This is a genomic window from Methanomicrobia archaeon (assembly GCA_011049045.1).
Lineage (GTDB): Archaea > Halobacteriota > Syntropharchaeia > Alkanophagales > Methanospirareceae > JACGMN01.
Window position 1 is genome coordinate 1 of record DSCO01000046.1, and the last position, 53,538, is coordinate 53,538.

General features: G+C 55.6%; 62 protein-coding genes, 1 tRNA gene and 1 pseudogene. 18 read left to right on the top strand and 46 right to left on the bottom strand.

The genetic code is table 11. From position 1 onward, the window contains the following. Window positions 1-172, top strand: a 172-nt coding sequence (locus ENN68_05560; GenBank protein HDS45544.1) for a DUF1670 domain-containing protein, incomplete at its 5' end; no start/stop codon positions are given. A 241-nt stretch (window positions 173-413) separates the two neighbouring features. Here the strand turns inward: ENN68_05560 and ENN68_05565 are convergent. Continuing rightward, the gene (locus ENN68_05565) at window positions 414-677 is read right to left on the bottom strand and encodes a hypothetical protein (protein ID HDS45545.1); all 264 of its coding nucleotides are present in this window, start codon (window positions 675-677) and stop codon (window positions 414-416) included. Between the two features lie 415 nt (window positions 678-1,092). Between ENN68_05565 and ENN68_05570 the strand changes: the two genes are divergently transcribed. Further along, window positions 1,093-1,845: a diphthine--ammonia ligase gene (locus ENN68_05570; protein HDS45546.1), complete on the top strand. Its 753-nt coding sequence runs from the start codon at window positions 1,093-1,095 to the stop codon at window positions 1,843-1,845. Between the two features lie 378 nt (window positions 1,846-2,223). Here the strand turns inward: ENN68_05570 and hisF are convergent, their stop codons facing one another. From hisF to ENN68_05595, 5 genes are all read right to left on the bottom strand, one after another. Next, a complete protein-coding gene (gene hisF / locus ENN68_05575) occupies window positions 2,224-3,063 on the bottom strand; it encodes an imidazole glycerol phosphate synthase subunit HisF (protein ID HDS45547.1) in 840 nt (279 codons plus the stop codon). A gap of 10 nt (window positions 3,064-3,073) precedes the next feature. Then, window positions 3,074-3,682: an imidazole glycerol phosphate synthase subunit HisH gene (gene hisH / locus ENN68_05580; protein HDS45548.1), complete on the bottom strand. Its 609-nt coding sequence runs from the start codon at window positions 3,680-3,682 to the stop codon at window positions 3,074-3,076. A gap of 94 nt (window positions 3,683-3,776) precedes the next feature. Continuing rightward, the gene (locus ENN68_05585) at window positions 3,777-4,439 is read right to left on the bottom strand and encodes a hypothetical protein (GenBank protein HDS45549.1); all 663 of its coding nucleotides are present in this window, start codon (window positions 4,437-4,439) and stop codon (window positions 3,777-3,779) included. Next, on the bottom strand, window positions 4,436-6,034 hold the full coding sequence (locus ENN68_05590) for an FMN-binding glutamate synthase family protein (GenBank protein HDS45550.1): 1,599 nt from the start codon (window positions 6,032-6,034) through the stop codon (window positions 4,436-4,438). Before ENN68_05590 ends, ENN68_05585 begins: the two co-directional genes overlap by 4 nt. 5 nt (window positions 6,035-6,039) lie before the next feature. Next, entirely contained in the window at window positions 6,040-7,194 is a 1,155-nt protein-coding gene (locus ENN68_05595; protein HDS45551.1) for a hypothetical protein, read from the bottom strand. 130 nt (window positions 7,195-7,324) lie between these two features. On the opposite strand from ENN68_05595, the gene ENN68_05600 reads away from it, so the two are divergent. After that, a complete protein-coding gene (locus ENN68_05600; GenBank protein ID HDS45552.1) occupies window positions 7,325-7,894 on the top strand; it encodes a CopG family transcriptional regulator in 570 nt (189 codons plus the stop codon). 102 nt (window positions 7,895-7,996) lie between these two features. Here the strand turns inward: ENN68_05600 and pdxT are convergent, their stop codons facing one another. The 9 genes from pdxT to ENN68_05645 all read right to left on the bottom strand — a co-directional run bounded on the left by pdxT (window position 7,997) and on the right by ENN68_05645 (window position 18,513). Further along, window positions 7,997-8,590 (bottom strand): pyridoxal 5'-phosphate synthase glutaminase subunit PdxT, encoded by a 594-nt coding sequence (pdxT, locus tag ENN68_05605; protein HDS45553.1) that lies wholly within the window; start codon window positions 8,588-8,590, stop codon window positions 7,997-7,999. 44 nt (window positions 8,591-8,634) lie between these two features. Then, a complete protein-coding gene (gene carA, locus ENN68_05610) occupies window positions 8,635-9,711 on the bottom strand; it encodes a carbamoyl-phosphate synthase small subunit (protein HDS45554.1) in 1,077 nt (358 codons plus the stop codon). Beyond that, window positions 9,708-12,926, bottom strand: coding sequence for a carbamoyl-phosphate synthase large subunit (gene carB, locus ENN68_05615; GenBank protein HDS45555.1), 3,219 nt, complete (start codon window positions 12,924-12,926; stop codon window positions 9,708-9,710). Before carB ends, carA begins: the two co-directional genes overlap by 4 nt. Window positions 12,927-13,021: 95 nt before the next feature. Then, complete coding sequence (locus ENN68_05620; GenBank protein HDS45556.1) at window positions 13,022-13,351, bottom strand: P-II family nitrogen regulator; 330 nt, start codon at window positions 13,349-13,351, stop codon at window positions 13,022-13,024. Between the two features lie 23 nt (window positions 13,352-13,374). Next, entirely contained in the window at window positions 13,375-14,580 is a 1,206-nt protein-coding gene (locus ENN68_05625) for an ammonium transporter (protein ID HDS45557.1), read from the bottom strand. A gap of 587 nt (window positions 14,581-15,167) precedes the next feature. Further along, window positions 15,168-15,506: a P-II family nitrogen regulator gene (locus ENN68_05630; protein ID HDS45558.1), complete on the bottom strand. Its 339-nt coding sequence runs from the start codon at window positions 15,504-15,506 to the stop codon at window positions 15,168-15,170. Window positions 15,507-15,512: 6 nt separating this feature from the next. Then, entirely contained in the window at window positions 15,513-16,928 is a 1,416-nt protein-coding gene (locus ENN68_05635) for an ammonium transporter (protein ID HDS45559.1), read from the bottom strand. A gap of 321 nt (window positions 16,929-17,249) precedes the next feature. Next, window positions 17,250-18,095, bottom strand: coding sequence for a deoxyribonuclease IV (locus tag ENN68_05640; protein HDS45560.1), 846 nt, complete (start codon window positions 18,093-18,095; stop codon window positions 17,250-17,252). Window positions 18,096-18,198: 103 nt separating this feature from the next. Then, the gene (locus ENN68_05645; protein HDS45561.1) at window positions 18,199-18,513 is read right to left on the bottom strand and encodes a divalent-cation tolerance protein CutA; all 315 of its coding nucleotides are present in this window, start codon (window positions 18,511-18,513) and stop codon (window positions 18,199-18,201) included. 615 nt (window positions 18,514-19,128) lie between these two features. Here ENN68_05645 and ENN68_05650 point away from each other — a divergent pair. Then, on the top strand, window positions 19,129-19,719 hold the full coding sequence (locus tag ENN68_05650; protein ID HDS45562.1) for a DUF2284 domain-containing protein: 591 nt from the start codon (window positions 19,129-19,131) through the stop codon (window positions 19,717-19,719). A gap of 88 nt (window positions 19,720-19,807) precedes the next feature. On the opposite strand, the gene ENN68_05655 is transcribed toward ENN68_05650, so the two are convergent. Together ENN68_05655 and ENN68_05660 are read right to left on the bottom strand one after the other, a co-directional pair. Then, entirely contained in the window at window positions 19,808-20,089 is a 282-nt protein-coding gene (locus ENN68_05655) for a DUF1894 domain-containing protein (GenBank protein ID HDS45563.1), read from the bottom strand. Further along, entirely contained in the window at window positions 20,071-20,547 is a 477-nt protein-coding gene (locus tag ENN68_05660) for a DUF1890 domain-containing protein (GenBank protein ID HDS45564.1), read from the bottom strand. The genes ENN68_05655 and ENN68_05660 overlap by 19 nt, the downstream gene beginning before the upstream one ends. Window positions 20,548-20,822: 275 nt before the next feature. Here ENN68_05660 and ENN68_05665 point away from each other — a divergent pair, with 275 nt between their 5' ends. Beyond that, window positions 20,823-21,020, top strand: a complete 198-nt coding sequence (locus ENN68_05665) for a hypothetical protein (protein HDS45565.1) — start codon at window positions 20,823-20,825, stop codon at window positions 21,018-21,020. Window positions 21,021-21,203: 183 nt separating this feature from the next. Here ENN68_05665 and ENN68_05670 read toward each other — a convergent pair whose 3' ends face one another. The 3 genes from ENN68_05670 to ENN68_05680 all read right to left on the bottom strand — a co-directional run bounded on the left by ENN68_05670 (window position 21,204) and on the right by ENN68_05680 (window position 23,222). Next, entirely contained in the window at window positions 21,204-21,461 is a 258-nt protein-coding gene (locus ENN68_05670; protein ID HDS45566.1) for a hypothetical protein, read from the bottom strand. A 556-nt stretch (window positions 21,462-22,017) separates the two neighbouring features. Further along, entirely contained in the window at window positions 22,018-22,794 is a 777-nt protein-coding gene (locus tag ENN68_05675) for an adenylyltransferase (GenBank protein ID HDS45567.1), read from the bottom strand. A 185-nt stretch (window positions 22,795-22,979) separates the two neighbouring features. Then, complete coding sequence (locus ENN68_05680) at window positions 22,980-23,222, bottom strand: NifU family protein (protein ID HDS45568.1); 243 nt, start codon at window positions 23,220-23,222, stop codon at window positions 22,980-22,982. Between the two features lie 107 nt (window positions 23,223-23,329). Between ENN68_05680 and ENN68_05685 the strand changes: the two genes are divergently transcribed. Further along, window positions 23,330-23,494: a hypothetical protein gene (locus tag ENN68_05685; GenBank protein ID HDS45569.1), complete on the top strand. Its 165-nt coding sequence runs from the start codon at window positions 23,330-23,332 to the stop codon at window positions 23,492-23,494. Window positions 23,495-23,738: 244 nt separating this feature from the next. Here ENN68_05685 and ENN68_05690 read toward each other — a convergent pair whose 3' ends face one another. The 10 genes from ENN68_05690 to ENN68_05735 all read right to left on the bottom strand — a co-directional run bounded on the left by ENN68_05690 (window position 23,739) and on the right by ENN68_05735 (window position 29,940). Then, window positions 23,739-24,302 carry a sulfite exporter TauE/SafE family protein gene (locus ENN68_05690; protein ID HDS45570.1) on the bottom strand — a complete coding sequence of 188 codons (564 nt, stop codon included), beginning with the start codon at window positions 24,300-24,302 and terminating at the stop codon, window positions 23,739-23,741. Next, entirely contained in the window at window positions 24,271-24,807 is a 537-nt protein-coding gene (locus ENN68_05695) for a hypothetical protein (protein HDS45571.1), read from the bottom strand. Before ENN68_05695 ends, ENN68_05690 begins: the two co-directional genes overlap by 32 nt. Beyond that, window positions 24,774-25,019, bottom strand: a complete 246-nt coding sequence (locus ENN68_05700; protein ID HDS45572.1) for a thioredoxin family protein — start codon at window positions 25,017-25,019, stop codon at window positions 24,774-24,776. Before ENN68_05700 ends, ENN68_05695 begins: the two co-directional genes overlap by 34 nt. Window positions 25,020-25,035: 16 nt before the next feature. Beyond that, window positions 25,036-25,452: an ArsR family transcriptional regulator gene (locus ENN68_05705; GenBank protein ID HDS45573.1), complete on the bottom strand. Its 417-nt coding sequence runs from the start codon at window positions 25,450-25,452 to the stop codon at window positions 25,036-25,038. 214 nt (window positions 25,453-25,666) lie between these two features. Next, entirely contained in the window at window positions 25,667-26,395 is a 729-nt protein-coding gene (locus ENN68_05710; protein HDS45574.1) for an ABC transporter permease, read from the bottom strand. Next, window positions 26,392-27,297, bottom strand: a complete 906-nt coding sequence (locus tag ENN68_05715) for an ABC transporter ATP-binding protein (protein ID HDS45575.1) — start codon at window positions 27,295-27,297, stop codon at window positions 26,392-26,394. The genes ENN68_05710 and ENN68_05715 overlap by 4 nt, the downstream gene beginning before the upstream one ends. Before the next feature lie 80 nt (window positions 27,298-27,377). After that, complete coding sequence (locus tag ENN68_05720) at window positions 27,378-27,695, bottom strand: cupin domain-containing protein (protein ID HDS45576.1); 318 nt, start codon at window positions 27,693-27,695, stop codon at window positions 27,378-27,380. Window positions 27,696-27,756: 61 nt separating this feature from the next. Beyond that, a complete protein-coding gene (locus ENN68_05725) occupies window positions 27,757-28,431 on the bottom strand; it encodes a tetrahydromethanopterin S-methyltransferase subunit A (protein HDS45577.1) in 675 nt (224 codons plus the stop codon). Further along, on the bottom strand, window positions 28,425-29,186 hold the full coding sequence (gene arsM, locus ENN68_05730; protein ID HDS45578.1) for an arsenite methyltransferase: 762 nt from the start codon (window positions 29,184-29,186) through the stop codon (window positions 28,425-28,427). The genes ENN68_05725 and arsM overlap by 7 nt, the downstream gene beginning before the upstream one ends. A gap of 13 nt (window positions 29,187-29,199) precedes the next feature. Continuing rightward, complete coding sequence (locus tag ENN68_05735) at window positions 29,200-29,940, bottom strand: hypothetical protein (protein HDS45579.1); 741 nt, start codon at window positions 29,938-29,940, stop codon at window positions 29,200-29,202. Between the two features lie 92 nt (window positions 29,941-30,032). Here ENN68_05735 and ENN68_05740 point away from each other — a divergent pair, with 92 nt between their 5' ends. Next, window positions 30,033-30,923, top strand: a complete 891-nt coding sequence (locus tag ENN68_05740; GenBank protein HDS45580.1) for a rhodanese-like domain-containing protein — start codon at window positions 30,033-30,035, stop codon at window positions 30,921-30,923. Between the two features lie 55 nt (window positions 30,924-30,978). Here ENN68_05740 and ENN68_05745 read toward each other — a convergent pair whose 3' ends face one another. The 6 genes from ENN68_05745 to ENN68_05770 all read right to left on the bottom strand — a co-directional run bounded on the left by ENN68_05745 (window position 30,979) and on the right by ENN68_05770 (window position 36,349). Next, the gene (locus tag ENN68_05745) at window positions 30,979-32,055 is read right to left on the bottom strand and encodes a hypothetical protein (protein ID HDS45581.1); all 1,077 of its coding nucleotides are present in this window, start codon (window positions 32,053-32,055) and stop codon (window positions 30,979-30,981) included. 176 nt (window positions 32,056-32,231) lie between these two features. Beyond that, the gene (gene arsB, locus ENN68_05750; GenBank protein HDS45582.1) at window positions 32,232-33,302 is read right to left on the bottom strand and encodes an ACR3 family arsenite efflux transporter; all 1,071 of its coding nucleotides are present in this window, start codon (window positions 33,300-33,302) and stop codon (window positions 32,232-32,234) included. A gap of 3 nt (window positions 33,303-33,305) precedes the next feature. Continuing rightward, on the bottom strand, window positions 33,306-33,752 hold the full coding sequence (locus ENN68_05755; protein ID HDS45583.1) for a thioredoxin family protein: 447 nt from the start codon (window positions 33,750-33,752) through the stop codon (window positions 33,306-33,308). Window positions 33,753-33,803: 51 nt separating this feature from the next. Continuing rightward, on the bottom strand, window positions 33,804-34,064 hold the full coding sequence (locus ENN68_05760; protein HDS45584.1) for a thioredoxin family protein: 261 nt from the start codon (window positions 34,062-34,064) through the stop codon (window positions 33,804-33,806). Between the two features lie 46 nt (window positions 34,065-34,110). Continuing rightward, a complete protein-coding gene (locus tag ENN68_05765; GenBank protein ID HDS45585.1) occupies window positions 34,111-35,133 on the bottom strand; it encodes a hypothetical protein in 1,023 nt (340 codons plus the stop codon). Window positions 35,134-35,251: 118 nt separating this feature from the next. After that, the gene (locus tag ENN68_05770; GenBank protein ID HDS45586.1) at window positions 35,252-36,349 is read right to left on the bottom strand and encodes a radical SAM protein; all 1,098 of its coding nucleotides are present in this window, start codon (window positions 36,347-36,349) and stop codon (window positions 35,252-35,254) included. Window positions 36,350-36,636: 287 nt separating this feature from the next. Here ENN68_05770 and ENN68_05775 point away from each other — a divergent pair, with 287 nt between their 5' ends. Then, window positions 36,637-36,966, top strand: a complete 330-nt coding sequence (locus ENN68_05775) for a transcriptional regulator (protein ID HDS45587.1) — start codon at window positions 36,637-36,639, stop codon at window positions 36,964-36,966. Here the strand turns inward: ENN68_05775 and ENN68_05780 are convergent. Continuing rightward, window positions 36,956-38,164 (bottom strand): GMC family oxidoreductase, encoded by a 1,209-nt coding sequence (locus tag ENN68_05780; GenBank protein ID HDS45588.1) that lies wholly within the window; start codon window positions 38,162-38,164, stop codon window positions 36,956-36,958. The two genes, ENN68_05775 and ENN68_05780, sit on opposite strands and share 11 nt — an antisense overlap. A 281-nt stretch (window positions 38,165-38,445) precedes the next feature. On the opposite strand from ENN68_05780, the gene ENN68_05785 reads away from it, so the two are divergent. The 5 genes from ENN68_05785 (at window position 38,446) to ENN68_05805 (ending at window position 43,052) form a co-directional block, all read left to right on the top strand. Next, the gene (locus ENN68_05785; GenBank protein HDS45589.1) at window positions 38,446-38,835 is read left to right on the top strand and encodes a DUF488 domain-containing protein; all 390 of its coding nucleotides are present in this window, start codon (window positions 38,446-38,448) and stop codon (window positions 38,833-38,835) included. 38 nt (window positions 38,836-38,873) lie between these two features. Continuing rightward, window positions 38,874-39,686 carry a ZIP family metal transporter gene (locus tag ENN68_05790; GenBank protein ID HDS45590.1) on the top strand — a complete coding sequence of 271 codons (813 nt, stop codon included), beginning with the start codon at window positions 38,874-38,876 and terminating at the stop codon, window positions 39,684-39,686. Window positions 39,687-39,787: 101 nt separating this feature from the next. Further along, window positions 39,788-40,339, top strand: coding sequence for a DNA protection protein DPS (locus ENN68_05795; protein ID HDS45591.1), 552 nt, complete (start codon window positions 39,788-39,790; stop codon window positions 40,337-40,339). A 299-nt stretch (window positions 40,340-40,638) separates the two neighbouring features. After that, entirely contained in the window at window positions 40,639-41,205 is a 567-nt protein-coding gene (locus ENN68_05800) for a LemA family protein (protein HDS45592.1), read from the top strand. After that, window positions 41,196-43,052 (top strand): DUF2207 domain-containing protein, encoded by a 1,857-nt coding sequence (locus ENN68_05805; GenBank protein ID HDS45593.1) that lies wholly within the window; start codon window positions 41,196-41,198, stop codon window positions 43,050-43,052. The genes ENN68_05800 and ENN68_05805 overlap by 10 nt, the downstream gene beginning before the upstream one ends. Window positions 43,053-43,128: 76 nt before the next feature. Here the strand turns inward: ENN68_05805 and ENN68_05810 are convergent. From ENN68_05810 to ENN68_05825, 4 genes and pseudogenes are all read right to left on the bottom strand, one after another. Further along, window positions 43,129-43,200, bottom strand: a tRNA-His gene (locus ENN68_05810). Window positions 43,201-43,756: 556 nt separating this feature from the next. Continuing rightward, the gene (locus ENN68_05815) at window positions 43,757-43,945 is read right to left on the bottom strand and encodes a hypothetical protein (protein ID HDS45594.1); all 189 of its coding nucleotides are present in this window, start codon (window positions 43,943-43,945) and stop codon (window positions 43,757-43,759) included. 39 nt (window positions 43,946-43,984) lie between these two features. Beyond that, window positions 43,985-44,422 (bottom strand): annotated as a pseudogene (locus ENN68_05820) (pyridoxamine 5'-phosphate oxidase). A 114-nt stretch (window positions 44,423-44,536) separates the two neighbouring features. Further along, window positions 44,537-45,619 carry a GNAT family N-acetyltransferase gene (locus ENN68_05825; protein ID HDS45595.1) on the bottom strand — a complete coding sequence of 361 codons (1,083 nt, stop codon included), beginning with the start codon at window positions 45,617-45,619 and terminating at the stop codon, window positions 44,537-44,539. Window positions 45,620-45,834: 215 nt separating this feature from the next. Between ENN68_05825 and ENN68_05830 the strand changes: the two genes are divergently transcribed. Both ENN68_05830 and aroD read left to right on the top strand, forming a co-directional pair. Beyond that, entirely contained in the window at window positions 45,835-46,461 is a 627-nt protein-coding gene (locus ENN68_05830; protein ID HDS45596.1) for a hypothetical protein, read from the top strand. A 241-nt stretch (window positions 46,462-46,702) separates the two neighbouring features. Further along, window positions 46,703-47,434 carry a type I 3-dehydroquinate dehydratase gene (aroD, locus tag ENN68_05835; GenBank protein HDS45597.1) on the top strand — a complete coding sequence of 244 codons (732 nt, stop codon included), beginning with the start codon at window positions 46,703-46,705 and terminating at the stop codon, window positions 47,432-47,434. On the opposite strand, the gene ENN68_05840 is transcribed toward aroD, so the two are convergent. Both ENN68_05840 and ENN68_05845 read right to left on the bottom strand, forming a co-directional pair. Then, a complete protein-coding gene (locus ENN68_05840) occupies window positions 47,415-47,828 on the bottom strand; it encodes a toprim domain-containing protein (protein HDS45598.1) in 414 nt (137 codons plus the stop codon). The genes aroD and ENN68_05840 overlap by 20 nt on opposite strands. Before the next feature lie 28 nt (window positions 47,829-47,856). After that, window positions 47,857-48,309 (bottom strand): dCMP deaminase family protein, encoded by a 453-nt coding sequence (locus ENN68_05845; GenBank protein HDS45599.1) that lies wholly within the window; start codon window positions 48,307-48,309, stop codon window positions 47,857-47,859. 308 nt (window positions 48,310-48,617) lie between these two features. Between ENN68_05845 and ENN68_05850 the strand changes: the two genes are divergently transcribed. After that, complete coding sequence (locus ENN68_05850; GenBank protein HDS45600.1) at window positions 48,618-48,956, top strand: hypothetical protein; 339 nt, start codon at window positions 48,618-48,620, stop codon at window positions 48,954-48,956. Window positions 48,957-48,969: 13 nt separating this feature from the next. On the opposite strand, the gene sppA is transcribed toward ENN68_05850, so the two are convergent. Then, window positions 48,970-49,710, bottom strand: a complete 741-nt coding sequence (gene sppA / locus ENN68_05855) for a signal peptide peptidase SppA (protein HDS45601.1) — start codon at window positions 49,708-49,710, stop codon at window positions 48,970-48,972. Window positions 49,711-49,784: 74 nt separating this feature from the next. On the opposite strand from sppA, the gene ENN68_05860 reads away from it, so the two are divergent. Beyond that, a complete protein-coding gene (locus ENN68_05860; protein HDS45602.1) occupies window positions 49,785-50,588 on the top strand; it encodes an NAD+ synthase in 804 nt (267 codons plus the stop codon). 35 nt (window positions 50,589-50,623) lie between these two features. Here the strand turns inward: ENN68_05860 and ENN68_05865 are convergent, their stop codons facing one another. After that, a complete protein-coding gene (locus tag ENN68_05865; GenBank protein HDS45603.1) occupies window positions 50,624-51,193 on the bottom strand; it encodes an NTPase in 570 nt (189 codons plus the stop codon). 9 nt (window positions 51,194-51,202) lie between these two features. Continuing rightward, a complete protein-coding gene (locus ENN68_05870; GenBank protein ID HDS45604.1) occupies window positions 51,203-52,444 on the bottom strand; it encodes an MFS transporter in 1,242 nt (413 codons plus the stop codon). On the opposite strand from ENN68_05870, the gene ENN68_05875 reads away from it, so the two are divergent. Further along, entirely contained in the window at window positions 52,435-53,445 is a 1,011-nt protein-coding gene (locus tag ENN68_05875) for a serine/threonine protein phosphatase (GenBank protein HDS45605.1), read from the top strand. The genes ENN68_05870 and ENN68_05875 overlap by 10 nt on opposite strands. The last annotated feature ends 93 nt before the right edge of the window (window positions 53,446-53,538 follow it).

The following is a 53,538-nucleotide window of genomic DNA, read 5'->3' on the forward strand; positions in this document are numbered from 1 at the left end:
CGCACGGAAGACGAATCACACGGAGGAGGCCTGTGACCGCTATATCAAAGCCTACAAGAAAGTGCAAAAGTTGAGCGAGAAGATGGAGCCCGCGGAGATCGCTCGGACCCTGGAGATGGGGGTATCCCTGGTGAAGGAGTACCTAAGCCTTATAAACGAGGAGGTGAATTGATGTTCGAAGCACATACCGGTAAGGGGGGATACCTATCGGTCAAATGGGCGTTTAGTAAATTATAGGGTGATTTAGTAAGGGTGTTTTTCAAAATCCTCAGTATTTATGTCGATCCTCGTAGAGCTGGAGAAAGATATCGAGGAGTTACAGGAAAAGGTAAAAGAACTGGAGGAGCGGAGTACCCACTCCTCAGATAGTTAGTCAGAACTGAGTTCAGGATCCGTTAACCTTGAACGTGCCTTTACTTTGGTACGAGTCCCTCAAAGGTCTTTGTTACGTCGCCCAGTAGCTTCTTCTCTTCGGTACTCAGGTTCGGTGATACCTGCAAACCTTTCAACACGCCGATTGCCTCGATCGTCTTGTTAATCTGCTCTGCAGGTGTTACCTGCTCCGCTGCTTTCTTCGCTCGCTTCGTTGCACGCTTGTGCTTCATCCTTACATGCCGTGCCAGATCAAGGGGCTTCTCGAACTTCTCACCACAATATTTGCATTTATATTCTGCCATAATAGCACGACATAGATCGCGTCTATATAAATATAGTTGCTATTTTATCTCAAATTGGCATCTGAAACCACTTTGGAAAGTAGTAAAGTAAGAGCAACTTATCGTCTACCTCGTTAAGGTCACCTTTTACAGTCAGCTTACTTACTTGGTTCTTGGCTATATTAAGCCCCACAGCAGAAAAATACCCGCCACTAGTAAGAAAAGAGGCTGAGAAGAACCACTCAGTATTTCCTATTGGCATAGATATATCATTGTTTCACAATATTCGCCGCTACACGTGACGGGGTCCAATTCGTCTCCTTGTGCAGCGAGCACCGTGATCGTTGCGATCACTGCCAGATTCCTCTTACTTTTTCTCTTCCTGCTTCAAATATCCTAAAAAAGAGCTCCGTACCTGCTCACGGGGACATAACCAATGCACACTAAGATAACCCCGTCCGATGCACTACTACCTCCGGGAGCACTCGCGACAGCCGCACGTAAGACAGTACCCCGGCGGGCTAAGGGCAAGGTGGTCGTTTCGTGGACCGGTGGCAAGGACGGCTGTTTTGCCGGTTACCAAGCGCTGCTGAACGGCTTTGAGGTCACTTATCTCTTGAATTTCAAGGATCTGAAGAAGGCCGCACCGCATAACCTGAACAAGGACTTATTGTTCGCGCAATCAGAAGCGATCGGGATCCCTTTGCTGTACAGCGGTTTTGTCTCCTTTGAGGCTGAATTCAAGAGGGTGGTCCGCGATTTGAATTCGAGCGGTGCCGGAATAGATGGTGCGGTATTTGGCCATATAGCCATGCATGAGCATCTGGTGACCAGGATTTGCGCTGAGTTGGGCCTGACCCTGTACGTGCCGTTCTGGAAACATAATACCGAGCAGCTCCTGAGCGAGTTCATAGACGCGGGCTTTGAGGCGATCATCGCAAGCACGAAGGCCGATATGCTCGGTGAGGTCTGGCTGGGCAGGAAACTGGATAGCGATTTTCTGCATGATCTCCGAAGCATGAAGCCGACCATCGATCCCTGTGGCGAATACGGCGAATTCCATACGTTTGTCATTGACGGTCCCCTCTTTAAGAATCGCATAGCGATACATGAGACCGAGAAACGCCTGGAGAACGGGTATTGGTTCCTCGATATCACCGACTATTCGATCGAACGTAAAGCATGCTGAGGCCTGAGGTCGTGGGAAGGTCTAAAAAGGAAACAGCTAAGAAATAATCAAAGGCAAGTGGTTGTTGGGCGTATGAGCGGATCGAGCGCGCAGTATATTTATTGTGAATGAAAAAGGACAGTAGACGGCTGTGGTTCTCGATATCAAAGAGTACGAAGCAGTGCTTGAGGATCTCGATGACATTACCATTGTCGCCGAACGTCGTGAAGAACCGACCATCTATTTAGAAACACTCAAAAACAGACTCAAGACAGAGGGGCTCCTTTAAAATCTTCTGGAAGACCTCTGCAGAACGCGACTTACGGAATATCGACGTATAGTACATCCCTCGCATTATTAAAGCGATTGCAGTACTCTCTCTGCGCAAAGAACGGTCATTTACACTCGTACATGAACCCCGCTCTCCCGCAAATACCGCTTTACCTCCTGAATGGAATACTCCTTGTAATGGAATATTGACGCCGCGAGCGCTGCGGACGCTTCTGTTGTTTCGAACACGGCTTTCATGTGCACGGGTAACCCGCACCCGCCTGATGCGATCACGGGAATGTTCACGCAGTCGCAGACCGCTTGCGTTAACTCGAGATCGAACCCGTCCTTCGTGCCGTCCCTGTCCATGCTCGTGAGCAGTATCTCACCAGCACCCCGCTCCTCGACTTCCTGCGCCCATCGCAGGGTGTCAACGCCTGTGAACTTCCTGCCGCCGTAGTAGGAGCACTCGAACCAGCAGGCGCCTTCGGGCGTCTCGATGAGCGCTCTGCCATTCTCTGTTGCTGCCTTCAGCTCCGCAGCCGTCTGCACATACCGCCGTTTCGCATCGATCGCTACCACGCACGCCTGACTGCCGAAGATGCGCGCAATATCGTTCACCCGCTCGTGCTTGAGCAGCGCTGCGGTATTGATCGAGACTTTATCTGCACCCGCGTTGAACATCCTGCGCGCGTCCTCCACGCTACGAATCCCACCGCCGACGGTCAGCGGTATAAACACGTTGCTCGCGGTCTTCGCGATCACGTGCGCCATGGTCTCTCGCCGTTCATGCGACGCTGTTATATCCAAAAAGACGAGTTCGTCCGCGCCCTGCTCGTCGTACTCCCGGGCCAGCTCCCAGGGGATGCCCGCGTACGTGATGCGCTGGAACTCGATCCCTTTGACCACTCTGCCTCCCGAAAGCGCCAGATCGCAGTCCAGACAGGGTATAATTCGCTTGGTTAACATCGCAGGTTAGTTACGTGCCGTGAGCGATAGCGGCGAAGTTGTGTAAGATGTGCAATCCTTTTTCCGACGACTTCTCAGGGTGGAACTGCACCCCAAAGAGCTTATCTCGCTGCACCACCGCTGCCAATGCCCCGCCGTATTCGACCGATGCCATGACACGGGCAGCATCGCGCGGCACACAGTGGTACGAGTGCACGAAGTAGAAGTAATCGTGCTCAGTGATACCCTCAAGCAGTGGGGTCGGTCGCGGTATCGTGAGGTTGTTCCAGCCCATATGCGGCACTCGCACGGTCTTCGGCAGCCGCACCACGCGCCCCGGGATCAATCCTAACCCTGTTTCAGAGCCCTCCTCGCTTGCCTCAAAGAGGAGCTGCATCCCCACACAGATGCCAAGGACGGGCATGCCGGATTCGATGCACTCGATAAGGATGGCGGCAACCGACCTGAAACTGCGTGCGCAGTCGTCGAACGCGCCCACGCCCGGTACAATAATCCCGGCCGCATCCTTCAGGCGCTCGACCTTATTTGGGGTAACGAGCAGCGGCTGAGCGTGCACGTGCTTCAGCCCGTTATAGATGCTGAAGAGGTTCCCGATCCCGTAGTCGACGATCGCGATCATGCTGAGTTTGAGGACACTAACCGTTATTCTAACGTAGGGCTAGAAATACCGTTTTCTCGTTCGGCGCACCTCCTGGAGTGTGCGGATCCGACCTTCACTTCACCAGCGACTCACGGAGCATGTCTAAAACCACGGGAAACGGTTGGCGGTCCACGAATTCAGGTGGTAAGCCCAGGCTCCTCGCGAGCTTTAGCACCTCGTGCTTGTTCAGCTTCCGTAACGGCTCAACGATCGTTAATCCGTTCCGTCTCGAGTCGATCAGTCGAATCTCTTCAAAGAGGTCATCAGGTAGCTCGACGCCCTCCTCTGTCCTCACCACATCTGCCGCGGTCGTGCCCTGTACCAAATACATCGCCTTCTCCTCGCGCACCACGCGGCCGAGGACCGAGTAGAATGCGTTTTGATACACTCTTCTCAGCTCCTCACGTTCAGTAATGCCGTTCAATGCGTTATCGAACTCCATTGCGGCATCGACCGTTCTGATCTGCATGGCGCTCATCTCGAAAAAGCCGGTTATACGCGCTACCTCATCCCCCCGCATCAACCCATCGGCGATCAATACGGCCAACATCCGCTTTCCAATCGCGCGATGCGTCACTACGGCAGCAAGCGTGGTATCAACACCACCGGTTACCGCGATGACCGCTTTTCCCGCACCCAGTTTCTTCTGAAGCTCCTCCACTTGCTCCTCTACAAATCGCTCTGGAATGAACATTTTTGTTCTTCCTCCTCTTCTCTTCTCGATTTCACGCTTCATTTGAGCAAGATCCCTTCCATCAGATCCTGCTCAACTTCATGGAGCATCGGCACGCCCGTGACCTCGGCCGCAAGCTCACTGAGCGCGGCAAGGTCGCTCCGATCGATCAGATCCAGCTTGAACTTCCGCGTGCCGGCGAGCAACTGCTTCAAGCCGAGCCCCAGCCGCTCGCTGAGATACGTGTACACACCCAGGGTAGACCACGGTATTTCCCTACCCAGTTTATCGCCGTATGCCGCCCTGAGCGTGTCGGTGGTGATAAAGAACTTCTCCGGGCTGTTACCGTATTTATTGGCGAAATCACGCGGCAATCTACCTTTCGCGGCGAGTTCCGCGAAATAGCAGGCCTTCATCGCGGCCGTAAGTGGTGCGCGCGCCATGGTGATCGATTTAACGAACGGCCTGTTCCCCACGAAATTGCCCAGTGCGAGCGCCTTGAACATCTGTGTCTCATTGACGAACCCCCCAGCCATACTTATATCAGGCACGTATCGTCCCGCACGTTCCAGGATCTGCGCACACCGCAAGACCTGCGCCTCTAGATATACGGTCGGCGTGCTCATCTCGTTCATCATTGGCACCGGACTCATGCCGGTGCCGCCACCGGCGCCATCAAAGGTAATGTAATCCACCTTTGCCTCCGAGGCCACGTGCATCGTCCATGCTACATCCACCGGGCGGTACGCCCCGGTCTTGATGGTAACGTACGTGGTGCCAATCTCGCGCAGCCAGTCAACGTCGTCGATGAAATCCGCCTCGTCGGGGAAGCCGACGCGGCTGTGCCGTTCAAAGGTCTTGAAGAGCCCGTCTCTGAAGGCTTCCTGGACCACCGCATCCTCGGGATCGGGCAACACGTAATAGCCTCGCTTCTTCAGCTCAATCGCACGGTCGAGCGAAGAGACCCGTATCTCGCCACCGATCGCCTTCGCACCCTGTCCCCATTTCCGCTCGATGATGTTCACCTCCAAGTTCGAGATCGCGTACTCATCCACCCCGAACCGCTGATCCTCGACGTTCGTCTGCACCGCGATCTCGCCATACGTGCCGTCCCAGTACTCTTTGAACAGTCTCACGCGCCGTTCCAGCTCCGGCGATTTCGTTATCTTGCCGTTCGTGAATACCGCGTTCTTGTCCACGCCGCAGACGTTCTCACCCACAATGACGATGATGCCCGAGAGCGCGGCACCGATAGCGAGCGCATCCCAGTTGTTCCGGCCCACATCGGTGGAGCCGAACGCGCCGCTCGCCAGGGGCAGTTTGAGCGGAATCCCGCCGATATTAGATTCGATATCCACATTATGGAACAGCGCGACATCAGGGTCAGGCGCGATCCCTTCGGCACCGCGCAGCCGGGAGAGGATATTGAAGTCAGACCAATCCAGCCCGTAACTCTTGTTCGACGATGCGGTACTCCAGCCAAACTGCTCTGGCTCAGGATACAACACCTCCCGACCCCTGAACGCGGACTTTCCCACTTCACACAGTACGGTACACTCCTTCACACAGATCGGGCACATGCCGCTCTGCGTGTTCACGTCCCTTCTCCTCACGGATGTTCCCGTGGTCGATCTCGCATTTGCATAGATATCAGACATGTTACTTACCTCACACCTCCTCGATTTTGCAGAGTGAACGGGAATGGATTCGTCAAACACGCGGCACAAAGCTCCATCTGGTCCCGCATCTGCCCATAATTCCGCGTCTTCTTCTTAAACGCGAACTGCTCGACCTCCTCTATCTCGTCCGCACTGAGCCGTCTCGTTTCTATCGTCCCGGCAAGCGCGGACGCGCAGACGAGCTCCTTGCCTGTCCCAGTGCGAATGATCACGGTCGTCCAGCCATCAGGCGAGCCCACCGAGCCCGCGGAGATATCCGCGAGCTGCGAGGAGGCATCTTCACAGATCTTACAGGTATCGCGTGTGCAGCGCTCAATATCCCTGAGCGGGATACTGATCTCTCGGTCCCGGGCAACCACCGTGAACTTCCCCTGCGCGACGAAGAAGCGCTCCACGGTTCGGATATCAACGCCTTCTTCTTCTGCGAGATAGCGAACCAGCTCACGATGCCAGAACGCTTCAGTGCTGAAGACGCCGATCAAGAGCTTCACACGGTCTAATTCCAGAGCAGGGTCACGCAACGCCTGCAATCTGCGCACCGCCTCAATATTGCACCCGGTGCCCACCATTGCGATCCGCTCGTAGCCGCGATCGATCGCGTTCCAGACGCCCTGAACGGACGGGCAGGCAGTATATTTCGGGCCGCGGCCGAGGAGCACGGCTTCAGGCGTGGTCGCGACAAAGGGTGTTGCTTTCCAGTCATCAGTTCTCGTCGCCACCACTGCGGCGTCAATAAAACCGTTTCGTAACGCCTCGTAGAGCAGAGCAGTAATGACACCGCCATCCTTGCCCATTCCCCGAATACTCGCTTCGGTTGCTCGTGCGCGAATGATATCGGTGTAATAGCCGAGGATTCGCCGCTCAGGCGAGGATGCGCCGGGACTGAAATCACAGACGCCGTATTCCAGCCGCGGGCATTCCTCCTCACACAACCGGCAGGCGGCGAACGAGCGAGGACAGAAACTGAAACAGAACCCTTTCGATGTCGTGCCCCCACAGCCCTTCTCATAGACTGCCTCATCATCTCGATACTTCTCGAACTCCGGTACAAACGCGGCACAGGCGCCGCAATAGCAGCAGATCGGGAAGTCTCTCTGATCAGTTTGAACCTCACCAGCTCCTCGTTTCGTATTTGCCATTTTCTCCTTAATTACATTTTTGAACGGAGCATTATTATCAGTATTTGAGAATTTTTAAGCGTAATTAGGGCTTCTTCAGAAAAAGTATGAATACCATTATCTAGGTGGACGGAACATAGTTAGTAACGAGATGACCGCACCAGAGCGAATCACGGTGGCGATGGATGACGAGACCTTCATGATGTTCAAGAAGCTACAGGAGGTGCTGGGGATCTCACAGAGCGAGCTCGTTCGCCAGGCAGTGAAGTTTTATAGCAAGTATCGCGTGCTCATCGAGTCCATGGAGGACAAGAAGATGTACACCCATGCCGAGATGCTGAAGGTCGGCGAGCACGTGATCGTGGATATTGATCACTGGCTCCTTTTTCTCAGGTTCATGGAGACGCACCCGGATAAGGAGCAGTTCTGGGAGTTGAACAAGCCGATCTATGAGGCACATGCCGAGTTCTTCAAGCACAAATCGTATGGTGTCGAGGACGTACTCAAACGACTCGAGGCCTGCAATTACTATACCCTGAACCAGGTATCCAGGAACGATTATACCCTGATCCTCAGCTCGGACGTGCTCAAGAAGTTTGTCAAGACGCTCCTGGAGGAGACGTTCCGTGGCATGGGCTTCACCGTGGAGCTAAAGGAGGACTTCGCCAAACTGCGGGTGAAGGTCCTGTCAGAGGCGCCAAAGGAGAAAGGACGGAGCTAAAAGAAGTTCTGGTTCCGTCTTGTCTCTGCGGGCTCTTCTTTTCTTTATACCCCCGCCCCAACCGTGTTCATGACATTGTCCGCATCCGTCCCTGTAGGCCGGTTACACGAGGTCAAGGAAATAGTGATGGAGCCTTCGGTCTTCAGTGAGTTCGGGATGGAACGCGAGTGCCAGTACTTTCCCCTGCTGCGCGGCAACGATCTGTCCCTCGACGGTTGCCAGGACCGTAACGTCTTCGCCCGTGCGGGTGATTGCGGGAGCCCGGATGAAGACGGCGGGAAACGGCTCCTCGAGGATACTCATCGAGAGTAATATCTCAAACGATTCCCGCTGCCGTCCAAATGCGTTTCGTTTTACGGTTATGTCCATCACGCCGAGCAGTGGCTGACCGGTTCGTGCAATCCCCGCATCGCCCGTGGTCGCCAGCAGCACGAGACCCGCGCAGGTGCCCAGGATCGGGATATCGTGCACCTCAACAGCCGTTACTATCTCCTCACCGATACCTTCGCGCTGCATGAGCCGTCCGATGGTGGTGCTCTCGCCGCCCGGGATCGCCAGCGCATCGCAATCCGCAACAAACCCCTGGTGCTTTATCAGCACCACCTCGCCGCGCTCGCCGCGCTCGGCTAACGCCTTCTCGAGCGCACTGACGTGCTCTGCGACGTTTCCCTGGATTGCGATTACACCGATCTTCACGGGCATCGTTTCTCTTTTACCATCCCGTAACCGCGTACCTCCGGTTACGTAGTATATCTGTTCAGCGTGTCAAAGAAGCTCTGCTCGGTATCCCACGGACCCGGACTCGCCTCAGGATGGTATTGCACGCACTTCAGACCGAGATACTTATTCTCAAAGCCCTCCACCGTGTTGTCGTTCGCATTGATCTGCGTGAGTTCTGCATGCCCCATGAGCGAGTCGTGATCCACGGCGAACCCGTGATTCTGTGCGGTGATGTATACACGGCCGGAGGTGAGCTCCTTCACTGGCTGGTTCGCGCCGCGGTGCCCGAACTTCAGCTTATACGTATCGCAGCCGAGCGCGAGCGCAACGATCTGCAGCCCCAGGCAAATCCCGAAGATGGGCCGCTCGCCCAGGAACGACGTAACGAGCCGCATTGCATGCTCGCCACGCTTGGGATCGCCCGGCCCGTTGGAGAGCAGTAGCGCATCAGGTTCCACCGCCCGGATCTCAGATTCACCAGCGGTCGCCGGGAATACGAAAACGTGCCAGTTCCGCTTCGCCAGGTTCTTCAGGATGCTGCGCTTGATGCCCAGATCGAGCACCGCGATTCGTTTCGCATCTGCTTTCCCCACTATCTCGTATGCGTGCTGACAGGAGACCTCAGCGATCAGGTCGCGTTCCGAGATGTCCGGTTGCGTTCGCGCACGTTCCAGTACCGCTTCTGTTTCCACCGCGCTTCCGACCTGCAAGCAGGCTTTCATCGTGCCGTATTCGCGGATCTTGCGTGTCAGCATCCGGGTATCGAGCTCGCTGATCCCTGGCACAGCCTCAGCTTCCAAAAATGCCGCGAGGCTGCGCGTGCTCCTGTAATGTGAGGGCGCGTCGCACTGCTCTCGAACCACAAAACCCTCGACCTTTATACCGTCCGACTGGAAGTTCGCCCCGCTTACACCGTAGTTCCCGATGAGCGGGTAGGTGAGCATGAGGATCTGGCCTTTATACGAGGGATCGGTCAGCGCCTCTTCATAGCCCGTAAAGGGTGTTGCAAAGACAAGCTCGCCAATCGCGGTTCCCGCCGCGCCGAACCCCCTGCCTTCTACTACGGTCCCATCCTCGAGCGCAAGAATCGCCTTCATGTTCCAACCCCCGCTGCAAAATACTCATTAACCGATTTCACCGCCAGCTCACCACCGTGCGTGTGCATCTTCCGAATGGCTGCTGCCGCTGCTTTCGCCGCCTGCATCGTGGTGATATACGGAATCCCCAAATCGATACAGCTCCGTCGAATCAGGTACCCGTCCTTATACGATTGTTTGTCGGTCGGTGTATTGATTACCAGGTTGACCGTCCGCGCGTGCATCAGCTCCACCACGTTCGGCGAGCCGTGCTGAATCTTCTGCAATCGTCCTGCCTCGATCCCTCGCTGCCTCAGATACTCGACCGTGCCCGCGGTGCCCACGATCGCGAGACCCGTTTCCTGTAGCGTACGTGCCACGGCGACGATCTCCGCCTTATCAGAATCGCAGACCGAGATGAAGACCGTGCCGTTGCTCCCCGCGGGCAAGGGGTTGGCCGCGGCAAGCTCAGCCTTGTAAAACGCGGTAGCAAAACTGTCAGCGATACCCATGACCTCGCCGGTGCTCTTCATCTCCGGGCCGAGGATACTATCAACGCCTTTAAACTTCGCGAACGGGAGAACGACCTCTTTCACAGCGACGTGCTCGAATTTTTGGACTATCGTCTCGAACTCCCGTAGCTTGTGCCCCAGCATCACCTTCGCGGCCAGTTTCGCGAGCGGGATACCCGTTGCCTTCGCGACATACGGGATCGTTCTGCTCGAGCGCGGGTTCACCTCCAGAACGTAGACGGTGCTGTCTTTTACCGCCAGCTGGAGGTTCAGCAGCCCTTTCACCTGCAGAGACAGCGCGATTCGCGTCGTATAGTCCGTTATCGTCTCACGTACTGCAGGTGTGAGGGATTGGGGCGGAATAACGCAGGTCGAATCGCCGGAGTGCACGCCCGCTTCTTCTATATGCTCCATGATCGCACCGATGAGCACCTCCTCGCCGTCGCAGACCGCGTCAACGTCCACCTCAACGGCTTTATCCAGGAATTTGTCGATGAGCACCGGTTTATCCTTTGAGACCCTGACCGCCTCACGCATATACTTCAGCAGATCCTGACGGTCGTGCACAATCTGCATTGCCCGCCCGCCGAGCACGTACGAGGGGCGAACGAGCACGGGGTACCCGATGCCTGCGGCGATCTCCTGTGCTTGCTCGGTGGAGTACGCATAGCCACTCTCAGCCTGCGGGATGCACAGTTGCAGGAGCAATTTACTGAACCGCTCCCTATCTTCGGCCGCATCGATCTGCTCAGGATCTGTGCCCAGCACGACCGTTGACGAGCCGATCCGTTCGAGTTCCCGTTTCAGTGGCAGGGCAAGATTTACCGAGGTCTGCCCCCCGAATTGTACCATCACGCCCTCATAGTGCTCCTTCTCGATCACGTTCATCACATCCTCAAGTGTCAGTGGCTCGAAGAAGAGCGTATCTGAGGTATCGTAATCCGTTGATACGGTCTCTGGATTATTGTTGATGATGTGCGCTTCAACTCCTTCCTCCTTCAGCGCCGTTACCGCGTGCACGGTGCAGTAGTCGAACTCGATCCCCTGGCCAATCCTGATCGGGCCCGAGCCGATGATCAGCGCTTTCCGCCGTTTCGAGGGCGTCAACTCACATTCTGTCTCGTAGCTGGCGTAATAATAGGGTGTCTGTGCCTCGAATTCCGCCGCACACGTGTCCACCATCTTATACGTGGGGCGGATACCCTGTGCCCGCCGCAGATCGCTTATCTCCGCCCGGGTTCTGCCCGTACGTGCTGCGATCTGCTCATCGGAGAAGCCCATTCGTTTCGCCGCTCGCAGATTGCCGTCAAGATCTTGCGGTAACGTCCTTTCGAAACGAGCTATGTTACCGATCTTTGTAATGAAGAACAGGTCGATACCGCTCAGTTCGGCGATTTCACGTTCATGGAAGCCTCTTTTCAGTGCCTCGTAGATCGCGAAGAGCCGATCGTCCGTCGGCGTTGCCAGTAGCTGTCGCACCTCGGCATCAGACCATGGCTCAGAGCCGTAGCCAAAGCCCTTATCAATCTCCAGTGATCGAAGCGCTTTCTGCAGCGCCTCCTCGCACGTTCGCCCGATGGCCATGACCTCACCGGTGCTCTTCATCGAGGTCGTCAACGTTCTGTCCGCGGCCGGGAACTTATCAAAAGGCCAGCGGGGGATCTTGACCACCACGTAGTCGATGGCTGGCTCGAAGGACGCTGGCGTCTCTTTCGTGACGTCGTTTCGTATCTCATCGAGCTGGAGTCCGATCGCGATCTTTGCCGCGACCCGTGCAATGGGGTAGCCCGTCGCCTTCGACGCGAGTGCCGAAGACCGAGATACCCGGGGATTGACCTCGATCACGCGGTATTCACCCTTTTTCAGGGCGAATTGGATGTTGCAGCCGCCCTCGACCTTCAACGCGCGTATGATCCTGATGGCGGCGGCACGCAGCATCTGGTGCTCCGCATCTGTTAAGGTCTGGGACGGCGTGACCACGATCGATTCCCCGGTATGAATGCCAACCGGGTCGAGATTCTCCATGTTACAGATCGTGATACAGGTGTCCTTCGCGTCACGCATCACCTCATATTCGAGCTCCTTCCAGCCCAGCACGCTCTCTTCCAGGAGGACCTGATGGATCCGTGAGACCTGGAGCCCGTAGGAGACGATCTCGTTTAACTCATCCATTGTCCGTGCGATCCCCCCTCCGGTACCCCCGAGGGTGTAGGACGGTCGCACAACGACCGGCAGCCCGAGTTCTGCAGCCACGTATCCGGCATCTTCGACCGAGGTAACCGTGAAGCCACGCGGGACAGGCTCGTTAATCCGTTCCATCGTCTGCTTGAACCGCTCACGATCTTCTGCATTATAAATGGCGTCCAGAGGCGTGCCCAGCAGCCGCACGTTGTACCGTGCCAACACGCCAGATTCGGCAAGTTCTGCAGCGAGATTCAAGCCCGTTTGCCCGCCGAGGCCTGCCACGATGCCGTCCGGGCGCTCCTTCTCGATGATCTTCGCCACCACACCGGCCACCAGCGGCTCGATATAGATCACGTCCGCCATCTCGAAGTCGGTCATGATCGTTGCGGGATTGGAATTGACCAGCACAACCTCCACACCCTCTTCCCGTAACGCACGACAGGCCTGCGAGCCGGAGAAATCGAATTCCGCGGCCTGGCCGATCTGTATCGGACCCGAGCCGATGAGCAGCACTTTCACGATCTTGTCGTCTTTTGGCATTCTCTCTCCTTGCTTACGGTATCTTTTCGCTTCTACTCAGGCATGCGCAGATAAAAACGTGGCAAGGTGGTGTCTCCCCAGCTCCCCGCTCAGGTTCAGTTCAATCGCTCATCTGTTCGCACTCGTATAACATGCTCCAGAGGGTACACGAATATCTTACCATCGCCGAATTTGCCCGTTTTCGCCGCACGTGATATCGCACTGACCAACTGCTCGACCAGCTCGTCCTTCACCACCGTCTCAATTTTGACTTTTGGCAGCGTATCTACCTCCATGCGTCGTCCCCTGAACTGCAAGGCGATGCCTTTCTGCTCCCCTCGTCCTGTCACCTCGGTTATGGTCATGGCAACATGCCCCTGCTTTTCCAGGGCCGCTTTAACCTGTTCAAGCCTTTCTGGCCGAATTATCGCTTCGATCTTCTTCATACCCTTTCCTCCTATCTGTTACTTCAGCCACTGTACGCTCTTTCTCCATGCTGTGAAAGATCCGCACCGACATATTCTTCCTCCTCGGTCACCCGTAACCCGATCGTTATGTCCACGAGTTTGGCGAGTAGAAACGCGAGCCCGAACGCGTAGATAATTGCTGCTCCGGCACCGATGACCTGAGCCATGAATTGATGCACATTACCATAGAGCAAACCCGAGTATCCACCTATTGCTTCGGTTGCAAATATGCCCGTGGCCAGTGCGCCCCAGAGTCCGCCAACACCGTGTATTGCCCATGCATCAAGGCTCTCATCCAGCTTTATCTTAATTCTGAACAGCATTGCCCGGTAACAGATAACCCCTGCAACCAGTCCGATCGCTATGGAAGACAGTGGCGTAACAAATCCTGCTGCTGGTGTTATCGCAACGAGTCCTGCGATAGCGCCACTTACCACACCCAGCGAGCTTGGTTTTCCCTGTGCCCAGTTTGCAGCCATCCAGCCAATAGCTCCGGCTGCAGCGGACGTGTTGGTGACGACGAATGCATTGGCTGCAAGCCCATTTGCAGCAAGGGCGCTACCTCCATTGAACCCAAACCACCCGAACCAGAGCAAGGCCGCACCAAGAAGCGTCAGCGGGATGTTATGCGGGCCCATCGGCTCCTCGCCAAATCCGCGCCTCTTGCCAATCACCAGTGCCAAAGCCAGAGCCGAAAAACCCGAGCTAATGTGCACCACGGTGCCTCCAGCGAAATCTAACGCGCCCAGTTCAGCAAGCCATCCGCCTCCCCACACCCAATGAGCGAGTGGATCGTAAATGAGCGTTGTCCACAGCAGCCCAAAGACAATGAATGCGCTTATCTTCACTCGTTCAGCCATTGTGCTGGTAAGAATAGCAAGCGTCACCACAGCAAAAGCGAGCTGGAACGCCATGAATGCTAAGTGCGGAACAGTCAAAGCTCCGGTGGTCTCCATGCCGACATTCCGCAGTCCCAGATACTCGAGGTTGCCGATAAATCCCGCTATGTCAGAGCCGAAGGACAAACTGTATCCTACGAGTACCCACTGAATACTGATCAATGCGAGCGCTACAAACGAGAGTGTAAGCATTGCGATGACATTTTTCTTCCGGACCATCCCACCATAGAATAGCCCGACACCCGGGGTCATCAACATCACCAAAGCGGTCGAGACGAGTATCCACGTCGTATTTCCACTGTCCAGCATGTTTACCCTGTTTCACCTCCCCCCGTGGACCTGGTTGGGTCATCATCCACTCCCCAATTTCCGGAGTGCGATCTCGATGGCGTGTCCGGGACGGCAAGCCTGACCGATACTACTGTAGCATTTCGTCTTAGCGATGCGTTTACTCTGCCCATATTCCTTTCTTACTCCTTTTATTATCTGGTATTACTATGATCGTTAAATGCCCTTTTAAAGGGTATTTGAGAACACAGCATAAAAGTTAAGATGATATCTTACGTTATATAGCACTCTAAAACATGAATAGTCTGCACGCTTGTTGGGAAACTATCACACTATTTATGAATAGTTATGAACTGCTAAAGTGTGATAATGAATTTACTATACTGCTTTTTATGCTTTTTTTCGTAGCTTTTCAGTTACTTAGACTTCAAAGTTACACGGGATTAGTATCTATTATTCGTGGAATTATGACTACTAGTAAGAAGAATGCCGAGCGGTTAAGCTTGCATTTTTAGCAGTGCCTTATCACCGCTGTCTGTAAAGCAACTGTTGCGTTTTAAGCGCATTCTCTCTCATCATAAAAATAAGAAGAGCGGGCGAATGCCCGCTCATAAGGCCTCCTCGCCTTGCTCGCCCGTTCTCACCCGGATAACTTCTTCGATCGGCATCACAAAGATCATGCCATCGCCGAAATTACCCGTGTATGCGCTCTCCCTGATGGCCTTCACGGCCGTCTTGACCTCTTTGTCCTTGACCACGACCTCCAGCTTGAGCTTCGGGAGCATATCCACCGTGTATGACGTAGCACGCCACTGTAGTTTCACCCCTTTCTGCTGGCCGCGGCCCTTCACTTCTGCTACATTCAACCCCGTGATACCGATCTTCTCGAGCGCGGACTTGACCTCGTCGAGCTTCTCTTCCCGTATGATCGCTTCTATCTTCTTCATCCTTGTTTACCTCCAGCTGTCCATCGGTCCTGGATAGCTCGGTGTGCCGTGCTCACTGATGTCCAGGCCCACTATTTCCTCTTCTTTTGACACGCGTAGCCCTATTGCGTACTTTATCACGGCGAATAGTAGTAGCCCCAGCCCGAACGCCCAGAGGAACACCACTGCTGCACTGATCGCTTGCGCCACGAACTGCCCGCTGCTGCCGGCGATAAGACCGCGCACGTCACCGTAGGTGCCGTCTGCGAAGATGCCGACCGCGAGTAGCCCCCAGAGGCCGTTGACGCCGTGCACCGAGACGGCGCCGACCGGATCGTCGATCTTCAGCACCCACTCCACGAACCATATACTTGCCATTACCAGTATGCCCGCGATCGCACCGATGAGTACCGCGGCCCACGGTGGCACGTAGGCGCAGGGCGCGGTGATCGCGACGAGTCCTGCCAACGACCCGTTACAGATGAGGAAGATGTTCGCCTTTCCGGTTCTGAAGAAGGTGGTATAACAGGCCACGACGGCGCCCGCAGCACCCGCTAAGAAGGTGTTCACCGCGATCACGGCTATCCGCAGATCGGTAGCTGCGAGCGTGCTGCCCGGGTTGAAGCCGAACCAGCCGAAGAAGAGGACGAAGGTGCCCAGCACGATGTAGGTGACGTTGTGTCCTGGTATGGCAACCGGAGTACCGTCCGTCTTGAATTTGCCGGTTCGAGGGCCCACAAGATACGCACCTGCCAGAGCGACGAAGCCGCCGACGGCGTGCACCACGCCCGACCCCGCGAAGTCCACAGCGCCTGCGCCGAAGGGTAATGTCGAGAGCCAGCCACCACCCCAGACCCAGTGTCCATAGATCGGGTAGATCACCGCGGTCACGAGCACGGTGTACACGAGATAAGCCTGGAACTTTGTCCGTCCGGCCATCGCACCCGCCACGATCGTCGCCGCGGTTGCTGCGAACATCGCCTGGAACAGCCAGACCATGCTCGTGGTCACATCGTACGCGTCTCCGGCAAGCAGCCAGCCGCTGTACCCGATAAGGGCGTTGCCAAGCTCCAGACCTGGCGCAACACCACTCCCGCCGAACATCAAGGCAAAGCCCACGACCAGGAAGAAGATCGCGCCCAGTGAGAAGTCCATGTAGCTCTTTGCGAGATAGTTCACGGTGTTCTTTGTCCTGATCGCGCCGACGCCGACGAGCGCAAATCCCGCCTGCATGAAGAAGACGAGAAACGCCGAGACGAGCACCCAGGTGAAGTTGATCGCGGTCTTCAAACCCTCAAGATCGCCCGTGTACGTACTCGCACCGCTCGGATCGCCGGCCATCGCGCCCGGCACCAGTGCCCACAAGCAGGCACCTGCCACGAGCGTTCCTATTATCACTGCAGTCCGCGGTCTTTTCGCGCTCTTTCCTATTACTTCTTTCATCTTATCTTTTAGGTACCTCCTGCATGGCAATTACAAACACTATATAAATACAGTAGTTGAGAATTCAGCTTAACAATTAAGAAAAATATTAAATTTTTCCATTAAGTATTCATTAAACAGTACAAAATATCTTTTTTTTAGATAGTTGTGAACTTAAAATAACGATTATGAACAGTTATGAAAAGCTCATGAGTAAGCTTTTAAACGACCGATATTTATCGGTGCCTTGCAGATATATTATTCAATATTCGTGAATATTAATTGTAATAGATAGTGGCTGGTAATGTCTGCACTGCGACAGTAAAGCGGACTTTACGTGCATTACTGGGCCGCGAGTTCTCGAACCTTCTGCAGATTCTCACGGTCTCCCCGGCGGTCGTCAACCGGTGTCTCGAGGATCAGCGGCAGCCTCGTGATCCGCTCATCGTGCAGGATCACCCGGAAACCGTCCTCGCCGATATACCCGAGCCCGATATGCTCATGACGATCAAGTTTGGAGCCGAGCCCGCCCTTAGCATCGTTGAGGTGGATGAGCGTGAGCTGGTCAAGTCCTAACACGTCATCGAACTGCTGCAGCGTTTTCTCAAGGCTCGCTTCGGTTCGCAGCTCGTAGCCGGCGACGAAGGCGTGACAGGTATCGAAGCAGATACCGATCCGGTCATTCTGCTCGATCTGATCGACGATCCGGCGTATGTGCTCAAACGCACCGCCCATACTATTCTTGGTGTCCGCGGTATTCTCCAGGAGCAGCATGACGCTGTTCTCAACCTCACTGAATGCGGTGTTAATCGCTGAAACGATCTGCTGGAGGCCTGCCTCTTCACCCGAGCCCCGGTGACTACCGAGATGAGTGACGAGATACGGGATCTGGAGCGCACCACATCGCTCCAATTCCGCGGTAAGCGCTGCTACAGACTTCTCATAGACCTCGCCGGTCGCTGCGGCGAGATTGGGCAGGTACGGCATGTGATCGACCGGCGGGTATATACCTGATTTCTCGCGTTTCTCCACGAAATGGCCGGCTTCTGTATCGCTCAGCGGCTTGATCTTCCAGCCACGGGGGTTGCGCGAGAAGATCTGGAAGGTATCACAGCCCTTCTCCTGCGCACGATCCACCGCCCTGTCGATCGAGCCTGCGATTGAGACGTGCACGCCCACGTGAATCATCACCTGTTCTCTCCCGTAACGGTAGTAGCGATTCAGAGTAGATTAAGGGTCTGGTGGCTGCTTAGAATCCGTCTAACCTGAAGCTCTTCAGCAACCGCTTCATTCACGAAACCGAGCGCTCAACCCACTCCAGGTACTGTTCGGAGCCAGCTACAACCGGCAGTACCAGTATCTCCGGCACCTCGTAACTGTGCACTTCGTTGATCCGCGCCACGATGCGATCTATCTTGCTCTTCACGGTCTTTATGATGAGTAAGCACTCCTTATCCGCGCACAGCTCGCCTTGCCAGCGATAAAACGAGCGGACAGCGGTAACGTTCACGCAGGCGGCCAGACGTTCCTCCACGAGCAGCTTCGCTAGCTGTTCAGACTCCCCCTCACTCGCCGTGCAGAGGAGCACACAGAACTCCGAGCTCATTACTTTGTGCTCAGCTCTTCCAGAACCTCACGCGGCAGTTGCTTCGCGAGATCGATCTTCTTCACGCACGCGGTCTTTATCCCGCGCTTCTTCGCCGCCTCGCGCAGGTCCTTCGCCGCAATCCCCTTCACCAGTGCCTCTAACTCCTCTCCCATCTCTTCATTCACCTCCTTACCGTATCCCTCCGGTATCTATAACAATTGTGATTGCTCGCTATAAGGTATTCGCTCACAGGGTCAGGGTCGGTGCCTGCTACTTGTGGTAATTGTTGTGAGACCGCAGGGTGATTCGGTGAACCAGCAGAACCAAGGTCTTTAAATCATAACAATTGTTATATCTATGTACTCATCGCAACAGAGCGGAGGTGTGTGCTATGTGCAGTGCAGGTGGAGGCGATTTCGACCTCGATATTGAGCAGTTAAAACTCGAGCGGTACACGTGCAACGACTGCGGCAACAAGTTCGATTCGCTGGGCGAGAAGGTCGTATGCCCCTCATGCTGGTCTGAGAACGTGATCAAGGACTAACTCGGGAGACGGCGCTGATCGTATTACCAGTAGTAGGTAGTTCGGTGTCGGCGTGCGTTACGTATGGTGCTTTTTGGAGGGCGAAGCGGATGAAGCAGGATTTGAGCAGTCTCCTGGCCGACCTGAGCGTGATCCATCAGGATTTCAAGCTCATTCACGCGCGTGAGATCGAGGTGGCGGAATGGGTGCGCTGGAAATGCAGGTACGGCTGTAAGGCCTACGGCAAGCATCTGGGCTGCCCGCCCTATACGCCTGAGGTCGAGGAGACGCGTAAGCTGGTGCAGTGCTATGAGCGCGCGATCGTCGTGCGTCTGGAAGCCCACCCGAACCGCAATGTCCCCCCATCAAGCATCCACCACCATCTCTGGGATTCGATCAAGCAGCTCCATGATACGCTCTTTGCGCTGGAACGACATGCTTTTCTGGCCGGTTATTACAAGGCCTTTGCATTGGGCGGGCTCCCCTGCTCCTATTGCGACGATTGCCTGCCAGAACGGCCGGACGTTCGACTGGATCATGCGACGAAGCGTTTTTGCCAGCACCAGGACCGGATGCGGCCCTCGATGGAGGCCGTCGGGATCGACGCGTTCGCTACCGTGCGGCGCGTCGGCTATGAGGTTGAGGTGCTCACCTCGCCCGAGCAACCCGTTACCTTGTTCGGATTGGTCCTGCTGGACTAAGCGCCATCGTGTAGCCCGACCAATTCAAGCGAGTAATCAAGCTCTGATAACGTTTCCGCTCGACCGTACTTAATTGACGCGCCTACTGTCACTTCGCCTTTCGTTCTCTTCTCAGCCGCTCGATCACGTCCGGTCCTTTAATCTTCAGGACGAACGCGCCATGGCAGGGCTTCACATACGGGAAAATGAGGTCATCACCGTCCACGCCCACGAAAATCGGTGGATTACCGATCAAATACGCATCAAACAATTGATAACCGGGCTCTACTTCGTACACCTCTTTGTAATTGCCCCTGATGAATTCCCGGCACTCTTTAAACGAGACCCGCGATTGCAGGATCTTATAGTCCATCAGTTCAATGCAGCCCATCGTTCTGTATCCTCGAGTAATGCGTCTATTAGCTGCTTTGGCAGCTGTGGATTATGCACTGCCTTTGCCACGAGTTTCTCGCACTCGCAGTCGATCTCAGCGGCGAGCGCTTCGGCATCGTGACCAAGCACGATTGCAACGAGTTTTGCCGGTGAGATATGGTGAACGGTGGCGAGATAAGAAACGCCAGCATCGTTATGCACAAAAACGGCACACCAATCGATGGCTATCCGCTTCTCCACCAGCGCTTTGATACAGGAATCTAAGTCGTGCAGGTGCTTTTTGTCCACATAGTGCCCGTGCGGGTCCGAGACCGTGAGGAGCTGGAGCGCCGTGGGTGTTCCGGCGACGGACACAGCCAGGCCCGCATCCTTGAGTCTGCTCGCAAGGTACAGTGCAATGCCCGTCTGGATCGGAAGTTCCGGACAGCCGAGCAGAATGAGTGCTTTTTTACGCATCGTCCTCATCTACTATCTTTTTTATCCACGTTAAAGCTTCGTTCACCTACTCGCGCTTCACGTCCCATCTGCGTGATCTGCAGAAAGGCGTGTTGAGAAGGCGCGTGAAGGTGCTGCGATCAGATGGAGCAGGTCTCTAAAAGCACACCCTGCTCATTCCGGACTGTGAGGGTGTACCTATGAACTACCCCTCATTCACCTTAAGAAAGAGCCTATTTTTAGTGGCGGTGCTATCTCATGGATATGAGCAATAAACAAGAAACGGAAAAGGGAATGTGGTGGTTGGGCTTTCTGGGTTTCTTAGGTTAGGCTTTCAAGGATTCCTGGCGTTTGCGTTACATGAACCCTTATTGCTGTTTAACTTCTGCCTGTTTGCTCTCTTTACGTATTTCCGGTATTTTAAAGAGGAACTAAAATACATGGGCATCCTTGGGATACTGGGTTTGGCAATAGCAATCCTTGGAGTTGTTTGATTCATAACCGTGTAGCTCAGTTTGCCCTTCCTGCTATCCGATCCGTGCATGGATCCGATGTACTCGGGCAATTCCTCGCTGCGGAGGAAGTCAGATTAACTGGAGAAGCAGCGTATCCACTAGCCCAGCCGGTAGGGAGAACTGAGTTGTGCTGCTTGAGCCTTGATCGTTGGTATGAGTCCCTCAAACGAGTCCCTCAAACGTCTTCGTTACGTCCCCCAGGAGCTTTTTCTCCTCGGCACTCAGATTAGGTGATACCTGCAGACCCTTCAAGATGCCAATGGCCTCGATCGTCTTATTGGCCTGCTCTGCCGGTGTTACCTTCTCAGCCGCTTTCTTCGCTCGCGTCGTCGCCCGCTTGTGCTTCATCCTGACGTGCCGCGCTAAATCAAGGGGCTTCTCAAAGACTTCGCCACAGTACTTGCAGTTATATTTTGCCATAATGACTGAAAAAATAGTTGCTCTATTTAAAGGTTTCGATTTCAATGAATTATCCTCGTATAAAAGTAACAAAAAAACAATTGAGATGTGGCAATCTCGCGGAATACCTGGCGTTGTTATCAGCATACCCCCGCGTGAGCTTTGGATATCAACCCAGCGCTCAGCCAGGAATAAGCGAACGTCTTACATAACGGCGCATCCAACCCTGTATGAGGGCGATTTGGAATAAGTCTATCAGTGGGAAGGCTTGTTACTATTCCCCTCACATTGTACTGCTGTGGCGTCCACGCATGGCTGATTTCCGCATGCTCTGCAGCGGGCATCATGCACCGATCCACTACCCGCGTGTCTGTGAAGAAGGTGGCAAGGAGATTGGCGTAAGTGAGAGGTAGAATGAGCGCTTTTTTACGTCTCGACCTCCTCCTCTAATACCGTTTTTAACGCTTCGATTGCATCTTCACGCTTCACATCCTGCCGCTCGCTCTGCAGGAAGGCGCGCAGCCGCCTGAAGTCCGCGTTCAGTTCAGCTTCTGCACGCGTGATGATCGCCTCGAAATCACGTTCCGGATATCAGGTCATTCTTCATCCCCTGATCGATAATGCCCTTCGCGGCGGCGTGATCGAGGTTGTATCGTATATTTACCCGTGGCTGGAACGTCTCGGGATCAAAAAGTAACGTGACTTCGTCGTCCGAGATTAGCTCGCCGCGGTTATATCGCTCGTAAACGAGCCCAACGCCCGTCGGATATTTCACGACCTCCGCTGCTTGTATGGAACCGATCACCCCACAGGTGGGACCGATTACCGATACCGGCTCTGATGGATACGCTTCGGGGAATATGCAGCGCAAACAGGCGGTCTTTCCGGGAATGATCGTTGCCGCCTGACCGTCGAAGCCCTGCACGCCACCGTAGAAATAAGGGATGCCGGTTTGCAGTGCAGCGCGGTTGAGGAGGTACCGCGTGTGAAAATTGTCGAGCGCGTCCACAATCGCATCTGAATCACGCACGATCTCGGTAACCGTCTCCTCATCGATGCGCTGCGTGACCATCGTCACGACAGCAGCAGGATTCATGCAGGAGAGCTTTCTCCGAAACGAGTCGGCTTTCTGCGTCCCGAGATCATCATCCCAATGTAGCATCTGGCGGTTAAGATTGCTGAGCTCAACCACATCGTCATCAACGATGCGAATATGGCCGATTCCCGCAGCCGTTAAATACGCCGCTGAGACCGAGCCGAGTCCGCCAGCCCCAGCAATGGTCACGGTTGCCGCTCTGAGCCGTTTCTGACCAGCCTCACCGAGGAGTTTCAGTTGTCGTGCGTATCGCACCAACTCGGCTTCACTTACTTAGGATAGCCGCAACTGCAGCATCCGCATCCACGTCCCTCGATCGCCTTATAGTACGCATAGCATTCGCGACAGACTTCACGACCGTAGAGCGTCAAAGGATCCGCAGTTTCCGTGCCGCACAGTTCACAGGTAACCATGTTCTAAACCCTCCTTAAAACCGCACCTGCTTACTGGAAACCCATGAACTCATGTACGCGGACGACGCCCTTAACCTCGGGGATTCGCTCCCGTAGGGTCGCCTCGACGAAATTCACCAGCGTGTACTGACTCATGGGGCAGCCCGCACAGGCGCCCTGCAACTTCACTTTGACGATACCATCATCCACGCCCACCAGCTCGATACTACCGCCCTCCATCATAAGGAGCGGTTTGATCTCTTTCTCAATGACTTCTCTCACCTTTTCAATCATTGCTCTTCACGTCCTACTATAACGATCGTTATATAAAAAGATTGAAACTGAGGGCTTGAAAGCGAGCACTGAGGGTTACTATTGGACGGCTGAGAAGGGCTGTGGTGATGGAACCCCTGGAGCTCAGGTTTCGAGAATGGTCCATAAACCGTGGAGAGCATATTGTGGGTATTCTCGTGACTGCGAAGCACCGCCAGAATGCGTTTCGGGCCTGCGAGTACCGGATCAACGAGTTGAAGTCGCTCGTGTTGATCTGGCAGCGAAGAGAATAGCCCGTCCACCTGCATCACCTCAGTTCTTCTGTTCTGGAGTGAGCGGAACGTACCTGGCCACTAGGTGCGCGAATAAGATCTATCCGAAGATGAGATATAGTCCAAGCGCCAAGAAAAGGAGTCCTATTACCTCGCGTAAAAGCCGTTCGAGCTTATACACGTTCTTAACGTGCTTGTTCATTTCCTGCACGCCGAGGAAGAAGAATAGGGAGAAGATGAGCACGGGAATGCCTGTTCCAAGCCCCTAAATTGCAGGAAGAATGAGTCCTGAGTCAGAGGCGAGCCCGAGCGGTATCAGCGCACCGAAGAACAGCACGGCGCTGTAAGGACAGAAGGCGAGCGCGAAGAGCACGCCAAGAAGGAATGCACCGACCAGGCCGAAGCTCGCGGCCTTCTGGCCGAGCCGCTCAGTAAGACCACCGCTACCAAACGTCAGGTTAATATGGATCAGTCCGATCATAACCAGCCCGGTAACACTCATCACCATGCCTAAGATTGTGCCGTGAATACCCTGGAGCGCAAGCGAAAGATCAATCACATTCATGCCGAGCACCAGGATGCCCACACCCATTACCGAGTAGGCAACGATGCGGCCCAACGTGTACGTGAGCCCCGTGAAGGGCGTGTGACGCGGATCCTTTACGTCACGAGAAATATACGCGATGGCAGCGATATTAGTGGCGCGCGGGCAGGGACTGATAGAGGTCAAGACGCCGAGCAGGAACGCGACGAGAAGGACGAATTCCGTGTTCGCGATCACATCGTTGACAAGAGCATCAAGCATAATCTTCACCCGCCATGAGCGCATCCAGCTTGGCTTTGAATACGGTCATATACTCCTCTTTATCGCCGATATAGCCCCACATGTCGTTCGCACTGTATATCTCCTCTTCACCCTCGCGCATAACCGTAATGAAGAGCGAGGAGCCCATCGCCCCATACTTCCGCACTAACTCGTCATTTTTAGGATCCTGGTAGTTCACCGTCTCGTAGGTGATTTTCCCCGCGGCGTATTCTGCCGGGAAGTATACTTCGATCGTCTCCTTCGCGTAGTTGCCGAGGAGCAGGCACGAATGACAGACTCGCGTGGGCTGGAATTTTATCACTCTGATCGTGTCCGGTACCGCTTTGGCGGTAGTGGGTGTCGTGGTGAGTGCGGGTGTTGCCGTGGTCGTTGGGTTGTTCTTTGCGGCATTACCGGGTTCTGAGTCCGGTGCGATACAGCCGCAGACGAGGAGCAGGAGCAGCACGCCGGTCAGAATGATGCCAGCAGCGCAGGTTAGCTTAAACGGGCCGGGCATTCCTGCAGCCATTGTTTCAGTTCCTCCCTACTCGGTATTCTGCCGCTCGCCCGTACCCGCCCGTCGATAACGACCGTGGGTGTTATCATAACACCGTAGCGCAGTATCTCGTCGAAATCTTCCACCTTCTCCAGCTTCACCTCGATGCCGAGATCCGCAATCGCGCGCTGCGCATTCGCGTACGCCTTCCGGCATTTGGGGCAGCCCGTGCCCAGAATCTTTATTTACGTCTCACCTTCTTCAATCCTGGCTTTTAATCGCGTCCACACCGCCGAGTACCACCCGTCCGAACTCCGTGAGATGGTAGATGAGAAACGTTCCGTTTTGTGTGCACGTTACCAGTCCTGCTTTCTTCAGCACGCCCAGGTGATACGACAGCTTTGAATATTCGCAATCGAGAAGTTCTATCAGGACACAGACACAGAGGTCAGAAACACGCAACGCCTTCAAGATCCGCAGCCGGAGCGGGTCTGCAAGCGCTTTGAATACGGTGACGGGTGCGCCCACGTCCACTGCCGTCGCCTCTTTGACGCGCTCTAACGTCTCCAGGGGGATCTCGTATGAAGCAGGAATGTTGCAGCTATAGCCGTGGTTGCATGCCACCGCTCGCTTCTTTTTGCGTGCTGCAACGCTCACCTCATTCTCTGATGCGCCCATTGCTCTTTTATCCCCGCTCCTCGTGGCTTTTACCGTGTCATATCTCTGGGTCGTCCGCGCTTTCATGCCCGATCCGATATTTCAAGATTATTTGAAATTGCCGCATAAAAAACTGGTGGTGTGGCCGAAGCTCCGGGATGCTTCGTCCATGCAATACCCTATGCTCGAGAGAAAGATAGTAACTCCGAGCGAGCATGAAGAACCTTCACACCCGTTAAAATCGCTTCGGCAGTGCGCGTTCATGCAGCTTCACCGCGAGGAGCAGGAATAGTGCGGAAAAGCCGAGCAAAGCCGCGAAATCCACGGAGACCGGGTAATAGGCATAGCCCTGCAGTGCATATCGCGCCAGATCGGTGAAATAGGTCAGTGGTGAGAGCGAGGCTACCGCGACACCCCAGCCCGGCATCTGCTCGACCGGGATGAAGATACCACTGATGAAGATCACCGGGAACTTCACGAACGTGGAGAGCATCATGATGTTCGAGACCAGGCTCGTCGGCGGTGTGGAGAAGAGCAAGCCGAGCGCGGAGAAACAGAACGCGGCGAGGATGATCGCTGCGAGTAAGATGATCGGGCTCCGCACGCCAACACCGAGCGCAACGCCCACGGCAACGGGCACGGCCGAGATGCAGACGCCGAAGATGAAACTGGCCAGGATATCGCCCAGTATCAGGGTTCGCACGGAGATAGGGCAGGAGATGAGCCGCTCCAGCGTCCTCATCTGCGTCTCCCACGGCATGATCACCGGCGAGACCGAGGTGGCAGTGAAGAAGAGGGTCATGGCCATGAGCCCGGGTATGAGGAACGCCGCGGGCAAGTCGCGGCCGATGGTGAAGGCGAGGAAGAGGAAGAGCGGGAACAATACGCCGAAGATGACCACGGGCCCCTTAAAGTAGTAGAGCTGGATGTCCTTCCTGGTGATCGCCCAGACCTTCATACTCATTCAGGTGCGCCTCCCGTTAGTTTCACGAAGACGTCCTCCAGCGAGGGGGACTGAACGTTTACACTGATAAGCTTCAATCCGTTACGTGTGGCGAACCCCATGATCGAGCTGATCACCTCGTGCGGCTCGGTGGTATACAGCCGGTAGGCATCACCTATGCGCTCGGCGCTGGGTGGCGGGCTGCTGGGTGTTTTGTCGAAGCTGAACTCGACGGTTACCGTACCACCGATCCGGTGCCGCAAGATCTCGGGGCTTTCAAGGGCCACCATCTGACCGCGGTTGATGATCTCCACGCGATCGCAGAGCATGCTCACCTCCTGCATGTTGTGGGACGTGAGAAAGACCGTCCGGCCCTCATCCCTGAGCGCCCGTATCTTCTGCCTGATCGATCGCGCACTCTGGACGTCCAGGCCGCTCGTCGGCTCATCGAGAAAGAGAACCTCCGGGTTACTCACAAGTGCCATCGCGAGCATGAGCCGCTGCTTCATGCCTTTCGAGAAGCCCTTCACCTTGCTCGCTCGCCGCTCATAGAGCCCGAATTCCGTGAGCAGGCGGGCTGCTCGCTGCTCACCGTCGCGTCGTGGGATGCCATAGAGCGACGCGATGAGCATGAGGTTGCCCCAGGCGGTTAGATCACCATAGGCATTCGCCGTCTCGGGCACCACGCCCAGTACGGCCTTCGCCTTCACCAGATCCGTTTTGAGGTCATGCCCCCGTACCCGAGCCTCTCCGGCATCCGGCTTGAGCACGCCGGTGAGCATGCGTACCGTGGTCGTCTTACCCGCGCCATTGGGCCCGAGGAAGCCGAAGATCTCGCCCTGATGCACCGTGAACGTAACGCGATCAACAGCGCTCAGCCCGTTAAAACTCTTGCTCAGGTCCCTTACGTCGATTGCTTCCATCTGCACCGCCCTTTATACCGTAGCTCGATCCACATCGTTACTGAACCTGTTTTTCATCTCTTATTGGCGGTCCCGCAAGCTTAATGCGGCTGCTGGATGCCCAGAATGCTCATACGTGTGCGTGGTGCTATGCCCCGCACGCTGCCCTGAGGAGCGAAGATCACGTGCGTCGGCGTAACATCATAGCGCTCAATACCGACGGTTATGGTGCCCTCACCGTCAAGCACGATGAACAGGACCGCATAAGGCTCGGGATGCGGCGGGATCTCCTGCCCTGCCTCCAGGCATACCAGGACGGCATTAAACCATTCGGTCTTGAGCAGGTCGTGTTTGACCGGAGCGTTCTCATCGTATTCGATACGTCCCTGTATATCAAAGTGGTCTATCAGGTCTACCATACTATTTCACCTCCTTTTTCGTCTTTAACAGTTCTATACTCAGCTCCTATCCGCCCGCTCTTCACCTTCGGGATTCTTTCTTCCCCGCAGATGCTGCTTTCTCCCTGATCTCCGTCAGTCGCCGCTCTTCCTCCTTCGTAACGACCTTCCAGGGCTCGGTTATCCGCCACGTGAGTGGCTGCACAATTGGCGGCTCGGGATACGCACCGAGATCAGAGAGCAGGTAGCCGCGAAACTCGGTTGGCTCCTCCTGATAACAGGCCCGTACCGCCGCTTTTATCTCATCCGGGTTCCCTTCGTTCAGGATATTAATCAGCTTCACCTGCTTCCTGAACCGCTCGATCGATTCGATCGGCAGGTTATACAGGAAGGGTGTGAGCGCTTCAGTGCCGATAATCTTCTTCTGCTCATCAACGCCGTGCTCCAGCAACGCGATCAGAGCCTCGCCGCAGAGATGCCCCGGGGACTCCACGGCGCAGAGCACGATATATCGTATGTTCGGATTGGCCACCACGTTCGCAACGATCTTCTCAATGCCGATGTTCTCAGTCTGGAGCGTGCCGGCCAATGCGGCGCCGGCTTCGATCGAAACCCGAACGATGTCCGTAATACGCTGTGGTATCTTGAAGTCATACGTATTCAAGATGGCGCAAACGGCTACGGGCGAGTAATCATTCCCCCGCAGATAGCGGCCCTCTTCCGGTGGATATTCGTCCGGGGGCTTTACCTTCAACATTTGTATGCCCGTACGTGGATGCTACTGAGATTACCGGTAAGTCTATCGTCCCTGTTAGGCACGCTATAAAAATGTTCACCAACGATCATCACATTCCGGAAACCCGCTTTCCTGATCGTATCCAGATATTCCTGCTTCTCCAGAGCGCCGGCGATACAGCCTGCCCAGGCTTCGAAGCTCCGTCGGACGTCCTCGGGGAGTTCTCCTTCGGTTACCACGTCGGATATAAGGATCCTGCCATTCGGCCTCAAGACCCTGAACGCTTCCTTGAACGCGGCTCGTTTATCCGGTGAGAGATTGATGACGCAGTTGCTGATGATGACGTCAATAGAATTATCCTCGATCGGTAGGTTTTCTAGTTCGCCGAGCCGGAACTCAACAGTTAGGTAGTGGCCTTTCCTGGCGTTTTCTCGCGCCTTTTCAATCATCTCCGGCGTCATGTCGACACCAATGACTTTCCCTTGAGCACCGACTTTTTGGGCTGCGAGGAAGACATCCAACCCCCCGCCGGGGCCAAGGTCCAGAACGGTTTCACCCACCTGTAGTTCTGCCAGTGCTGTTGGATTGCCACAACCGAGCCCCAGCACGGCACCCTCGGGGACGCTGCTGAGTTCTCGTTCCGAGTACCCTATCGCCTCAGCCGGTTGAACACGATCAGCAGAGCACGCACAACCTGGGCAACACGAATCCCCCGTGGATGCAATCCTCGCGTATCGATCCTTCACATATTCTTTAATCTCTTTTTCTCGGTTCATTTCTCATCTCCACTCATCTTCCTTCAGTCTTACCGAGTCGCGCTTTCACATAGCTGATTCTCGGCAGGTTCTCCAGCACGGTTCCCAGCATCTCCGCCGGCACGCCCACCAGCACCGTCTCATCGAGGTATTCGCAACCAACCGCACGGGCAACCATTCTCGCGGACTCGCAGGCGATCGTGAGGTTCAGCTCGCCGGATAAGTACGGTCTTACCGTGGCGTATGCACACACCTGCCGTGGCGGTGAAATCCAGCTCGCGGTTCTGCCGCCCACGTCGTAGAGCGTGGCATGGATGAGCTCAAAGGCCCTCCGCGGTATCGCTTCTATAAGAATGACCTCGGGTGTCACGGGCGTTTTCGCTAACGGAGCCAGGATCGTGGCGTATATTCTCCCGGACTCCAGGCTGGGGGAAGCGTCTAAAAACTGCCACGCTGCTTCGATAGAGCTACATGAGGCTTTATGCACGTAGAATTCGCCCGTCATCTCCTCTTCCGGAATTTCACACATACCAAGAGCAGAAGCACCGCGCTTGCAGGCATGAACTGTCTCTCGCGCGTAGAAGACATTGCCGAGCATCGCGTATTTTACCATGGCGCAGTAGAACATCGGCTTTTCGAGCTCCTTCACGCCCTCCGGTAGCTGTTCCTCATGCCTGATGAGGCTGACGGCAACCGGTGGGAATTTCAAATCCAAAAAACTCATGAGTTTTGCTTGAGCGTCTGGATAATCCTGTTTTTTAAGCTTCTCGTGCATGGCAATTCACCACCTTTTTATATGCGCCCCACTATTTCAAAAATATTTGAAATATCAGCATAAAAAGATGATGGGGTGGGTGCACGCGAGAAATGAAGAAGAGCTCTAGCAGAGGTAGAGGTAGAGGTAGAGGTGCTATCTTCGTGGTACTGCTGGTGCTGGCGTTCGTGCTCGTGGCGGTTCTCATACCCGTGTATGGTGCCGTTACGCCGCCGGTCAAGCAAGGGATCACGGTCACCGACTTTACGACTGATAAGGATCTCTATTCGGCGCGGGGGGTGATGAATGTTTCCTTAGCCGTGTATTCACCGGAGAACGTGTCCGGGGCACTCGTGCGGGTGGAGGGCGTGCTGAGCAGCAAAGGGGTGAAATACGTCACTTATTCGAGCAAGACGAACCTCACCATTGGCGAGAATACGTTCGCCTTTACCAAGACACTACCCTCGTGCTCTTCCTGCGCAGGGATCTCTCAGGGCACGTATTACCTTGAGGCGACCGTCACCCACGGCGGCGAGGTAGTAAAAGCAACGCACAGCATTGCGATCACCTCGGTGCCCAACCGTGTCATTCCCGTGGATATCGTGGTGGAGGAGACGCGGCGGCTGGTCGATTCGGACTCACCAGAAGTCGTTCTGCTGGACGTGCGGAATGCGACGGACTATGACGCAGCGCACATTAAGGGCGCGATCTCCGTGCCGCTCGCAAACTTCACGAATAGCACCGCGGCATTGAACAAGAGCGATAAGATCGTGGTGTACTGTGAAGACGGGGCGAACAGCACGCTCGCTACGACCGTGCTGATCGAGCAGGGCTTCGAGCGGGTATATACCGTGGTCGGCGGGATCAATGCGTGGAACGAGAGCAACTATCCCCTGACTTCGACCGCGGAGGAAACCCCGGCGACACCGGGCTTCGAGCTGATGCTGGCACTGACCGTGGTTTTGACCGTGGCCTCTCGGGTACGGGAGAGAAGGCGCGCTTGAGGTTGTACTCAGCCGTGATGAACTCACGCATGAACTATCACGGCGCACAGAGCGATCAGATGACACCGAGGAGCATCGCACCGCCGACGCCGAGCATCACGACACCCACGATGAGCTTCATGTACCGCCGGGCGCCCTTTCGCCATGCTTCCGCCTCTTCAGGTGCAGTGCCCAGGTAGATGACCAGGAGAATGATCACCAGGGGCAGGACATAGATGAGATTGTAGAGGAGCAGATACGACCCGGTTTGGGCAGGACTACCCGCAAACAGGTCCAGCATGAGCAGGTAGAGCGGCCCGGTGCAGGGCAGGCCGGCGAGGGTGGCCACGATGCCCAGGAGCACGGCGCCCGGGATGGATGCAAGCCGTGCAAGCTTGCCCAGAAACGGCTTGAGCGCGATGGGAATAGCGAGCGTTGATTTCCCGCGCCAGAAATCGAGGATATTGATGATCCCCGCGGGGATGACGACCGCAATCACGATCGCGCGCATGACCGGTGCGACGCCCCCGAAGAGGTAAAACTGCATAAGACCCGAGCCGAGAAGCAGATGCGTGCCGAAGACCGCGATGATGAATGCCAGCCCCACGATGAGCACACGCCGTTTCGTCCTCACCGCGAGCAGGGACGCGAGCAGGACGATCAGGACCGAGATGCTACAGGGGTTGATGCCCTCGACCAGAGCAGTACCGATAAGGATGGGCATCACGGACATCTGTGGCTCCTCCTCCGTACTCTCGATGAAGGAAATGGGATCAGGGCACGTGATCTGGCGGCAGCGCAGGATCTCTGCTTCCAACCGCTCCCGGGTGAGCCCGTGGCCGATGAGCGCGGCAGTGCCGATGAAGGCCGCGGGTATGTCCACCGCCGGTGGATTGTAAGCGCGGATAAAGGCATTCAGGAGCTCCGCGTTCGTCTCGTTATACGAGATCTCGAGCTTATGCACGCGGATATCCTGGTATTTCGCCTCGAGCGACTCGAGCTCAGGCGTAAACGCCAGGCAGTGCGGGCAGTCCGCGCCGTAAAAGTAGTAGAGCGAGACCGTGTTCTGAGCGGCACCGAACGAGCTGAAGAGTGTAGTAGCAGTAATAAGGAGCACTGTAACGAGGCAAAGCACAGAGATCCATGAGTGCATCGCGCAACGCTCACCGCCTTGGTTCGTGTGAGCCTTCTTATCAGCTCGTCGCTCCGCGGTGGGCACCGGACTCCAACGATGCGCATCGGCCTCTCTGCTTGACACGCGCGGGATTGTCCATCTACTAACCATAAGCGATCACCATAATTCCCTCTGCGCGGGCCCAAGTCTGCTGCTCATCCAAAGAACCCCCGCGTGCGTTTACACAACCAGACAAGGAAGAGCATGATCGGCACCTCCGTGAGCACACCGACGACGGTCGCGAGCGCTGCGCCGGAATTCAACCCGAACAGGGTGGTGGCGACGGCGATCGCAACTTCGAAGTGGTTGCTGCCCGCGATGATCGCGGTGGGCGCGGCATCCTCATACCCCAATTTGATGGGTTTCGCAATGAGATACGTAATCGCGAAGACAACGAGAATATTCACGAAGATGCCGACCGTGATCATACCGATAATGGCGGGCAGCTCGACGATCGTTTCACCCTGGTAGGTGAAGAGCACGATGAGCGTGACCAAGAGCGCGATGATCGATATTTTCCCCAGGGCAGGACAGCACCGGCATTCAAACCAGTCCATTCCCTTCCGCTTGATCGCCTGGTCCCGGGTTATCCAGCCCGCGACCAGTGGGGTGCAGATGTAAATGAGTACCGCAAGCGCTATGGTCATCCACGGCACCTGGATCCCGGAGACGCCGATGAGAACGGTTGCGAGCGGCGCGTAGAGGACGACCATCGTGAGCGAGTTGATCGCGGTCATCACGAGCGTGTGCGCCATGTTCCCCTTCGCGAGGTAGCTCCAGACGAGAACCATCGCGGTACAGGGCGCGACACCGAGCAGAATCAAGCCCGCGACATACTGCTGAATGAGCGGTATCTCACCGAGCGGCGTGAGTGTGGAGCCCTGGGGTAGGTACGGTGCAAATACCACGGTGAGGAAGAGCCAGGCGAAGAAGGCCATGGTGAACGGCTTGATCGCCCAGTTCATGAAGAGCGTTGTCGCGATTGGCTTGGGCGTTAGAAGTGCACGCTTCACATCATCAAAGCAGATCTGAACCATGATGGGGTAGATCATGGCAAAGAGGCAGATCGCAATGGGTATGGAGATGTGCGCCACCTCCAGAAGTGCGAGATACTCCGCGAGCTGCGGATACGCTCTGCCGAGCAGTGTGCCTGCAAGGATGCAGAGGATCACCCAGACGTAGAGGTATTTCTCCCAGATGCCCAGTTTCCGCTCCTGCTGTTCCATTGCTCACCGTTCGCTCAGCTCTTTCTCACACTCGAAGCAATAGTCCTTCGGTATGTTGCATGAAAACGATTTCCCGCATCTTTTGCAGGTTATTGTATGCAGAGAAAAGTGCTTCTTCTTTCCCAGCCGCGCCTGCCCCATAGCGTAGTGGAGGCATGCACACAGCCCTTCCGTCTGCGTCGTAGCAGTCGTTTCTGCCACTGCTGATTCCTCAGACCGTGCCGAAAGCCAACCGGTTATTTCATCCTTTGTGGGCACCCTGCCCGTAGACTTGAGTTTCCCGTCGACAAAGACACCGGGTGTTACCATCACGCCGCGGTTTACCACTTCGGCAACATCAGCGACCTCGACAACTTTGGCATCCAGGTGCAATTCCTGAATGACGCGCGTTATCACCTTTTTGGTCGCTCTGCATTTCGCACAGCCCGCACCCAGTACTTCGATCTTCATTCCCGCTCGTTTCACCACGCCGCGGTTTCTCTTCCGATGCCGCTCGCGTCCCTAAGCCAGACCCGCCCGTACCTTCTCGATCGCGGCCTTCACCTCGTCTATGGTCGGCACGGCACCCAGTTTCATCACTTTACCGTCTATCACCAGTGCGGGTGGGAGTGCAATGCCAAGCGCCATACCATCCTGTGACATAATGTCCTTCTTCACCACGTCCGCATCCACGCCAAGCTCCTCGACCGCCTTCTTTGCATTCTTCAGACTGGCCTTGCACCGCGCGCAGGAGGGCTCAGGCCCGAATATCTCGATTCTCATTTTGCTACCTCCTTTCTTCTCGCTCTCGCTATCAATCATTCTGCACCTATAACCCGAACCCGGCCACCATGTAGATCAGGCCCGCCACTGTCGCAGCGAGCACGGCAAGCAGCGCGTAGCTGAGCACCGTTCGCCAGCCGATCAATCGCGAAACGCCGAGCATCGAGGGTATTGAGGCCATCGGGCCACCGATCAGGAATGCGAGCGCCGCCGGTGCGGACATGCCCAGAGCCAGTAAGCTCTTGATCAGAAAGACCTCAACGAGCGTTGGCGTATAGAACGGCACGCCGATCACCGCACCGAGCATGACACCCTTAACGCCGGTGAGATAGCTCGAGACGAGCTCGTAGGGCAGAAAGGCCTCGATGTAGCTCACTACCGCAACGCCGATCAGGAGCAGCGGCAGCACGGATTTCACCAGGAAAAACGCCTCCGTGAGCGCCTTCCATGATTTCGCTGCGAACCCCTGGTGCTCATCAACCGCGGCCAGGTCACGAAGCTGGTACCGCTCTTCCACCGCTTTCGCCCAGGGCGTCTTCGCCACGAGCCAGCCGATAGAGACTGCGCCGAGGAAGGAGAAGACCAGCCGCGCAACCGCGATCTTCCATGAGATCAGGTCTATCGTGAAGATCAGCGCCATCAGATTCGCCGCAGGTGCCATGAGCAGGAAGGTAAGCGCGGGACCAATTCCCGCACCGGCCATCAGGAGACCACCAAAGATCGGGATCATGGCACAGGAGCAGACCGCGAAGATGGGCGCGCAGGCAGCGGCAAAGAGATAGGAGCTCTTTTTGGCGCTGCTCAAGTACTTCAGCATCGCTGCCCGGGGCACAAAGGCTGAGAAGATGCCGCCGAGCATGAACGCAAAGACGAACGCGCCCCAGGCTCGGGTCAGATAACTCGCGATGTAGACAAAAGGGATCGCCCAGATCGGATAGCTGCTGAGCTGCTCGTACTGAAAGACCGGGAACAGCGGCACACCCGTTATCCGCGGATAAACGAGCACCACAAACCCGAGCGCGGTAAGCGCCCAGGGAATGGCGACCTTCAGATATTTCGGTAGGTCCATATTTCAAATATATTTGAAATACACGCTATAAAAAGATTCGTGATCCCGATCCCTGAGAGATCCGCCCCATGCCGATCCCGGCACGCTCCTGCTCAGGTAATCCTGCGACGTTCAGGGGCTAACCGCCACTCACCCACGAGAGGATGATAAGCTCATCTCCCCCCCGGATCTCGGTTTGCATACCGTGCAGGTTCTTGATGTTCATCCCGTTAAGGTACACGTTGAAGGAACGTTTGATCGTTATACCGTCAGAATATCCCCCGGTATTCAAAATGGTCTCTCTGAATGTGTCCCCGTAGTGGTCTGCCAATCTCTTCATTACCGCTTCTATGGTTGTGGGCCCGCAGCAATCGAGATCTGTCCATCTCGTTTTGGTTAACTCGTGCAACGAGAGCGGGAACTTTACCTTTATCGATCCCGACCCTTTCCCTTCTCCGGGCCCTGATTGCCGTGCCGCGGTCTCGGAGATTCCGACCAGGCTATGCCGCAGCGTGAAGTCCCACGCTTCCTTCTGCCAATCCTCCTTGCTCTCGCACAATCGTGTGTGACTGAGCCATGATAACCGATCTTGCATCTGGTCCTCCATACCCCGCCGCTTTGTCGTGAGATCTGGATACACGGTGATCCAGGTCTTCTGCGGCGGTGGCGTGGGATACTCGCGATAGCAGCTCCGGCTTATGATCGTGTTCGGCAGATACTGCGACGCGAGCTTGTAAGCCCGCTCTATCTCATCCAGCGTCGGACGTCTCGTTACCTTCTCAAACGCGAAGATCGGCACGAACGGATTGATCCGGTATCGTATATCCCGGTTTATACTCGCGAGGAACTGTGCTATTTGTTCTATCTCGCTCGCCTCAACGAGCCCGGGCATGTAAATCGTCTGTACCAGCAGCTTGATACCGGATGCGTTCAACGTCTCAACAGCCTTCAACACCGGCTGGTTTGATTTGCCCGTATAGCTGCGATGAAGATCGTCCGAAAATGCCTTTACGTCGACATGCGCCTCAGTCAAGCCTGCTGCTTCCAGTTCCGCGACGTACTGCTCGTCCGTGCCGAGCGCGTAGCCGTTGGTCATCAGCACGATCTCCGAGAACGCTCGTTCGTGCAATCCGGTGACGAGCCCGAGGAGGTAGTCTTTATCGAGTGTGGGCTCGCCACCGGTGATCAGTGTTTTGGCGGGGATGGTGCGGTAATAGGTACGGCAGGCCTGCTCCATTCCATGAGCGCGAGGGTCTCAGTCGCGGTCAGAGGTGTCCCTCCGCCGTCGCGTGTGGGCCGGAAACAGCCATTACAGCGGAAATTACAGCCGGTCAGCATGAACCAGACCCGGGGCTCGATCTCGGACAGGGTAAAAAGGATACAGGAGGTTGCGTTGCGTCAAGGTCCTCAGGAGCGCACAGCCGCGCGCGTGCTTCTTATAACAATTGTTATAGTCTCTTAGAAAGAAAGCCCTGAAACCTTTTAGTTCTGTGACGGGAATGGTAAAGCTAGTGGACAACTCCGATGAAGTTCCCCTGTGAGGTCATTGTCTGGGAGGTGCTGCCCTGCATACGGGCGGCCCTGGCTAAGGAATTAGTTAGCAGGGGATGGTCACAGAGTGAGATTGGCCGAACACTGGGCATTACGCAGGCCGCGGTCTCGCAATACACCTCGCGGAAACGAGGTTCGGGGTTCAAGTTCCCTCCCGAAGCGAAGGATGAGATCAAACGCCTTGCGGATGACCTCGTACAGGGGACGGTCGACGATCTGGTGCTGCGCATCTGCACGATCTGCCTGAAGATCAGGAAGGACGAAGCGGTCTGCAATTTGGAGTGGTATAACCTCACGGAATAAAGGACGACCGGAGCAGATTTCTGGCGAGGTACTTTGCGAGGGCGATGATCGTGACCATCGGTGGTGCACCGGGTGCGGCTGGGAGCACCGAGGCGTCGGCAACGTAGAGCCCCTCGATCTCTGTTGCAAGTTCTTTATCGACTACATCACCTATGCGGGCGGTGCCGCCGGGATGCGCGCCCCGGAGCGGCGTCGAAACAAAGGTTGAGGCGTCTGCACCGGCCCGTTCTAATATCGTGCGTGCAATCGAGGCGCCTTCAGCGAGTAGCGCAGCATCGTGGGTCGTTACACGCTTCGTTATCTCATCTGCCACTGCTCCTACCGCGTCATCCGGTATCTTGACCATCATCCCGAGGATGTCCTCTGACGCGACCGTGATGCCGTTTCCCCTCAGCGCTCGTACGAGCCGGTTCGAGACGTGCGGATAAAGCACGAACTCGCTACACTCGATCGACGCGTTCATCGGCACTTCGCTGTTCTGCCCTATTCCTTTCAATACACCGCCAATCGTCGTAAACGTATCAACGAATAGGTGTGGTGATATGGGCATGCCTGTCCGTTGCAGCAATCGCGGTGTCTCCAGCGCGCCTGCAGCCAGCACGACGATATTAGCTTCGTAAATCCTGTTCCGGGTGCGTACACCGGCAATCGCGCCGTTTCTCACCACCAGATCGATTACTGGTGTGTCAGTAACAATCTTTGCACCGTTCTGTCTCGCCTGCACGAGGAACTCGAGCGCGGTCCATTTCGCGTTGTGCGGACAGCCGAAGGCACAGTTGCCGCAGGGCGTGCACCTCGCGGGATCGATGCATTTCGGCATCCTCGTGACCCGGAAGCCAAGCTCTGTGGCCGCTGCCATGAGCCGTTTGGTGCCCGCGCCGAGGTGCGAATCCGGGAGCGGTCTTATCCTGAGCTCATGCTCGATCTCCTCGAACTCCGCGCGGAGGTCGAGCCCCAGGGCGCGCAGCTCTGATTCTAACGCGCGCACGCAATTTCCCGCGGAGACCAGGGTCGAACCACCCAGGCAGCACGTTCTGAGGATCTCGACCTCTGACCGTACGGTGGCATAGCAGTACGTGGCCTCTTTCTCAGTTACCCCCGGGCCGCGTTCGAGAAGAACGACCTCGGCATCACGAGCGGCGAGCTCTTTCGCGACGGTCGCGCCTCCCGCGCCTGAGCCCACAATAAGTACGCGCATCGGTTTTCTGATATGCTCTGCGATAAAATGAACTTAGGGACGCGCGGAGCAAAAGTCGACTTCAAGAGCAAAAAGATGTTAGGTGGCAAAGGCCCGAAGGTGCGAAAGCTATATACGCGATGCGTGCATAGGCTAATATAAGTATTGAAAGATATGTTGGGGCAGAATATTCGAGTGTAATAGCAGGGTGGCAGTTAATGGCGCGCTCGATGAAGAAAACGTTACAAGAATAGGGAAATTGGTATTAGTTTGCTAAAACGTAATGGAGAACGGGTGTTATAATGACCCTAAAAGTAAAACGGATATATGAGCAGCCCGCAGAAGATGATGGATTTAGGATACTGGTTGACAGATTATGGCCCCGTGGTCTAAGCAAAGATAAGGCCAGCGTGGACTTATGGCTCAAGGATATAGCGCCAAGCACCGAACTAAGGAAATGGTTCGCGCATAAAGAAGAACGATGGGACGAATTCAAAAAGCGGTATTTTGGTGAATTGGAGGGTAAACACGAGCTGTTAGATGCAATACGTGAAGAATCAGTAAAAGGAAGCGTAACGCTGCTGTACAGTGCTAAAAACGATACGTTGAATAATGCTATGGCTCTTGTATCGTATATCCAAACGGTGAATATGGGTAATAAAAACGAGCATAACGACAACGTTATAGAGTGAGAATTTGTATGCCCGTACGCGGGTAAAGGAGCTATACCATGCTGGAGGTTATCAAGGATCTCCATCCGGTTCTCCAGGCACTTCTCGCGACCGTGTTTACCTGGTTCATGACCGCGCTGGGGGCCGCAACGGTCTTCATGACCAAAGAGGTAAAGCGGAACGTACTGGACGGCATGCTCGGGTTCGCGGGTGGTGTGATGATCGCAGCCAGTTTCTGGTCGCTCCTCGCGCCCTCGATCGCGATGTCGAGCGGGCAGCATATGCCCGCATGGCTCCCGGCGGCAGTGGGCTTTCTCGCCGGTGGCGCTTGTTTACGTATGATCGATAAGGTACTCCCGCACCTCCATGTCGGCTATCCGATCGAGGAAGCGGAAGGGATCAAGACCTCGTGGCACCGGAGCACCCTGCTCGTTCTTGCTATCACCATGCATAATATACCCGAAGGACTTGCAGTCGGTGTAGCCTTTGGCGCCATCGTCGCGGGTTATCCCGCGGCAACACTCGCTGCGGCCGTTACCCTGGCAGTGGGTATCGGAATCCAGAATTTCCCCGAAGGGCTTGCGGTGAGCATGCCGTTGCGGCGCGATGGCATGTCGCGACTGAAGAGCTTCTGGTACGGGCAGTTATCGGGCGTCGTGGAACCGATCGCAGGTGTTACCGGCGCGGCAGTGGTCATCCTCGCCCGCCCACTCCTCCCTTATGCGCTCGCCTTCGCGGCTGGCGCCATGATCTTCGTGGTGGTCGAAGAGGTCGTGCCGGAGTCGCAACGCGGCGGTAATGCTGATCTGGCGACGATGGGCGCGATGCTCGGGTTCGTGGTCATGATGGTGCTCGATGTCGCGTTTGGGTAACCTATACGTACCGGCAACTTCGCTGTTGCCGATCATGAATGTGTGCACGGGAAAACTTTTTATTGCCTCGCACACCTTGTGTATGCAGGAGATGATATATAATGGCAAAAGTAACGCGTGAGATGGTTGAGAAATCGGGGATCAATGTCGACGAATTGCTGGAGCTTCTGGTCAAGAATGCTGCGGCCGAGCTGACCACGTTCTACTACTACACTATCCTTCGGGCAAATCTCATCGGCCTGGAGGGCGAGGGGGTCAAGGAGATCGCGGAGACCGCACGCATAGAAGACCGGAACCACTTCGAAGCGCTCGTGCCTCGTATTTACGAGCTTGGTGGCGAGCTGCCCAGGGATATGAAGCAGTTCCACGATATATCCGCCTGCCCACCTGCATACCTACCGAAGGACAGTACGAACGTCATCGAAATCCTGAAGGTGCTCGTGGAAGCGGAGCGCTGCGCAGTCCGTGGCTATACGCATATCTGCAATCTAACGGCGGGCAAGGATCACCGCACCTACGACCTGGCTCAGGCGATCCTGAACGAAGAGATCGAGCACGAGTCCTGGTTCTCCGAGTTCCTTGGTGAGGGACCGTCCGGGCACTTCCTGCGTAGAGGAGAAACCTCGCCATTCGTCTCGAAGTTCCTGAGATGAGTTGAATCGTGCGTAAATCGGAGTCCCGGCATTTTTGCGGACTCCTTTTCTTTTTCTTTTTTGGTCTTTGTATAGCTCAATAGCAATCGAAGACCATCATGATGTATCGGGCGGTTTGCTTAGGACGAATCGTGGCGTTCTCTCTTATCATGCACAGAAACTGGCGTCTTGGACGCTGAAATTCGGGAGACATTCTCACCCTCCAACAAAGTGAGACGCTGAAAACGGTAACTACAGTCATCCATACCTTTTTAAGTTCAGTTCGATAATGCACTACTGTCAACAGGAGCGGAGAACCAATGGATACGTTATTTGTGCTGTTAATTGTGCTCGCCGTAATTTTTGTGCTCGGCATCGTCATTTACTTCTTCCTGACGTACAATCGCTTCCAGAGCTTGAAGAACGCGGGAGAAGCGACGCTCGGGCAGGTGAAAGTCGCCCTGAAGAAACGGCTGGATATGATCGAGCAGCTCGTTGAATCGGTAAAAAGCTATGCACGGTTCGAACGGGATACCTACGAGAAGATCACCCAGCTGCGGGCAACCATCGGTAAAGCAGGTGCCGGTGAACTCGGGCGAATCGATGCGGAAAGCCGTGGCTTGCTCGGTAGCCTTATTGCGGTTGCGGAAAATTATCCGGCCTTAAAGACTTCTGAGACCGTCGTGGTAACGATGAATGCGATTAAGGAACTGGAAGAGGAGATAGCGCGACATCGCTACACCTATAACAACATCGTTCAGGAATTCAATACCAAGCTTGACGTCGTGCCGTCAAATTTCGTGGGGGCTTCGATCGGGCTGAAGAAGATGGCCTATCTCGAGTTTGAAGAGGCGGAACTGAGACGGCCCGCGGTGAGCTGGAGTTGAACGAGAAGAGACAGATCACCCTTCTGGTAGTGGCAGTTTTCGTGATTGGCTCTGCTGGTGTACTGCTAGCAACTGCTCTTACCGGCTACGGAGATGTTTACGTTCGCCAATACCGGGCTAATCTGTATCTAAACGGGACGCTTGCGGAATCGTTCAGCTACCACATAGCGGAATCCGGCACGTACCGGATGCTCTATCGGGTCTGGGAAGCGCCACTTTCGTGGGAGAACCCCGGTGAACCGTATGTAGAACCAATCAGCATCTCGCCACCGCCAGGAACGATCGCCTATACGAAGGACTGGCAGGGTGCTGTAACACTACTTTCAACGACACAAGCCGTATATATCGGTGATATTCGCGCCTTAGCAGTGCGGAATGAGGCGGGCTGCTATAACCCTGAACGATTCGATGCGGGGGAGTACCAGATTGATTATCTGTTCCGCTTGCATCCGCCACTGGAATGCGATGCTGAGTATTGCCACGTGAACGTGAAACTCGCCACTGAACATCTGCCGTACCAGCAGGTTACACTCGTCGTTCATGACCCGAATAATTCCGTTGTACAGCTTTTCTCGCACCCGCCAATGGAGATCACGAGGGAAGGAGACACGTGGGTTGCAACGGGCGCAAGCCCGAAGGATACGCTTCTGGAGCTCGAGCTGCTGCTCAAGCCCGAACTTGTAGCTGAGCTGGCGGGGTTTCCACGTCACGTAACGGACGTCGAGGGTAAAACGGTCACCGCAAATTCACGCTATGCTCTGGCCTATCGTTTCTTCTCTGCAGTGAGTTTTATCCTTTTAGCACTGATTTTCCTTTTCCCAGTACTGCTCGTGCTGGTGTATTACAAACACGGAAGGGAGAAACAGTTCACGGTACCGAAGTCCCTGAGCTACGTGCCGAGGAGCAGGAAGCCCTGGCTGGTGAACCTCGTGTTCAAAGGTGACGCCTTTAATTTCGATGAACACGGCTTTTATGCCACTCTGCTCGATTTGCAGCGGCGCGGGATCCTCAAGATAGCGACAGAGGGCAAACGGGGCAGGATCGTAAAATCGGGTGGAAGTGTGAAGATCACCTTGCTGAAGGAGCCTGCTGTGGGGATTGATGAGTATGAAGAGCGCGTGCTCTCGTTTTTACGAGATTACGCGGAAAACGGCGTCTTTGACACCAGAGCTTTTGCGGCACGAGTTGAGGAGTTACGGGATGCTGCGCGCATGGGTGATAATGCACGGCTCAGTCTCAGCGGGATCCATAGCAGATTGACCGGCTTGATGAAAGATGCGAATAAGAGTGTCGCGGAAGAGTTTGTCATGGGCGGCAGGATGCAGTTGGCGAAGCTCATTATCCCTTTTCCGATCACCCTGCTTGTCGTGCTCCTGTTATTCCTCATGGTTCGGGATACGTATCCCCCGTTACAAACCGCACTCGTTGCTTCAGGCATTCTTACGCTCCAGGCCATTCTTCCCGTAATGGCCCCAACTGCGCTCTTTGGCCGGTGGACGGGCGATTATTATAAAGAGAAACTCGAGTGGGATGCGTTCGCAACGTTTCTCTCGGATTTCGCAGCGATCCGTAAGTATGCGCCTGAAGATGTAGCCATATGGCAGGAATGGCTCGTCTACGGCACTGCGCTCGGCGTGGGCGATACGGTTGCGAAAGCGATGGAGCACCTGCAGGTGAGCGTACCCGCTGGTACTGCTGATGCAGCGATATACTTGCCGCTCTACTTCGGGCACGTACACAGTATGACGACTCCGGTAGCGACGGGAGCAGGTGCCGGGGGTAGTGGAGGCGGTGGCGGATTTGGCGGTGGCGGTGGCTTTGGTGGTGGTGGTGGAGGTGCGAGATAACCCTATTGATTAGTACGGTACTCAGGCAAAGGACATGTTTAAGAAGCTGTGCCAAGCAGTATCGAGAATGCTTGAGGGCCGGGGCTGGGATTTGAACCCAGGTCTAGGGATCCACAGTCCCCAGGGATAACCGCTACCACACCCCGGCCATACCAGATGCGTACGCTCTAGGTTGGCGCAGAATACTACTCTCTAAGGGCTGTTACCTATTTATCTTTCTTCGCGCTGCGGTCCGCGACGACGCTGAACATACCGGCAGCGGCTATGGTAGTGTGAGCTGCGAACCCATGTTAGGGGTGTGAAGCGCCGCGCTGCTTCTTTCTCGAGGTTGCTATCAAACTTAGGCCGATAATCCCGATCGTAATAGCTGCTGGGGTGGTCCGGTCTCCGAATAGGCTGCCATGAGCCATGACGGCGGCGCCCGTTAACGCCAGTACTATCCCCAGGAGAAATACGACGTTTGTAACCGTGACACTCATAAGAGATCGAGGACACGCTATGCTTATTAGCGTTTCGGCCAGAGCTCATCTGTCCAGGAATTGCTGTCGTAAGAATGCACGTGCAGTTTCCACCTCTTCTTCGTGGTGATCTCGCACAGTCCGCGAATAGAATGAACGCCCCACTGAGACGGAACCCCGGAGTTAACGTGCGACTGTACCGTTTTTAACTACGCATTATTCTGTTTATACGTGAAGCTCTTCACTTCACAAACGATGACGCGTTCGAAGCTCGTGACATGTGGCCTTACGGTCTGCTTTCAGCTGCTTTTCCATAGGTTCCGCAACACTTTCACCCCGGACCAAAGTCCCGAATTCGTCCTTGAACTGCTCTTTCCCCTGATCCTGGGCGAAGATGACCCGGCAATGGTGCTCTGGATAGTCGTGGGGAGACATCCTCTATCTATTCTCCAGAGATTGCCAAACGAGCCTCTATCAAAACCGAATACGTTCGATCTCAGCTTCGCGCAGGTTGTTTTCCATCGTCCAGAACCACGCTTCACCGTGCGGCACGCGGAAGACCGCTAAGAGCGGATTATCAGGTCGCCCTGTCCCGATCGCTTTTAAGAACGGTCGCTCTTCTATGAGCCGCGCCTTCAGCACAAGATCCTCTCAAAACTCCACCGCACCAGTCACGCGCAGCATCGTTCCAGCGCCCGGCGCGTTACCGGGATTATAGAAGCAGAGCGCCACCTTCGGGTTGCGCTGCAACTGCTCGTAGATCGCTTTCGGTGTCCCGGTATGGAAATAAAACCCCGTCTCGTCCGCAAACCACATCAGGAATTTCCGTACACGCGGCTGATCGCCCTCGACGGTCGCGACACTGGTCACTGGATTCTGGTTTGCAAAGGTGATACAATCCGGGATAGTCATTCACTATTTCACCTCTTCTCACTTGGCCGTGCAGTCATTTAAAGGTGGGAGACCGTTGGACGAGCGCGGCATATTCTCGCCCTTCTCCTGTGCGCCACCCCATATAGAGAACGGTCAGAGAATACAATCCCTGACATCCACATAGAAGGGGCTGAACGCAGGCAGTTTGCCTCCGGACTCGAGTGCTTTGGCATATATGTGCCATGTGTCAATCTGCGGTTTGAACTTTTTGAGTACCGCAACAAGCGGGTCGTCCGGATCCAGATTGGCGACGAAGAAATCGCGGTTGGCATCGAATACGATGTTATTGAACGAGCCGATAAGGGCTGACATCGCATCGCCGTGGTCCGGTTTGAATGCGTGATCTGTCATGAAATACACCTTGAAATACTCGCCCTCTGCAGGTATCCTCGGCACGCGACCAAAGAGACTCAAGAATCCTAATAGCGTGCGCATCACGTGCCACATACGCGGCTCTTTCGTATAGCACATCTCCGCCAGTACTGAGCAATCCCATAATCCCGCGCAGGCCACTATAGTACCCTCCGCATCTTTATCATGAGCTACCCAGAACTGCTCCAGGCCGTATCCGGGGATGCCGTTCAGATAAGATGCGAACCCTTCTGGCGTGTAGGGTGCGAAGTGCGCACGCCCTGCATTGTACTCGTTAATGAGTCGCACAACAGCAGGGATATCCCTTATCGTAGCGTGTTCGATCGTATAGTTCGCTGCGATCCCCACTTTTTTATACGCGGTTAGTGCACAAGATTTGAGCGTTCTCATGCTCGCATAGCCCCGTTTCTCGAACAACGCCGTCGAGGCGTCGTTCGGGCCGTAGATATAGCAATACAGGTATTTTGAGCCGGTTTCTTGGGCTTGCTGCTCCGCTTCATGCACCAGCGTGGTAGCCACTCCTTTGCGCCGGAACGCCGGATGTACCATTACCTCAGCTAGATAGACGTACGGCTCTTGTTGCGCTGGCGACTGCTTCACTGTCCAGCCGATCCATCCACCAACTTCACCGTCATCCTCTTCGGCTATGAGAACGTTCCAGTTATCATACAGTGCATAGCGCGCAGTGAAGTTTGATTTTTTGTCCACGCCCACGGCACAGTGTTCGTTACCGTGCGGACATACCTTCTCGATCGCTAACAGCCGGGCGGTATCGCCTTCTTCAAACGGTCTAATGTGGACCATTTCTATCACCTCCTCCTAAGCCATACTAAGTATCCTTCATACCAAAAACTTTTCGAACACTAGCTGTTATGCTGGCCTCATTGTTCTCTCTGTTGCATTTTAACCCACGGCTTTCAACGCTTCAACTTCTTCGTATCAGCTGCGGCCAAGACAATATTGATCCCGGTGCCGCGTCAGGTAACCTAATATCCTCCATTCCCCTTGTTCTTAGTACCATGACGAAAGAAGAGACGGTATCCTGGTTCGGGCAGGAGTTCGTGGAGTCCGATGCTAAAGCGCTCGGTACCTACATCGCCGCACTGGTCTTACGGTTCCAGGTGCGGTACCGGACCGATATGTCCGTGCTGAGCACGGATATGGAGTTGTGGGAGCTGCGAATCAAGCCCTACGTCGCGCTCTTGCTCCACGACCCTGAGGAGCTGCGGGACGCGGTTGCCGCCGGCAAGCGGTTTCTGAAGGTGTTCGTCCAGCAGACCTCGATCGAGGAGTACGATACAGTTATCGACGACCTCGAACTCGCCCATTACGAGACTTTCAAAGCCGCGTACCTCCGGCACGTGAATCGCAGCGCAATCACGGGCACCATCGCGGGCTCTAACGCCTCGGCACTGGTCGGCAGGTTCATTCGTGATGTCGCGACCAACCGGTTCTCGAAAGGACGGACGACCATGATGGGCAGTACCATTCTGGTCTCACCGGTTGCTGAGCTCATCCAGCACTACAACTTCTCACATGAGGACGCCACGAGGTTCATGGAGATCCTGCGGCTCGCGGGTATTATGTTCCTGGACATTGTGCCTGCGCCCGTGCTCGAAGTGGAGTTCGTCGAGAGTCTCGGATAAACGCGGAGCAATCCGGTTTCTCACGACCCAGGAAACGAACGGAACGATCAGTGCCTATGTTCTGGATTAGCAGTAGCTGCGTCGCGGTCGGCTCGGCGTGCCAATTCGTATGTGAAATCGCTCCGGTCGTTTTCCCACGGTTTTTGTGAGGATGTTTCGCTCTCACCCGGCACCATATCCTTAAAACACCGGCCGCTTTGTTCTTATCAGCCTGCAAATGCCGGGTGGTGCGCGATAAAAAATGTTAGAGAGCGTCTTGATGAAACGGGCACCGGTAATCGTGGCCGTATTGCGGACCTTATCGCGTCAGGATGCAGCACGCGCAGCGGAAGAAGGCGCGGACGCGCTTGAGCTCCGCATCGACCTGCTAGGGCCGGAGGATCAGCGCATCGCGCGAATCACCGAATTCCTCGACCCTCTACCGCTCCCGATCATCGTCACAAACCGAAACCGGGCGGAGGGCGGTGCGTTCTCGGGCACCGAACACGAACGGCTCGCGCTACTCCGCAGCATTCTCGACGCTGTGGAGGTTCATGCGGTGGACGTCGAGTTCTTCTCCTCGGCTTTAGAGCGGAGGCAGCTGATCGCGAAGGCGCAGGAGCGTTGCGTGCCGGTCATTTGCTCGTTCCACGACTTCGCGGGTATGCGATCTCGCTATGAGCTCCTGCGAATCGTTACCTGCATGCACGAGTGCGGTGGCAGTATCGCGAAGATCGCTCTCACACCTCAGTCGCTTGATGATACGCTGATGCTGCTTGAATTCACCCACGAGCTCACGCGCGAGGGTAAGCGCATCGCGATGATCGGTATGGGATCTTTCGGACGGCATCTGCGCGTTATCGCACCGCTTTACGGCTCGCTCTTGACCTATGGGTATCTCGAGGGCGAGCAGGCACTCGCACCGGGGCAGCTCAGTGTGCGGCAGCTGAGGCATATGCTGGAGGCGCTCGGCGTTAAAGCAGTCTCTTCTTGAGCGCGTTCACCGATTCGATATCCCGCATGCCGCGGAGCCCCAAAATCCGCCCGATCCTGCTGCGGAACGTCGTCTCAACCTTGATGCCCTCATGCTCCAGGCGCACGGTCAGTCGCTTATTGAACCGCTTTCCTTCGCGGTCATAGTCCGTGAGAATCGCAACTCGCTTGTACCTGCTGCGGAGATCATCGATGAACGGGGTATCAGGCTTCGTCGAGCACATGAGGATCTCCTTGGTAATCCCCAGCTCCCGTAGCCCCTCTTTATCTCGAACGCCTTCCACAATGATCGCATCCACCGACTCGTTCAACTCCTCTATTACGCTCTCCAGCTCCGCGTAGGTCTCAAAATCACGCTTCTGCTGCGCGCGTTCCAAGCGATTGTTATTGTTCATTCCTCTGTCCGCAGCACGTTACGCCGTACTAAAGAAACGTGAGTCTGATACCCGCTTGCTCCATATACGCCAGCCCCTCTCGGTCACTATACTCGCCCGAGATTACCACACGCTTGATGCCTGCGTTGATGATCAGCTTCGCGCAGATCTTGCACGGGAAGGCGTTGACATAGAGCGTTGCGCCCTCCGCATCCCGGCCTGCCTGCAGCAGTGCGTTCTGCTCCGCGTGCACGCCCACGCACTCCTCGTGGCGCTCGCCTGAGGCAATGTTCAACTTATCCCGCCGGCATTCGACATCAAGACAGTGCGGAAAGCCACGCGGAGCACCGTTATAGCCGGTCGAGACGATCACGTCATTCTTAACCACTAAAGCACCAATCTGCCGTCGCACACAGGTTGAGCGCAGTGCCACGTCGTTGACGATCTTCATCCAGTATTCGTCCCACGGTATCCGCTTATTGCCTGCCGCTTTGCCGTTCATCTTCCCCAAAAGATCTCGTGCCTTAACGCCAACAGTTCGCTCATTGCAGAAATAGTCCGGGCCATCCGAAAACCGCTTTCTGATTAATACGTGCGCTCAACATATTTAACTTAAAGATTACTGAGCATCAACCAGAAACAGAAGCGGAAACGTATCACGCGGAGTTCGATGACCGAAGAGATCAGAATGCGGAAACAAACCTTACGGGAAACGTTCTGGTGGCGAATGAAAGCTGGGCGAACTGCAGTACGAGCAGGGGCTGCATATAGTGCCGTAGCATATCCGCAATCACGGGTGGTGCATCACTGATGATCCTCGAGCTCATTGCACTTATGCTCGCGGCCTCTCTGGTGGGCGCGATCGTGAAATTGCGCCGAATCTCCAAAGAGCTCGCAACGGCGCAGGATCGCTACGAGACGGCGCTCTGGGAATCAAAGAGCCGCACCATGTTCGCGGACGAAGCGCTTGAGGCGGTCGAGGAGTGGAAGAAGCGCTACGCGGCGGAATGTGCGTCGAAAGAAGAGCTCATGAAGCAGATTGAAGCGTTGCGTAAGAGCTACCGGGAGCAGATCCACAGTGTCTCGGATACCTACCGGGCGGAGACAGGCAAGCAGGAAGAATCGTGGGGCGACCGCGAGCCGTATTGAGATACCCGGAAGCTCACCAGAGCAGCTCTTCGATCAGCCGACGCAAAACGCCTTTACGCCTGCGCTCATCATATGAGATGATCTTCTCGCGCGTGATCCCGCTGCGCTCCTTTGCTCGGGCGAGAGCGATATCCTTGCCGCCGAGATGGTCTATCAGCCCGATCTCCTTCGCTTCGCGGCCGAGATAGACCTTCGCCGTGGCCAATTCCTTCAGTGTCTCCTCGTCCAGCTGCCGGTTCGCGGCGATCGCCGAGAGGAAGTGCTCCTTTATCTCCTCCAGTTCCGCTTGCAGCAGCGCACGCTCATCCTCCGAGGGTGTCTCATAGGGCAGTCCCAGGCCCTTGTAGATACCCGTCTTCAAGGTCTCGATATCGATCCCGAACTTCTTCAGCAGTTCACCGATGTCCGGGCGGATGCTCAGTACCCCGATACTGCCCAAAGTGCTCAGCTCGTCCGCGACAATTTCGTCGCAAGCGCTCGCGATCCAGTAGCCGCCCGAGGTCGCGTGCTCCCGTACCCAGGCGATCGTGGGCTTCTTCATCGCTTTGATCCGCGTTGCGACCTCTTTAGCCGCAAAGGGCGTGCCACCGGGAGAATCGATCTCGAAGACGACCGCTTTGATCCGCTTCCGCCGTTCTACGTCCTCGATCGCCTGAATGATGCCTCGGGAAGACGAGAGGAAGCCGAAGAGCGAGCTCTCCGCAGCAATCGTTCCTTTGATGGGGAGCAGTGCGATCAAGCCCTTCGCGCTCATCGTCTCGTAAAAAACGTCACACTAACTTATTTGTAGCTCCTGGTATAAATCTAGGTGACAGTGATACGGACGGTATGCACCCCTCAATGCTGGCGGCGCACATCAGCGATTGGATACGAGAACGCGTAAGCGAGGCTGGCGCACGGGGCGTTGTCCTGGGCATGAGTGGTGGACTTGATTCTTCAGTCGCCGCGGTGCTCTGCAAACGCGCATGTCCTGATACGACACTTGGTCTGATCCTTCCCTGCAAGTCCCCACCAGAGGACGTTACGCATGCGCGATTGATCGCCGCGCAATTCGATATCGAGACAGAGGAGTTCGATCTTTCTGCCATATTTACCGCGTTCCTCACGCTCCTTACCGGTGACGAACGGCACGGTGGCGCTGCAGAACGAACGGTCGAGCTCGCGATAGCGAACCTCAAGCCGCGACTCCGGATGATCTGTCTCTATTACTTCGCGAACAAGCGGAACTACCTCGTCGTCGGCACCGGGAACAAGAGCGAGCTCACGATCGGGTACTTCACCAAGTACGGCGATGGCGCTGCGGATATCCTCCCGCTCGGCGATGTACTCAAGACCGAGGAGCGAGCGCTCGCCGAGGAGCTCGGGATTCCACGGGTGATCATCGAGAAGCCGCCGAGTGCCGGTCTCTGGGCGGGGCAAACGGACGAGGGCGAGATAGGCATGAGCTACGAGCTGCTGGATCGCATCCTCGCCCTGTGGGAGCGCGGCGATGCGGACGTGAGCCGAACCGCGTGTGATCCTGAGTTGGTGGCGCGGGTAAAACAGATGGCGGAACGGTCGCGGCATAAACGCGAGCCAATACCGATCTTCAGGCGCACAACCGACGAGCGGGGAAATCCCGGTCATTCATGATTCAATAATCATAACCCCCTAACACAGGGTCGTCATTAAGGTTCGTTTGAGTTCAGGTTCTTGTAATCGGTACTGTTCCGCAAAGCAGCCATGACCATGGTGGGTAAATCGTCCCGGTTCGCTTCGGTGACTTCCAGGATCTCGAACGTTCTCCGTATGCGCTGCACCAGCTCGTGCATTGAGCGTTGATGGACGGTAACCACGAGGTGCTTCTCACTCGCCAGTGCACGCTCGACCGCCTCGATGAAATTCCTGGACTTCAACTCCATTGTGCCGATCTCATCAATGATGATCAGCTTGATCTCCGGTCGTATCGTGGCCTCTACTATCGAGCGCGCGCCGATATTGTCCAGATCCGTGAGGTTGACGGTGTACTTACCTACGGTAGGCCCCCGTGTCGGAAGCTGCACGTGCGCCAGAACGCCCGTCTCGCCGGTGCGGATGTCTTCAATGGTGAACCCCACTCGGCGTCCGTGCTCGCGCAGGTCGGCGGTGAGCATGCCGCCCACCGGCACGCCATCCGCTTTCAATCGTTCGATTACTACTTTAACGATCGTGGACTTGCCTATTCGCGGCTTCCCGGTGAGCCCTATTTTGAGCGGCATCGTTCTTCTTTACCAGTTCCTGCCCTTCAACGATACTCCGCTACAGAGTGATTGTCGTGAGCGGAGGAAAAGAGCAAACGCGAGAAAGAAGAAGAAGACTGCAGGAATGAATGAATACGTGATACCAAAGAGAAAGACGAAGAGGGCAGAGCAGACGGGGCCCAGCATGACCCCGAAGGTCTTCGCGAATTCAAAGAGGCCCGCGTACGCGCCATATCGTTCCTGGGGCACGATATCAGCGACCCGTGCCTCGATCAGCGGCTCCACAAGGGTTGTGCCCACCGAGATCACGAAGATCGTTACAAAAAGGCTCGGGAGCGTCTGCAGAAACCCCAGGGGGATGATGAAGATCGCGGCCACCACGAACCCGAGGCAGATCAAGCGTGTCTTCCCGCGCCGGTCGGCCAACCGCCCCAGCGGTATCTGGAAGAAGAGATATGGTGCGGCCGAGACGGCGATCCAGAGCCCTATGACGAACGGACTATATCCGAGCCGATCGAGGAAGAGCGGCCCGAAGACCCACCTGGCTGAGTACCAGAAGAAGAGTGCAGCGGTGCAGAGCTCCAGAACGATCAGCTCGCGCTGCTGGCCGAACTCCTTGAGCAGCGCTCGTAAGTCCTCGTGATGCGACACCGCTTGGGCAGCGACGCGTGAGTTTTGACGGGCATTATCCGTGAGCTTGATGATGAAGGTCAACGAGGCAAGGAGCAGCATCACCGCGAAGATATACGGGGTTCGCAGCGCGAATCGGTCCGCGAGCAGTCCGCCAATCACCGGGCCGATGAAGAGCCCCGCATTGGCAAAGGTGCCGTAGACCGATCGGAACTCGCCGCGCTGGTCGCTGGGTGAGATATCCTTCACGACTGCCTCGCTGATCACCCATGCCGGTGCCATGGCCATCCCGAACAGGAGCTGCAGCACGATCAGCGCGTACAGGCTGGTGTTCAGGAAGAAGGCGAGCAGAACGGCGGCCAGGAGCAGAAAGAAGGCGGTGAGCAGTCGTTTCCTGCTGAACCGGTCGGCGAGGATGCCGGTGGGCAGGCTGAAGAGCATCCCGGAGAGCGAGGAGAGCGCGGCCACGAGTCCAACCAGTTCCGGCGCTACCAGAAACTGCTCCAAATATAGCGGGTGGATGGTGATGACCGCGCCGATGGCGACGCTGAAGAGCAGGAAGAGCGTAGAGATTACCCGTAACTGCGCGGTACGTGACTTGCGCGGTGGGTCAGGCCCAAGGAAGCTCGATGAATTCATACACAAACAACTCCTTTACCGGTCAAAAGAGTAATACGTGTGGGGGCAAAAAAAAATCCACGTCCGAAGGTCTGCAGGGAGCTATGAACACAGAAGAGGTTGATGCATGGGTTAAGCAGGGCTTTACAGTCGATGCAGACGAGTTCGCCGCGCTCATGGCGACGGTGAAGCAGACGTTGCAAACTGAGCTGGGCGTACGCAAGGGCAGCGGCATGGTGCGGATCGATCCCGAATCGGTAAAGAGCGTGGTGGTGATCGGCGATATCCACGGTGATCTGAAGAGCTTAACACATATCCTGAAGCAGCCGGAGGTCGCGGAGGCGGATCGAATCGTGTTCCTCGGCGATTATGGCGATCGGGGCGATGAAAGCATTGCCACGTACTACCTGGTCTTCACCCTGAAGGCGCTCCAGGGCGGCAACGACCGCATTACGCTCATGCGCGGTAACCACGAAGGCCCGCCGGATCTGCGCTTCACACCCCATGAACTGCCCTTCTACTTCATCCAGCGCTTCGGCGAGCAGGGCAAGGAGCTGTACCGTGCGTTGAAGGATCTGTGGTCCTATCTGCCCTACGCGACGCTCATCGCCGGCCGGTACATGCTGGTTCACGGCGGCGTGCCCTGTCACGTCTCCTCGCTCCATGACGTGGCCTTCGCACGTGACTCACATCCAGCCTCGAGCACGTTCAAAGAACTCCTCTGGAACGATCCGATCGAGGCGTACGGGTGTTTCGAGTCCTTCCGGGGCGCCGGAAACCTCTTTGGCCGGAACGTTACCGCTGCGTTTCTGCGGATGGCGAACGTGACAACGATCATTCGCAGTCACGAGTTCTGTGAGGGTGTGGAGACACGACATGAGGGTAAGATTCTTATAGTCTTCTCGCGCAAAGGCGCGCCCTACTACAACACGAAGGCAGCCTACCTGTTCTTGAACGGGGAGCTGCTGCGTGAGCCTCAGGATGCCTATACCCTGGCGCGACGCGCGGCACGGGTGTGGTGAGGCTGCACGATCGATCTGGTACGTTTTTAGGCTCCTGGATTAGTGCATGCTATCAGTTCGAAGTCATCAGCGTAGTGTTCTGATTCTTATCGA

What these genes read in the sequence shown, in the direction of transcription:
- aroD (HDS45597.1), top strand. Translation starts at nt 46,703, where the DNA reads ATGTTAGAGAGCGTCTTGATGAAACGGGCACCGGTAATCGTGGCCGTA.
- ENN68_05720 (HDS45576.1), bottom strand. Translation starts at nt 27,695, where the DNA reads ATGGTAGACCTGATAGACCACTTTGATATACAGGGACGTATCGAATAC.
- ENN68_05670 (HDS45566.1), bottom strand. Translation starts at nt 21,461, where the DNA reads ATGGCAAAATATAACTGCAAGTACTGTGGCGAAGTCTTTGAGAAGCCC.
- ENN68_05630 (HDS45558.1), bottom strand. Translation starts at nt 15,506, where the DNA reads ATGAAGAAGATAGAAGCGATCATACGGGAAGAGAAGCTCGACGAGGTC.
- ENN68_05595 (HDS45551.1), bottom strand. Translation starts at nt 7,194, where the DNA reads ATGGCAAATACGAAACGAGGAGCTGGTGAGGTTCAAACTGATCAGAGA.
- hisH (HDS45548.1), bottom strand. Translation starts at nt 3,682, where the DNA reads ATGATCGCGATCGTCGACTACGGGATCGGGAACCTCTTCAGCATCTAT.
- carB (HDS45555.1), bottom strand. Translation starts at nt 12,926, where the DNA reads ATGCCAAAAGACGACAAGATCGTGAAAGTGCTGCTCATCGGCTCGGGT.
- ENN68_05765 (HDS45585.1), bottom strand. Translation starts at nt 35,133, where the DNA reads ATGGACCTACCGAAATATCTGAAGGTCGCCATTCCCTGGGCGCTTACC.
- ENN68_05655 (HDS45563.1), bottom strand. Translation starts at nt 20,089, where the DNA reads ATGGGCTGCATTGAACTGATGGACTATAAGATCCTGCAATCGCGGGTC.
- ENN68_05660 (HDS45564.1), bottom strand. Translation starts at nt 20,547, where the DNA reads ATGCGTAAAAAAGCACTCATTCTGCTCGGCTGTCCGGAACTTCCGATC.
- ENN68_05785 (HDS45589.1), top strand. Translation starts at nt 38,446, where the DNA reads ATGACCCTAAAAGTAAAACGGATATATGAGCAGCCCGCAGAAGATGAT.
- ENN68_05645 (HDS45561.1), bottom strand. Translation starts at nt 18,513, where the DNA reads ATGAGCTCGGAGTTCTGTGTGCTCCTCTGCACGGCGAGTGAGGGGGAG.
- ENN68_05760 (HDS45584.1), bottom strand. Translation starts at nt 34,064, where the DNA reads ATGAGAATCGAGATATTCGGGCCTGAGCCCTCCTGCGCGCGGTGCAAG.
- ENN68_05635 (HDS45559.1), bottom strand. Translation starts at nt 16,928, where the DNA reads ATGAAAGAAGTAATAGGAAAGAGCGCGAAAAGACCGCGGACTGCAGTG.
- sppA (HDS45601.1), bottom strand. Translation starts at nt 49,710, where the DNA reads ATGAGCGCGAAGGGCTTGATCGCACTGCTCCCCATCAAAGGAACGATT.
- ENN68_05815 (HDS45594.1), bottom strand. Translation starts at nt 43,945, where the DNA reads ATGTCTCCCCACGACTATCCAGAGCACCATTGCCGGGTCATCTTCGCC.
- ENN68_05620 (HDS45556.1), bottom strand. Translation starts at nt 13,351, where the DNA reads ATGAAGAAGATCGAAGCGATAATTCGGCCAGAAAGGCTTGAACAGGTT.
- ENN68_05755 (HDS45583.1), bottom strand. Translation starts at nt 33,752, where the DNA reads ATGAAGATCGAAGTACTGGGTGCGGGCTGTGCGAAATGCAGAGCGACC.
- ENN68_05745 (HDS45581.1), bottom strand. Translation starts at nt 32,055, where the DNA reads ATGCACTCATGGATCTCTGTGCTTTGCCTCGTTACAGTGCTCCTTATT.
- ENN68_05695 (HDS45571.1), bottom strand. Translation starts at nt 24,807, where the DNA reads ATGGCTGCAGGAATGCCCGGCCCGTTTAAGCTAACCTGCGCTGCTGGC.
- ENN68_05685 (HDS45569.1), top strand. Translation starts at nt 23,330, where the DNA reads ATGGAACCCCTGGAGCTCAGGTTTCGAGAATGGTCCATAAACCGTGGA.
- ENN68_05715 (HDS45575.1), bottom strand. Translation starts at nt 27,297, where the DNA reads ATGGAAGCAATCGACGTAAGGGACCTGAGCAAGAGTTTTAACGGGCTG.
- ENN68_05800 (HDS45592.1), top strand. Translation starts at nt 40,639, where the DNA reads ATGGATACGTTATTTGTGCTGTTAATTGTGCTCGCCGTAATTTTTGTG.
- ENN68_05640 (HDS45560.1), bottom strand. Translation starts at nt 18,095, where the DNA reads ATGATTCACGTGGGCGTGCACGTCTCAATCGCAGGCTCGATCGACAGG.
- ENN68_05840 (HDS45598.1), bottom strand. Translation starts at nt 47,828, where the DNA reads ATGAACAATAACAATCGCTTGGAACGCGCGCAGCAGAAGCGTGATTTT.
- carA (HDS45554.1), bottom strand. Translation starts at nt 9,711, where the DNA reads ATGAAGGCGATTCTTGCGCTCGAGGATGGGACCGTAGTAGAAGGCAGG.
- ENN68_05825 (HDS45595.1), bottom strand. Translation starts at nt 45,619, where the DNA reads ATGGTCCACATTAGACCGTTTGAAGAAGGCGATACCGCCCGGCTGTTA.
- ENN68_05740 (HDS45580.1), top strand. Translation starts at nt 30,033, where the DNA reads ATGAAGAAGAGCTCTAGCAGAGGTAGAGGTAGAGGTAGAGGTGCTATC.
- ENN68_05865 (HDS45603.1), bottom strand. Translation starts at nt 51,193, where the DNA reads ATGCCGCTCAAAATAGGGCTCACCGGGAAGCCGCGAATAGGCAAGTCC.
- ENN68_05585 (HDS45549.1), bottom strand. Translation starts at nt 4,439, where the DNA reads ATGAAGCGTGAAATCGAGAAGAGAAGAGGAGGAAGAACAAAAATGTTC.
- ENN68_05845 (HDS45599.1), bottom strand. Translation starts at nt 48,309, where the DNA reads ATGAACGGCAAAGCGGCAGGCAATAAGCGGATACCGTGGGACGAATAC.
- ENN68_05710 (HDS45574.1), bottom strand. Translation starts at nt 26,395, where the DNA reads ATGAGTATGAAGGTCTGGGCGATCACCAGGAAGGACATCCAGCTCTAC.
- ENN68_05850 (HDS45600.1), top strand. Translation starts at nt 48,618, where the DNA reads ATGATCCTCGAGCTCATTGCACTTATGCTCGCGGCCTCTCTGGTGGGC.
- ENN68_05680 (HDS45568.1), bottom strand. Translation starts at nt 23,222, where the DNA reads ATGATTGAAAAGGTGAGAGAAGTCATTGAGAAAGAGATCAAACCGCTC.
- ENN68_05830 (HDS45596.1), top strand. Translation starts at nt 45,835, where the DNA reads ATGACGAAAGAAGAGACGGTATCCTGGTTCGGGCAGGAGTTCGTGGAG.
- ENN68_05590 (HDS45550.1), bottom strand. Translation starts at nt 6,034, where the DNA reads ATGTCTGATATCTATGCAAATGCGAGATCGACCACGGGAACATCCGTG.
- ENN68_05875 (HDS45605.1), top strand. Translation starts at nt 52,435, where the DNA reads ATGAATTCATACACAAACAACTCCTTTACCGGTCAAAAGAGTAATACG.
- hisF (HDS45547.1), bottom strand. Translation starts at nt 3,063, where the DNA reads ATGTTAACCAAGCGAATTATACCCTGTCTGGACTGCGATCTGGCGCTT.
- ENN68_05795 (HDS45591.1), top strand. Translation starts at nt 39,788, where the DNA reads ATGGCAAAAGTAACGCGTGAGATGGTTGAGAAATCGGGGATCAATGTC.
- ENN68_05860 (HDS45602.1), top strand. Translation starts at nt 49,785, where the DNA reads ATGCACCCCTCAATGCTGGCGGCGCACATCAGCGATTGGATACGAGAA.
- ENN68_05770 (HDS45586.1), bottom strand. Translation starts at nt 36,349, where the DNA reads ATGGAGCAGGCCTGCCGTACCTATTACCGCACCATCCCCGCCAAAACA.
- ENN68_05735 (HDS45579.1), bottom strand. Translation starts at nt 29,940, where the DNA reads ATGCACGAGAAGCTTAAAAAACAGGATTATCCAGACGCTCAAGCAAAA.
- ENN68_05650 (HDS45562.1), top strand. Translation starts at nt 19,129, where the DNA reads ATGAAGCAGGATTTGAGCAGTCTCCTGGCCGACCTGAGCGTGATCCAT.
- arsB (HDS45582.1), bottom strand. Translation starts at nt 33,302, where the DNA reads ATGGAACAGCAGGAGCGGAAACTGGGCATCTGGGAGAAATACCTCTAC.
- ENN68_05625 (HDS45557.1), bottom strand. Translation starts at nt 14,580, where the DNA reads ATGCTGGACAGTGGAAATACGACGTGGATACTCGTCTCGACCGCTTTG.
- ENN68_05705 (HDS45573.1), bottom strand. Translation starts at nt 25,452, where the DNA reads ATGGGCGCATCAGAGAATGAGGTGAGCGTTGCAGCACGCAAAAAGAAG.
- ENN68_05780 (HDS45588.1), bottom strand. Translation starts at nt 38,164, where the DNA reads ATGCGCGTACTTATTGTGGGCTCAGGCGCGGGAGGCGCGACCGTCGCG.
- ENN68_05870 (HDS45604.1), bottom strand. Translation starts at nt 52,444, where the DNA reads ATGAATTCATCGAGCTTCCTTGGGCCTGACCCACCGCGCAAGTCACGT.
- ENN68_05775 (HDS45587.1), top strand. Translation starts at nt 36,637, where the DNA reads ATGAAGTTCCCCTGTGAGGTCATTGTCTGGGAGGTGCTGCCCTGCATA.
- ENN68_05570 (HDS45546.1), top strand. Translation starts at nt 1,093, where the DNA reads ATGCACACTAAGATAACCCCGTCCGATGCACTACTACCTCCGGGAGCA.
- ENN68_05790 (HDS45590.1), top strand. Translation starts at nt 38,874, where the DNA reads ATGCTGGAGGTTATCAAGGATCTCCATCCGGTTCTCCAGGCACTTCTC.
- ENN68_05690 (HDS45570.1), bottom strand. Translation starts at nt 24,302, where the DNA reads ATGCGCTCATGGCGGGTGAAGATTATGCTTGATGCTCTTGTCAACGAT.
- ENN68_05600 (HDS45552.1), top strand. Translation starts at nt 7,325, where the DNA reads ATGACCGCACCAGAGCGAATCACGGTGGCGATGGATGACGAGACCTTC.
- ENN68_05565 (HDS45545.1), bottom strand. Translation starts at nt 677, where the DNA reads ATGGCAGAATATAAATGCAAATATTGTGGTGAGAAGTTCGAGAAGCCC.
- arsM (HDS45578.1), bottom strand. Translation starts at nt 29,186, where the DNA reads ATGAACCGAGAAAAAGAGATTAAAGAATATGTGAAGGATCGATACGCG.
- ENN68_05725 (HDS45577.1), bottom strand. Translation starts at nt 28,431, where the DNA reads ATGTTGAAGGTAAAGCCCCCGGACGAATATCCACCGGAAGAGGGCCGC.